Genomic DNA, 57,671 nt, shown 5'->3' on the forward strand with positions numbered 1-57,671 from the left:
TTGCTATACAATCAGCTTCGTCGGCTGTGTCAAAGAAGTATTCTCGTGCATCGCCTTCGTTAGCTGTAACGATGAAATTTGCACCTTTCCAGCTGAAACTAGCGATAGTATCGGGTTGATACATACCATATAAGCCTGGGTATGATTTAAAGTTCACCCCTCCATCTTTATCTGATGCATCAATGAGTAAATTAGACCAGTCTTTGAAGCCTAACCCTTTTAGCTCTAAGCTATTATTTTCCAAATTAACGATAGCCAGGGCATTATTTTCTTGTAGTGAAACGTAGGCAAACTTATTGTCTTTAGAGATGCTGATGTACTCAGGCTCTAAATCCATAGCTACGGTTGTATTAATTAGCTTGCCGTTGATTGTACGACCTGTCGGATTAGCAAAAACAATCCCTAATTCTTCAAGCTCTGCTTGTTTATCGTTATAGGCTGCGAAGGTGATGCTAATAGCAGTGTCAGCAATCACGCCATCATTGATGTTAATGATGCTAATTGAGCCTTCAGGATCAATACTGTAATCCCCATTCGGTTCGCCTTCGTTTGCAACCAGTACTTTATTACCATCATGGCTAAAGGTAACCATGTCGGGCAGGGCGCCTACAGATACATTCTTAATAAACTGAGGCTCGTCGCCACTAATATCATAAAATGCGATAAGCCCCGCATCACCCGTTGTTTTTGCAGCCATAGCTACAGCAAGTAATTCGTTATTTTCATCGATGGCGATACTGTTTGCATCACCCGCACTGTGCTCATTAAGAGACACGGTAATTGCAGAGGCCAAATTAGTGCCGTTTACAACGCCTTCGTTATCCTTTACGAGCGCAGCTCTGTCAAAGCTATCAGCCGGAATGATATTAACCACAGCAGAATCACCCGAACTATTAATTGCAAAATTTCTTTTTTTAGCCGCTTGATAGGCCACAATCTCTGCGGCACCTTCTGGGCTTTGTGCATTTAATACTGCACGGCCAATAAGATGAATATTTAAAGCTGAATGTGCATTAGTGCCATTAACACCATCTTGACCTGCGGGACCTTGCTCACCTTGTAAACCGTCTTTTCCATCATCTCCCTCTAATGAGCACCCCGTAAGAATAGACAACAGTGACAGAGCAAGCATTGATCTTTTTAACATTATTATTTTTCCTTTGTGTTGTATTTACTACATAACAACACACAGGCATGACAACAATATGGCATTTTTATGTGAACAAAATCCGGGCATAAAAAAAGCGAGTGTGAACTCGCCTTTTTCAATTAGGTTTAATGCAGCTTACTGTTTTTTAACAGGGCGCTTCCAACCACTGAGATTACGCTGTTTACCACGCGCTACCGCCAGTTGTTCATCTTCAACAGTATTAGTGATCACAGAGCCCGCACCAATCGTTGCTGTTGAACCAATATTCACAGGAGCGACAAGCGATGAGTTTGAACCAATAAAGGCGTTATCACCGATGATGGTTTTTGATTTATTTACACCGTCGTAGTTACAGGTAATGGTACCCGCACCAATATTTACCTTTTCGCCGATTTCAGCATCACCTAAATAAGTAAGGTGGTTTGCTTTTGAGCCCTTACCTAAGCGGGTCTTTTTCATTTCGACAAAATTACCAATGTGAGAATCTTCTTCCATAATGGCACCAGGACGCAGTCGTGCAAATGGACCTAAAGTACATTTAGTCGCAACAGTTGCTTCTTCGACTAATGAATTGGCTTTAATAATAACGTTATCACCAATGGTGCAGTCTTTAAGTACGCAATTAGGACCTATTTGTACATTATTACCCAGTGTTACTTTACCTTCAAAAATAACATTAACATCAATAAGTACATCTTCACCCGTTGTTACTTCACCGCGTACATCAATGCGTGCAGGGTCGGCAAGGGTGGCACCGTTTAACATCAGCTCCTCGGCTTGCCATGCTTGATAAGCACGCTCAAGTGCCGCTAGTTGTACACGGTTGTTTGCGCCTTCAACTTCCATTGGATGCTCAGGTTGTGCAGAGGTGATTTCAACGCCTTCACTGTGAGCCATGGCAACAATATCTGTTAGGTAGTATTCACCTTGAGCATTGTTATTCGATAGGTTACTTAACCAACGTTTCAGTAATTCACCATTGGCAGCCATAATGCCAGTGTTGATTTCTTTAATCGCTAATTGCTCAGCGGTCGCATCTTTTTGCTCAATAATACCGACTAATTTGCCATTTTCACGCAGCATACGCCCATAACCAGATGGGTCGTCTAATGTTACTGTTAATACTGCAAGTCCGTTTTTAGGCGTAACAGCAAGTAACTTTTCTAACGTCGCACGTTTTGTAAGGGGAACATCACCGTATAAAATCAACACGGTATCATCATCAGCGATATGCTCTTTAGCGACCGCGACAGCATGGCCAGTACCAAGTTGTTCTTCTTGTAGCACCCAATTTACTTGATTATGAGAAAGGGCGGCTTGCAATTGATCGCGACCGTGGCCATAAACTAAGTTGGTCTCACGTGCGCCTAAGGCCGTGGCATTATCAATTACATGTTGCACCATCGGCTTTCCAGCCACTTTATGAAGCACCTTTGGGAGTGCTGAACGCATACGAGTACCTTTACCCGCAGCGAGAATAACGGTTGTCAGAGACATTAAAACAATATCCTTCTTTCTTTGTTTTAGTTGAGCTGTTAATGAGTGTAATAAATAAGTCAACCTTGGTTAGGTAAGTCACGTCATGTGCAAATACTCAATCCTAATAAAGAGGACTGAACCTTAGATGAAATACTTATTCACATTTAATACACCACATTGTAACGGGCTTTGATGAAGGATATAAGTACTAAACGAAGAATAGGGCGCTTTAAACGAGTTTGCTTATACCATTGTGCTTAATTAAGTGGTCTATAATAATACTTAATCATTTTGAGTGATTAAACCAGTCGCTACCTGCGTTAAAAATTTCTGATTTAGAACAACTAAATAACTAAATTTTTGCCTTGTTATCAACGCGGTTTTATTGCCTCAAAATAGATCACTAAATTAAGCGGAATGGTATTACATAAATGTTGAGTAAATTACAGGCACAAAAAAGCCCACATTAAGTGGGCTTTTACAAAACCGAGTAGGCTTACTTTTTGCGTAATTGTTGAATTACGCGAAGTTGAGCGATTGCTTCAGCAAGTTGCACTGCAGCTTGTTGATAATCTAACTCAGCAGTTGACGTATTCGCCATTTGCTCTTCAGCATCACGTTTCGCTTTTTCAGCCGCTTGCTCGTCCAGATCTTCACCACGTACTGCTGTATCAGCAAGAATCGTAATACGATCAGGTTGAACTTCTAGCGTACCGCCAGCAACATACATCACGTCTTCGTGACCAAATTGCTTAACTAAACGTACCATACCAGGTTTTAGGGCAGTTAATAATGGAGCGTGGCCATAGTTAACACCAAGGTCACCTTCACTACCACTTACTTGAATCGATTCAACCAGACCAGAGAACAAGCTCTCTTCTGCGCTTACTACGTCAAGATGTACAGTCATAGCCGCCATACTACCCTCCTAATTACATGCTTTTGGCTTTTTCTTGAGCTTCTTCAATAGAGCCAACCATGTAGAACGCTTGCTCTGGCATATCATCAAACTCACCGTTTAAGATACCTTTGAAGCCAGCAATTGTGTCTTTAAGTGACACGTATTTACCAGGCGCGCCTGTAAATACCTCAGCAACGAAGAACGGCTGAGATAAGAAACGCTGGATTTTACGTGCACGAGATACAACTTGCTTATCTTCGTCAGAAAGCTCGTCCATACCTAGGATTGCGATGATGTCTTTCAGTTCTTTATAACGTTGAAGAACTGTTTGAACGCCACGCGCTGTATCGTAGTGCTCTTGACCAATTACTAATGGGTCAAGTTGACGTGAAGATGAATCAAGTGGGTCTACCGCAGGGTAGATACCAAGTGACGCGATATCACGAGAAAGTACTACTGTTGCATCTAAGTGAGCAAACGTTGTTGCTGGAGATGGGTCAGTTAAGTCATCCGCAGGTACGTATACCGCTTGGATTGATGTGATTGAACCCGTCTTAGTTGATGCGATACGCTCTTGAAGTACACCCATTTCTTCAGCAAGTGTAGGCTGGTAACCTACCGCTGATGGCATACGACCTAGAAGTGCTGATACCTCTGTACCCGCTAGTGTATAACGGTAGATGTTATCAACGAAGAAAAGTACGTCACGACCTTCGTCACGGAACTTCTCTGCCATCGTAAGACCTGTTAACGCTACGCGTAAACGGTTACCCGGTGGCTCATTCATTTGACCGTATACTAGTGATACTTTATCTAGTACGTTTGAGTCGTTCATCTCATGGTAGAAGTCATTACCCTCACGTGTACGCTCACCAACACCTGCGAATACTGAGTAGCCGCTGTGCTCGATTGCGATGTTACGGATAAGTTCCATCATGTTTACGGTTTTACCTACACCGGCACCACCGAATAAACCAACTTTACCACCTTTAGCGAATGGACATACAAGGTCGATTACCTTGATACCCGTCTCTAAAAGTTCAACTGAACTTGATTGTTCTTCATAAGAAGGCGCTGCACGGTGAATAGACATACGCTCTTCTTCACCAATTGGACCAGCTTCATCAATAGGGTTACCAAGTACGTCCATGATACGACCTAGTGTCTTCGTACCTACTGGAACGTGGATTGGCTGACCTGTACCTTCTACTGATGTACCACGACGTAAACCGTCAGTAGTACCAAGTGCGATACCACGTACCACACCGCCACCTAGCTGTTGTTGAACTTCTAAAGTTAAACCCGCTAAGTCGCCATCTGTTACTTTTAGTGCGTCATATACGGCTGGCACGTTGTCTTGTGGAAATTCGATATCCACAACGGCGCCGATAATTTGGACGACCTTACCTAAACTCATGTCTATTCCTCTCATTAAACTTTGCCGAAGCGTTAAACTGCTGCCGAGCCGCCAACAATCTCACTGATTTCTTGTGTGATTGCAGCTTGACGAGCCTTGTTATAAACAAGCTGTAACTCATCCATAAGGTCGCCAGCATTATCAGTTGCAGCTTTCATTGCAACCATACGGGCAGCCTGTTCAGAGGCAGCGTTCTCAACTACACCTTGGTATACTTGAGACTCAATAAAGCGTACTAACAGAGCTTCTAAAATAGCTTCTGGGTTTGGCTCATATAAGTAATCCCAAGAATGTTGAGATACTTCTTCTTCAGCTTTTGGCAAAGGGAGTAACTGATCGATTGTTGGCTCTTGCTTCATCGTATTAACGAACTTGTTAAATACGACGTATAAGCGGTCAATTTTGCCTTCAGAGTATGCATCTAGCATCGTTTTTACAGGACCAATAACGTCTTGTAATGAAGGTGTATCTCCTAAGTTCGCCTTTTTAGCGACTAACTTACCGCCGAAACGTTGGAAAAAGCCTGCTGCTTTGCTACCTAAAGTAGTAAATTCAGCATCAACGCCTTTTTCTTTCCACGTTTTCACGTCTAGGGCAACTTTTTTGAACTCGTTAGAGTTCAAGCCACCACATAGACCACGGTCAGTAGAGATAACAATATAACCAACTCGTTTTACTTCACGCTCTTCTAAAAAAGGGTGAGTAAAATCAAGATTTGCTTGAGCAACACGACCAATCACTTTGCGTAAGTTTTCAGCGTATGGACGGCTTGATGCCACACGTTCTTGCGCCTTTTTCATTTTAGACGCAGCAACCATTTCCATTGCGCTGGTGATCTTTTGAGTATTCTTGATACTCCCGATCTTGCTTTTAATCTCTTTTCCGCTGGCCATGACTCTCTCTCCGAATCAGGTGGGCTTTAGTTGCCTAAAGCTCACCATTCATAACTAAATTACCAAGTTTGCGTCGACTTGAACTTCTCTAGAAGTTCTTTAAGTTGCGCTTCAATCTCAGCGTTGTAGTTACCAGTTTCATTGATTTGAGCCATTAGCTCTGCGTATGTGCTGTTTGCATAAGAAATTAAGCCCGCTTCAAAGTCACCGATTTTCGCGATTTCGATGTCTTTTAGGTAGCCTTTTTCAGCTGCGAATAGCGACAGAGACATTTCAGCAACAGACATTGGTGCGTACTGTTTCTGCTTCATTAGCTCTGTTACGCGCTCACCATGCTCTAATTGAGAGCGTGTTGCATCGTCAAGGTCAGACGCGAACTGCGAGAACGCAGCTAATTCACGGTACTGAGCTAACGCTAGACGGATACCACCACCTAGTTTCTTAACGATTTTAGTTTGCGCTGCACCACCAACACGCGATACCGAGATACCAGCGTTAACAGCTGGACGGATACCTGAGTTGAATAAGTCAGTTTCTAAGAAAATCTGACCATCGGTGATAGAGATAACGTTTGTCGGTACGAACGCAGAAACGTCGCCGCCTTGAGTTTCAATGATTGGCAATGCCGTCAGTGAACCTGTTTTACCTTTCACTTCACCATTAGTGAACTTCTCAACGTAATCAGCGTTTACACGTGATGCACGCTCTAGAAGACGAGAGTGAAGGTAGAATACGTCACCTGGGTATGCTTCACGACCTGGTGGACGCTTAAGTAGCAATGAGATTTGACGGTAAGCAACTGCTTGCTTAGATAAATCATCATATACGATTAATGCGTCTTCACCACGGTCACGGAAGTATTCACCCATAGTACAACCAGCAAATGGTGCTAGGTACTGAAGTGCCGCAGATTCAGAAGCCGATGCAACCACAATAATTGTGTTTTCAAGTGCACCGTGCTCTTCTAATTTACGTACTACGTTAGCAATTGTAGATGCTTTTTGACCAACCGCTACGTACACACACTTAACGCCTGTGTTCTTTTGGTTGATGATTGCATCGATAGCTAAAGCAGTTTTACCTGTTTGGCGGTCACCGATTACAAGCTCACGCTGACCACGACCAACTGGGATCATCGCATCGATAGATTTATAACCAGTTTGAACTGGCTCATCTACTGATTGGCGCTCGATTACGCCTGGTGCGATTTTCTCAACAGGTTCAAAACCGTCGTTATCTAAAGCGCCTTTACCATCGATAGGGGCACCTAGAGTGTTAACAACACGACCAAGTAGACCACGACCAACAGGAACTTCTAAAATACGACCAGTTGATTTAACTTTTACGCCTTCTTTAAGGTCTGCGTATGGACCCATAACTACTGCACCTACTGAGTCACGCTCAAGGTTTAGTGCGATAGCATAACGGTTGCCAGGAAGCTCAACCATCTCACCTTGCATACAGTCAGCTAGACCGTGGATGCGGATGATACCGTCTGTAACAGATACGATAGTACCTTCGTTACGAGCTTCACTTACAACTTCGAACTGCTCAATACGTTGTTTGATCAGATCTGAAATTTCAGTGGAATTAAGTTGCATGCTCTTTTTCCCAATTACGATTGTAGTGATGTAGCTAAGCGGGCTAACTTGCCGCGTACTGAGCCGTCAATTACAGTGTCACCCGCCTTAATAATAAGGCCGCCAACAACTGTAGCGTCTTCACTACAATTCAGCTTAACTTTGCGTGCGAAACGTTTTTCAAGTGCCGCTACCAATGTTGCTTGCTGCTCAGCAGAAAGCGGTGTTGCAGAAACCACGTCTACGTCGGTTTCTTTATCGTAATCCGCTTTTAATTCAGCGAATAACTCTGCAACAGCAGGCAGTGCAACTAAACGACCATTTTCAGCCATTACCTTAACTAGGTTCTGGCCTTGTTCGTTGAGCTGCTCTGCACAGATCTTAATAAAAAGACCTGCTTTTTCAGTAGCAGTAGGCAATCCAGCTAGCGCAGCAGCGGCTTGCTCATTGCTGGCAACTTGGCCAGCAAAGAACAGCATGTCGTTCCAACTTTCAACAGTGCCTTTTTCAACAGCAAGTTCAAAAGCCGCTTTAGCGTATGGGCGAGCGATAGTAGCCAATTCAGACATGCTCATACCCTCCTAATTACAGCTCAGCGACAAGTTTTTCAACGATGTCACTGTGTGCGGCTTGATTGATTTCGCGCTCTAGAATCTTCTCAGCACCAACCACGGCCAGAGTTGCTACTTTCTTACGTAGCTCTTCTGTTACACGGTTACGCTCTGCTTCGATTTCAGAGTGCCCTTGAGCAATAATTTTTTCACGCTCTTGTTGACCACGAACAGTTTCTTCGTCAACGATAAGCGTGGCACGCTTTTTAGCTTGTTCAATGATATCAGCCGCTTGAGCTTTTGCCTCTTTAAGCTGCTCAGCAGCTTTCTTTTGCGCAAGTTCTAAGTCTTTTTCGGCTCTATCAGAGGCAGCTAAACCATCTTCGATTTTCTTCTGGCGAGCTTCAATTGCACCATTTAGTGGTGGCCATACGTATTTCATACAGAAAAGTACGAATACCGTAAATGCAATTAATTCACCGATAAGAGTGGCTGTTAAGTTCACGACCGCTCCTCCTTAAAATAGTAAGCTGTTCAAAAAATAATATTAAAGTACGAACAACAATACCATTGCGATACCAACACCGATCATAGCTACGGCATCGATTAGACCAGCAAGGATGAACATCTTAACTTGTAGTGAAGGTGCAAGCTCTGGTTGACGCGCACATGCTTCTAGGAATTTACCACCCATGTTACCGAAGCCGATAGCAGTACCGATTGCACCGAAGCCGATAAGTAGAGCAACAGCGATATACTTAAGACCTAATACTAGTTCCATTTTTTTCTCCAAAGTTTCAATTGTAAATTAAAATTAAATTTTAAAAGTGTAAAAATTAGTGATTATCTGAGCTTGCCATGCTTAGGTAAACGATTGTTAGCATCATAAATACGAATGCTTGCAGCACGATTACTAAGATGTGGAATACAGCCCAAATAAAGTGCAACGGTAGTTGCATTAAACCAACAGCGCCGATCAAGATGAAAATCAACTCACCAGCATATAAGTTACCGAATAAACGCAGTGCTAACGAGAACGGCTTAGCAACTAAAGCGATTGTTTCTAGTAATAAGTTACATGGGATTAAGAACACCATTGCTAGCTTGTTTTTAGAGCTAAATGGGTGCAGTGTTAGTTCCGCTAAGAAACCGCCAATCCCTTTGATTTTAATTGCGTAACCGATCATCAGAATAAATACACCGATTGCTAACGCAGCAGTCATATTGATGTCTGTTGTCGGTACAATTTTCATGTATACGTCGTGAGAGTCCATACCAAATGCTTGCTCACCAACGAAGCCAGCGAATGCAGGTAGGAAATCAACCGGGATCAAGTCCATTAAGTTCATTAAGAACACCCAAACAAAAATCGTTAGAGCTAATGGAGCAATTAAACTACTTTTGCCGTGGTAAGTATCGCGTACGTTGTCGCCAACGAATTCAACGATCATTTCAATGAAGCATTGAAATTTACCAGGTACACCGGTATTTGCTTTTTTAGCGGCACTACGGAAGATCCATAAAAATACAAGACCTAAACCGATTGACCATGCGAGGGTATCTATGTTCCATGTCCAGAAGCCACTGTCCGCACAAGCTTTATTGAAGGCTAGACCAGCGTCGGTCGAGCACATCTTAGCATTGGTTAAGTGGTGCTGAATATGGCTTGATAGAGTTACTTCTTCTGCAGCCATGTTATATCCCAAAAGTTAATGATTAAAAAAAACGGGTGCGAACAATCCGCTAAATAACACCAATACATACACACAAAAAAACGGTAATAAAACGACCGTGTAAGACTTCAGTATCAGTGCAAACAACACAATTGTTAGCATAAATTTTAATCCGTTGCCGCGCTTTAGCGAGGCATACACTTGATTTGTCCGACTTGCACCCATATATCTGAATGCATAAACGACAAATACAAAATTAGGGAGTAGTGCAACAGCTCCGCCAGCAAGCGCTGACTGGCCGGCATTGACTCCCCAACCTACATAAACAATTACTGCAGCGATTATCGCTACGATACCCTGAAGACAAATTAATTTAAATGCGGCAAGCCTATATGGCTTTGCTAACCTATTAGTCACGTTTTATTAACCTTAAGAACGTTCATATTGTCAGGGTATGAAAACTGGCGAAATTATACTGATTCCTACCAGTTTTGCAACTTGAGTCGACCCTTTGTAGCGCAAAAACACCACAAATGTCTCTTTTTGGACATGTTATTAATTAATGACGGGAATAGTCTTAATTTATACGGCTTAAAATGCCATCTAACTCATCAAAGCTTGTGTACGAAATAACCAGCTTGCCTTTGCCTTTTTTGTTGTAGTTAATTTCTACTTTAGCCCCTAAGTTCTCGGCAAGTTTTTGCTCTAACTGTTTGACATCTGGATCTTTTTCGAGCACTTCTTTTTGAGGTGCTGGTTCTAAAATTGAACGAACAAGCTTTTCAGTTTCACGCACAGTTAACGCTTTTGCGACAGCTAATCGCGCCGCATCTGACTGCGCTTCACCTTCAAGTGCTAATAAACAACGTGCATGACCCATTTCAATGTCGCCATGCTCTAACAGTATTTTAACATCTTCGTTAAGATTATTTAGGCGTAGTAAATTAGTCACTGTGGTACGAGATTTACCAACAGCTTCGGCCACTTGCTGATGAGTAAGCTCAAACTCATTCAATAAACGATTAAGTGCAATGGCTTCTTCCATTGCATTTAAATCTTCGCGTTGAATATTTTCAATAAGTGCAATAGCAACAGCCGCTTCATCAGGTACGTCTTTGATAATACAAGGTACGCTATCTAATTTAGCTAATTGAGCAGCACGCCAACGACGTTCACCAGCAATAATTTCGTATTTATTTGCACCAATAGGGCGCACAACAATAGGTTGAATTATGCCTTGCGCACGAATCGAGCTTGCAAGCTCTTCCAATGCTTCTTCAGACATGTCTTTACGTGGTTGATATTTACCTGACTGTAAAAACTCAATCGCTAATTTTTGCAGTTCACCTTTATTTTGCTCTGCCACAGCATCTGATACAGGCTCTGTTGTTACAGCATTTTGTTGCTGATTATCTGCACTTGGGGCAGGTTTTGATGAACTTAATAAAGCGTCGAGTCCTCGGCCTAAACCGCGTTTTTTAGCAGACATGTTATTTTTTTACCTCAAAGTTAGGCTACTGCTGAAGATGTTTTCTCTTTTCTACGTAACATTTCACCGGCAAGGGCTAAGTATGCTTTTGCACCACTTGATGCGCGGTCATAATACATGGCAGGGGCACCAAAGCTCGGCGCTTCTGCTAAACGGACATTACGTGGGATAACGGTACGATAAACTTTATCGCCAAAATGTTGTTTTAATTGTTCAGATACGTCATTTGCAAGGCGATTACGCGGATCATACATGGTGCGTAAAATACCTTCAATTGTTAACGCTGGATTGACCAACTTCGACAGCTGAGTAATGGTGTCCATTAATGCAGTTAAACCTTCAAGGGCATAATACTCACATTGCATAGGCACTAAAATAGAATCAGCTGCTGCCATCGCATTAACCGTTAGCATATTCAGTGAAGGTGGGCAGTCAATAAAAATGAAGTCGTATTGGTCTTGCACTTTTTCAAGGGCATTACGTAAACGCACTTCACGGGCAAATAATTCCATCAATTTAACTTCAGCTGCTGTGACATCGCCATTAGCTGCAATTAAATGATATTCACCTGACGTTTCTTTATTGATTACTTCTTCGATTGGGGTTTCTTCTATCAATAAGTCATAAATAGTTGCAACGTCACCGTATTTATCGACACCGCTGCCCATGGTCGCGTTCCCTTGTGGGTCAAGATCGATTAATAACACTTTACGCTTTGTCGCGGCCATAGAAGCCGCAAGATTTACAGCGGTGGTTGTTTTACCAACCCCCCCTTTTTGGTTTGCTAATGCGATGACTTTTGCCACAGTGCTCTGATCCCTAGTCTTTAGATAGAATAATTAAATGCCTTTGCGCATCTAACTCAGGTACTTCCAAGCTAATTTTTTCGTCAAACTTTATACCCGCTGGTAATGAGTCAAGTTCGTCGCTCGGAAATACACCTTTTAAGGCGATAAATTTACCCGAATGATCAATCAAGTGCGAACACCAGTCAACCATATCTTGCAAAGAGGCGAATGCACGACTTAATACACCATCTAATTTAACACTTGGTTGATATTCTTCAACTCTAGACTGTACTGGGGTTACATTTTCAAGACCCAGTGCGTGTTTTACCTGCATCAAAAAGCGTACTCGCTTACCTAAACTATCTAACAAAATAAATTGTGTGTCAGGTAAAGCAATGGCTAATACGATACCCGGTAAACCCGGACCGGTGCCAACATCAATGTAATGTTTGCCTTTTAGGTGTGGCGCAACAACTAAGCTATCCATAATATGCTTAATCATCATCTCTTCAGGTAAGCGCACCGATGTTAAATTGTACGCTTTATTCCACTTGTCTAATAATTCAACATACTGAACGAGTTGCTGCTGTTGTTTTTCTGTTAGCGCAATATCAGTTTGCGCTAACAGTGACGTTAATTGTTGTTGTAACACTGTATTCCTTACCAACTACGCAGTCTTACGTAGTAAGCCTTGCTTTTTCAGATACACTAATAATAGCGAAATAGCAGCAGGGGTGATACCTGAAATACGTGACGCTTGACCAATTGTGTCTGGACGACTATCTGTTAATTTAGCAACGACTTCATTTGATAAACCAGAAACCGTTGAGTAATCAAAGTCTTTTGGTAATACAGTTTGCTCATGACGCAATTGTTTATTGATCTCATCTTGCTGACGAGCAATGTAGCCTGCGTATTTTGTATGGATCTCAACTTGCTCAAGCGCAGCTTGGTTATTAAATTCAGATCCTAATCCTTCAATAGCCATTAAATCGTTATAACGAATTTCAGGGCGACGGATCAGATCCTCTAAACTCGCTTCACGCGTCAGTGGCGTTTTTAATAATGCGTTTACTTGATCAACCGCAACATGATCCTTATGGATCCACGTTTCTTTTAGGCGTTGCGATTCTTTCTCGATAATCTCCATTTTTTCATTAAATGCAGCCCAACGAGCATCATCAACCAAGCCTAATTCACGGCCTTTTGCAGTTAAACGAATATCAGCATTATCTTCGCGAAGTAATAATCGGTATTCTGCACGGCTGGTAAACATACGGTAGGGTTCTTTTGTACCTAGCGTCGCTAAATCGTCAATTAATACCCCTGTGTATGCTTCATCACGACGCGGAGTCCAAGGCTCTTTGCCTTGTACTTGCAATGCGGCGTTCATACCAGCAATCAACCCTTGAGCACCCGCTTCTTCATAGCCCGTGGTGCCATTAATTTGGCCAGCAAAGAATAATCCGTTAATAAATTTAGTTTCTAATGATTGTTTCAAATCACGCGGGTCAAAGAAGTCATATTCAATTGCGTAACCAGGACGACAAATATGTGCGTTCTCAAAGCCAGTAATTGATTGCACAATTTCAAGCTGAACATCAAACGGTAAACTGGTAGAAATGCCATTTGGGTATAATTCGTATGATGTTAAACCTTCAGGTTCAACAAAAATTTGGTGTTTGTCTTTATCAGCAAAACGAACAATCTTATCTTCAATAGAAGGGCAGTAACGTGGGCCAATACCTTCAATAACACCTGAATACATAGGTGAACGATGTAAGTTATTACGGATCACGTCATGCGTTTTTTCATTCGTATAAGTGATATAACACGGGATCTGCTGTGGATGATCCGATTGCTTGCCCATAAATGAAAACACGGGTGTTGGTGTATCACCTGGCTGTTCTTGCATTTTACTGAAATCAACAGTACGTGCATCAATACGTGGAGGTGTCCCCGTTTTTAAACGATCGACTCTAAAAGGTAATTCACGTAAACGTTGTGCCAGAGCAATTGATGGTGGATCACCTGCGCGACCCCCTTTAAAGTTTTCTAAACCGATGTGGATCTGGCCACCTAAGAAAGTGCCCACTGTAAGCACAACAGTAGGGGCGCTGAAGCGAAGTCCCATTTGGGTAACAACACCGAGTACACGTTCACCTTCAACAATAAGATCATCACATGATTGCTGGAAGATCTTTAAGTTTTCTTGGTGTTGTAAAGTATGTTGAATAGCTGCTTTATACAAAGCACGATCAGCTTGTGCACGAGTTGCTCTAACCGCAGGGCCTTTTGATGAATTTAAAGTACGGAATTGAATACCGCCTTTATCAATGGCTTGTGCCATTGCACCACCGAGTGCATCAATTTCTTTAACCAAATGACCTTTGCCAATGCCCCCAATAGCTGGATTGCATGACATTTGACCAAGGGTATCCATATTATGTGTTAGCAATAGGGTATTCATACCCATGCGAGCAGAGGCTAATGCGGCTTCAGTACCTGCATGTCCGCCACCGACAACAATAACATCAAAACTTTCGTGAAAAATCATTTATGGATCCTACTTAATCGACCAGCAAAACTTTGTAAAGGGAGCGTATTCTACCTAGAAATTTAGAGAAGATAAATGATTAAACAGTGCTCAAGATCTAAGTGGGTGATCTCTAATAATATAAAGGATCTTTTAAAGAGATCTTTTATTACTCTTACTACTACTGAAGCGGTTTTCTGTTGATAATGTTTAGTTCTATATTTAAAACATGATCTTAAGTCAGATCCAAAGGTGTTAATATGATCGGATCTAACCGCTAACAAGCTCTGATCAAAAGACCTATTTATACACAGGGCAATATCGAATGGATCTTATCCAATGGATAAACTAGGTTAAAAACGCAGGTAAATCAGTGTTTATCCACAATCTGATCTAAATTATCAGTAAATTGTGGGTAACTTTTTTAATAGATCTTGCCACTCTATACTTTAAAGACCCACAGACTTGATCCAGCTGGGTAGCCAGGCTAAGGCCGTATCTTCTGGCAGTTGTTCATCTAATATATTTAGCTCTAAACGTTCTGCTACGCGGCTTGCGCCTTTACTTATAAATAAATCATCAATATGACGGCCTGCATAGTTATATGTGTCGTAACTGGTGTCACCTAAACCTATAACACTGTACTTTAATCCTTTTAAATCAATTTGTTGGTTAACTGATTCAATAAAAGGAAGTAAGTTTTCAGGGTAATCACCGGCACCATAAGTCGACGTACATAATAGCCAGATAGTGTCTTGTTGATCGATATCATTGAAAACGGGTTGTTCATGAAGCTTTACTTGAATCCCTTGTTGTTCAAGGGCTTCAGCGAGCTGCTCTGCAACATATTCGGCAGATCCCATTTGACTACCCACAATGATATTTACTGATTGCATGTCGTTGATCGTGTAATGAGTTAAGTGGGCACATAATAACGAACTTGTAGTGTGAGTAAAGTGTTGAATTACGATCTGAATAAGTTTTTATGTTCAAAAATCACTCTTTAATTTTTATTTTGTTTTAAGTTTATGATTTATAATGTTTTTAATTTATTTCGCGAATTTAAAGTCGTTGATCAAGCTGTTAGTAAATTTGGGGAAAGTTCTGATCAAGGCTATTTTCTAGACGTGCATAACTTTGCTAAGTGATTGATCTTTAAATATCTGAATTGAAAGAATCGCTCAGATCGGGGGGAGGTATTTGGTGAGATCGTTTTGTGGATAGATCGCTTGTTGATAACGATCGAATTGTATTTTTCGATCGGTAAATTCGATCGAAAAAAACGAAAAATAAACGAAAAAATTAGTTTTTAAAGGTAAAAACCTCTAAAAAACTGCCATATTTACTCTGAATAACAAAAATGACAGTGATAAATAGTGATCGTTTAGCTGTTTAGATCTAAAAACAGGCCAAATGTGGATAACATTTTTACCAATCGCCGATCTAAATTGTATTTTAGATCAGCTTTATGGCTGGTGGCTCGTTATTTCCAAGCTGTGTTAAGTGTTTTTTTAGCGTTTCACCAACAAGATCATAAAGAGAATTCCCTAAAGAAAATCGTTTAACCCCACCAGCAAATGCTATTTTTGGGCAGTTAAAATCTGCCATTGCCATCACATTTATTGGAATATTAAGTGCGTTAACCAGCATTTTTATCTGTTCAATTTTGCAAAGTCCAGGTACAAACACACCATCTGCTCCTGCATTTTCATAGGCTTTTGCTCGTGCTAATGTCAGCTCATAGGGATCTTTTTCTATTAAATATGTGTCGGTTCTGACATTAATAAAGAGCTTTTCGAAGCCATTTTCTTCCAGAGTTTGCTTTATTTTCTCTATAATAGTGCACTGTTGATCAAGCGATCTTAACTGTGATGTTACTTTGTCAGAGTCTTCTATATTTATACCTACAACTCCTAACTTGGCTAAGCTAAGTACATGCTGGCTAATGACCTGTGCGTCGTTACTATAGCCTGACTCAATGTCTACAGATAAAGGGATAGTGAGGTGATTGATGAGTGTTTTGACCAGCGATAGTAGGTAATTAAATGGGATCTTCTCACCATCTTGTAAGCCATAACTTGCGGCAACTCCCCAGCTTGTTGTTGCAAGGGCTTTTGCTCCTGAAGCTTGAATAAATTGCGCTGAGCTTAGATCCCATGCATTAGGTAATACAAAGCCTGTTTGTTGCTGATGTAATTGATGAAAAATGTAATATTTATCCATGATGTCCTCCTATAAATGACATCAATAGATTAATGAGTGTAAGATTTATTGCTGGCTGTATTCGGCACTGAACCTGTTAATGAAAGTGCAGTTTATGAACAAAAAAAGAGTCTTGCGACTCTTTTCTAATAATGATGACCGGCGTTTATTTACCGATACAGAACGAGCTAAATATTTTGCCGAGTAAATCATCAGACGTGAATTCACCCGTAATTTCATTTAGGAACTGCTGAGTTAAGCGTAACTCTTCAGCTAATATTTCACCGGCAATATGCTGTTCAAGTTGCTCTTTACCTGTATGCAGATGATGCGCTGCATGGTGTAGTGCATCGAGATGACGACGACGGGCCATAAAGCCACCTTCGGTTGCGCCTTGAAAACCGATACATGCTTTTAAGTGAGTACGAACTAACTCTATACCTTCAGCATTTTTGGCGCTTAATCGAATGACAGGGTATTGATCATGTTCATCCATACCGACATTTTCACCCGAAATATCGGCTTTATTTCGGATCACCGTGACGCCCATGCCTTGTGGTAACTTAGACATAAACTCTGGCCAGATAGCATGTGGATCTGTAGCGTCGGTGTCGGTGCCGTCTAACATAAATAACACGCGATCGGCTTGATTAATTTCTTCCCAGGCGCGTTCAATACCAATTTGCTCTACCTTGTCTGGACTTTCTCGAAGGCCGGCTGTGTCGATAATGTGAAGCGGCATACCATCTATATGAATATGTTCTCGCAGTACGTCTCGTGTGGTGCCGGCTATGTCGGTAACAATGGCTGCATCACGACCCGCTAACGCATTTAATAAACTAGATTTACCCGCATTCGGTCGACCTGCAATGACTACACGCATACCTTCGCGCATTATCGTCCCTTGCTTTGCTTGTTGCGTGACATTATCAAGTTGTTGAATGATGGCATCGAGATCATTTGCTACTTTTCCATCTGTCAGAAAATCGATTTCTTCATCTGGAAAATCTATGGCTGCTTCAACATACATACGTAAATGAATGACTTTTTCCACCAGCATCTCTATGTGTTTTGAGAACTCACCTTGAAGAGATTGCAGGGCGCTTTTTGCAGCTTGCTCACTGGTTGCGTTAATGAGGTCGGCAATTGCTTCGGCTTGTGTTAAATCAAGCTTGTCATTCATGAATGCACGTTCTGAGAATTCCCCTGGTTTTGCTAACCGTACACCTTCAATATGGCTAATTTCTTTTAATAGCATATCGAGTACAACAGGACCGCCATGTCCTTGTAGTTCAAGTACATCTTCACCGGTAAAAGAATTTGGTCCTTGGAAGAAAAGGGCAATACCTTGATCTAGCTGTGCGCCGTCTAAGCTCTTAAAAGGCACATAGTCTGCGTAACGTGTTTTAGGACAGCGACCAATAATATGCTCTGCTACCGTTTTGGCTAAGCTGCCAGAAACGCGAATAATACCAACGCCACCTCGTCCGGGTGCAGTCGCTTGCGCTGCAATTGTATCTTGATTAATCATGCTTTTAGTATTGCCAATATTGAAAATGATGCTGGTTTGTATTGTAACCTATGGCTTAATTTCATGCGAATAGCGGTGTATAAAAATACCAACTTAGTCGTTGCTATTAGTTTTACTTTATTCAACATTAATAAATAATAAACACTAATTGCAAATGATAATTATATTCATTAAGATATTTGCATCTTACTTTATAATTTAAAAATATATGCGCTATTCTCCTTTATTATTAGCTGTTCTCGCGAGTTTTTCTGGTTTTTCAGTTGCTGAGAATCAACAAACGTCAGATCAAAATGAAATCGAAAAAATTGATGTAATAGGGCGTGCTTTTTCTTTATATCGACCAACCGAGTCAAGCTTCGGTACCCGCACTAATACGCCGATTGAAAAGATCCCACAGTCTATTCAAATTTTGCCACAGGAGCTGATTAACGATCAGGCTGCCCGACAGATTACCGATTTATACAGTAATATTGCCGGTGTAAATGGTTTTAGTTATTCAGGTGTAACATTTCGTGGTTTTCGCCAAGATGAAATTTTATATGATGGTGTCAAAGGCGATCCATTCAACGGCTTTGCCGTTCCACAATTATTTAATATTGAACAAGTTGCGGTGTTAAAAGGGCCTGCGGGTGCTATATACGGTAGCGGTAATCCAGGTGGCATTATTAATTATGTAACCAAGAAGCCAACTTTTACTGAAAAGCACAGTATTGAAGTCGAGCTTGGTAATGATGACTTTATTAGTGGCGCATTAGAAAGTACAGGGCCCTTGAGTGACTCATTAGATAATCATGCTTATCGTGTTGGTTTGTATCGTGATTCAGAAAAACCATTTCGCGCTAATACCAGCAGTGATAATACGATTGTTGATCTTGGTTATACTTGGCTGATAAGCAGCGCAACAGAGCTTACAACGCAATATACGTATATAGAGCAAGAATTAGGGGGAGCACGCCTTCGTGGGGTGCCTGCTGATGATAATGGGCATTTTATTACGGATATTAGCTGGAATCATAATGAAGCGACTGATTTCCAAAATGTTGAGGCGCATGTTTATCAAGCTATTTTAAAACACGACATTAATGATGTATGGCGTACGGATATTACAGCACGTTATTTTGATAATAAAGAAGTGCAAAATTACCATGAGCCAAGAGGGCTTGTGGATACCAATGGCGATGGCATTGTTGATTGGAGTCACCGCGAATTTCGTGATCAACTTCGTGAAAATACAGGGTTTAGCTTAACCGCTAATGCGGTAGCTGAGTTTATATTTGCTAATATGCAACACCAGGTCTTATTTGGTAGTGATTGGTATGAGCATGATTTCGAAAGTGTTTACCGCACAGCTACGCAACAAAGTAAAGGAGGGCCTGTCCCTGGGCTTGACCTTCAAGATCCCGAGTATGGTTTAACGTCTCGCGATGATTATGATCTCAATGCTATTACACCCAGACTTGGCAGTACTCATAGCACACGCTTTGGTGCTTATGTGCAAGACCAACTTGATGTCACTGCCAACTGGAGCATAACCGCGGGGTTAAGATACGATCGCTTTGAAGACAAAGATGAGTTAAATCAGACCGAGTTTTCTGATAGCGATGTCACTTATCGTGTCGGCACCAGTTACAATATTAATGATACTTTCTTTCCTTACGCCTTATATGGTACTGGTTTTGTACCACAAAGTGCCAGCGATCAAGAAACAGCCAAGGGCGGACCTTTTGCTCCTGAAACAAGTCGTATAAATGAGGTGGGCTTAAGAACGAAGCTTGTTGATGATAGCTTAGCTGTGAATATGGCCGCTTATGACATTGTGCGCAAAAATATTCTGCAACCCAGTTTGTTGGGTGATGTTGCAGGCGATGGGGTTGATGATTTAGTGGCCGTCGGCGAAGTGCAAAGTAAAGGGTTTGAACTCGAAGTGGTTGGTGATATTACCGAGCGTTGGGTTGTGACAGCAAGTTATGCCTATAATGATACCCGTATCACTAAAGCCAATGACAGCATACGTAATCAAATTCCTAACAGTGATAAGTTTGCCAATGCGCCGCAAAATACCCTGGGTATTTGGACACGCTATGAACTACCTCGCGTATCGTCATCTATTTCTGCAGGTTTAGACTATGTTGATGAGCAGCTTAGCTTGGGCGGACAACGTGTTCAACCTTACACTATCTACAATATGGCATGGCAAACGACCTTAAATAACTGGCAATGGCAGCTATCAGTTAAAAATGTGTTTGATAAAGAATATGCAAGCAGTGGCTTTATTGAACGTACGGGGCATTTTCCCGGTGAGCCACGCCGTGTTTATTTAAGTGCTAAATACAGCTTTTAATGGTGGCGTGTGAGCGCTAAGCAGTGGTTTAACTTACATTCGTGGGCAGGACTCGTTGTTGGGGTCCTGCTTTTTGTTATTTGTGTGTCCGGTACGTTAGCAACCCTTAGTCACGAGATAGAGTACCTGACTGGAAGTAAATATCGTGCTTTAAGCTCTTCACCCATGACTAACTATCCAGCGATAGAATCCAGTCTTAATAAGCATTATCCCAATGCACAAGTACTGTATATCCATCGTCATAAGCAAGATTATTTAGCCACAGAAGTTGCGCTAAAAATTAATGATACATTTCGGTTTGTTTATCTTGATGCTGCCTCAGGAGAAGTATTAGGAGAAGGAGAGTGGGCACGAATATCGCGGTTTTTACGTAACTGGCATATGAATTTATCCATGGGCTGGACTGGTAAGTTGATTGTGACAAGCTTAAGTATCTTAGTACTTATATTACTGGTCTCGAGCTTTTTTGTTTACCGACGCTGGTGGCAAGGCTTTCTTAAAAAGCCAGCCCCACTTTTATTGCATAAACGCAATGGTTGGGCAGACTGGCATAAGCTTGTAGGACTTTGGAGTACGTGGTTTATTGCTGTTATGGCGGTAACGGGTCTTTGGTATCTGATAGAGCATGGATTGCAAACAGCCAAAGTAGATCATTATGTTGCAGAACCTACAAAGGTTATTGCGCTAAAACAAAGCGCGTCGACAAGTAATATGATGCCAATATCTTTAACGGCCGCATACGAAGCAGCACAACAGGCTTTTCCTAGTTTAGATATTCGTTATATTGGTTACGGACAAAAAGCAGCACAGCCTATCGAAGTTCGTGGCTATAATAACGATATTTTACTACGCTTACGCGCTAATCGCGTCTATATAAATGCAAGCACAGGGGCCGTGTTAGGCATTCAAAAAGGGCAAGACTTGCCGTTTGTTCCACGTATAAAAGACACCGCTGATCCACTGCATTTTGGAAACTTTGCAGGTCTAGGCACAAAGTTTATTTGGGCTATTTTTGGTAGCTTGATGAGCGGTGTTAGTGGTGTTGGAATTTACATGAGCTGGCTGAGAGTTAAACGCAAAGCAACCGTTTCTAGCTGGTTAGGTGTATCAGGTTATATAGCCATAGGCTTGGTTATAGGCTCTGTGGTAATAACAAGCGTTAGCGTTAGTGAACGTAGCGTGTCAAAGCAGCTTTATGCACCTGTACTCGGTTAAAAATAACTGGGCATTAAAAAAGGCGACCTAAGTCGCCTTTTTTGTGCGTAAGGGTTTTAGCCTCTTACTTTAATGCCTTTTTTCTCCATTCCACGGTAGATGATAAGCATCTGCGCGATAGAGATAAGGTTCGATACTAACCAGTAAAGTACAAGGCCAGATGGGAACCATAAGAAGAATACAGAGAAGATTACCGGCATAAACGTCATCATTTTTTGCTGCATTGGATCTTGAACCGTCATCGGTTGCAGCTTTTGTGTGATGAACATACTTGCACCAAATAAAATTGGTAATACGTAGTATGGGTCTTTCGCTGATAAGTCAGTTAACCATAATACAAACTCAGCATGGCGCAATTCTGTTGATTCTAAGAATACGTAGAATAGTGCTAAGAAGATTGGCATTTGTAGTAAAAGCGGTAAGCAGCCACCCATCGGGTTTACTTTCTCTTTGCGGTACATTTCCATCATAGCTTGACCGAACTTTTGGCGATCATCGCCAAATTTCTCTTTTAGTGCGGCCATTTTAGGTTGTAATGCGCGCATTTTCGCCATTGACGTGTATTGTGCTTTTGTCAGTGGGTACATTGCAGATTTAACAATGACAGTAATAGCGATGATAGCCAGACCCCAGTTACCTAGGATACTGTGCAACCATTTAAGTAGCACGAATAATGGTTGCGAGATGAACCATAACCAGCCGTAATCAACCGTAAGGTCTAAGTCTGGGTGAATTGCTTCAAGTACATCAGACTCTTTCGGGCCCATATAGTAAGTCGAAGCAAGGGTTGTTTGTGTGCCAGCTTGTACGTTAACAGCTTCACCTTTAGTACCAATGATGGCAGCATTACCAGCCACTAATTTGCTGTATAGCGTATTTTGTTGGTCTTGCTGTGGAACCCATGCACTTACAAAGTAGTGTTGAATAAACGCAATATAACCACCAGCCGTCGTAACATTTAGGTTTTTGTCGGCCATATCAGAGAAGCTGTATTTTTCGTAAGGCTCTTCTTCAGTACCGTATGCAGCCCCTAAGTAGTTTTGATCAACTAAGCTACCTTTATCTTGTACTGTACGCTTCACTTGCGTGTAAAGCTGCACTTGAATCGGATCCGCTGTTACGTTATTTACCGTGTACTCTAAATCTACAGCGTAGTCGCCTTTCTTGAAGATATAAGTTTTGGTAAATGTCACACCTTTGCTGTCGGTAAACTCGAGTGGTACACGAAGCTCATCGCCATTTAAGGTGAACGATTTTTGTGTGGTTTTATAAACAGGGCGACCAGCAACAGTTGCATCTGGGCCGTTTAAACCAATTAAGCCACTTTGTGAGAAGTATTGATTACCGTCAAACTCACCAAGTAGCATAAAAGGTGTATCACTGCCTTTTGTCTCTTCGTATTGAAGTAAGTCTGCTTCAATAATGTCACCACCGCGGGTGTCAATTTTTACAGTGAAGACATCAGTTGTTACATCAATAACTGAGCGCTTTGCTGTTGTAGCAACAGGAACTTCACCGTCAGATGATGCTGGAATAAAGTCATCTGACTCTGATGTTGTTGCGCCTAGTGTTTGTGTTGTGGCACTTGGATCAGCTTTTGGTGCATTGTAGTCGTTATTCCACTCTTGGAATAATAAAAACGACACAAGCATCAAGCCGATTAATAAAAACGTGCGTTGCGATTCCATAACAGCTCTTATTTCTCGTGTTGGTGGTTAATATGATTTTTTGCAGGAACGGGATCATCCCCACCTGCATGTAAAGGGTGACATTTTAATATGCGTTTAACTGCTAACCAACTGCCTTTTACACTTCCATGCAAATTAATTGCTTGAATAGCATAATGAGAACAGCTTGGATTAAAGCGGCAATGTGGACCTAATAGCGGGCTTATCCAATTTTGATAGCCACGAATTAGCATGACTAAACAGCGCTTTGGAATAGCAACAAGTGGTTTAAGTAACCTCATGGTGTGTCTGCCCCTGCGTTAATTTAGTCAATGGAATACCATGAATTTAAATTCCCAAGATAGAATTTTAAATGCATGATTAAAAGGTGAGCTAAAGATACCTTAATTATGCCCGTAATTCTATTGATATCAGGCTTGTTTATTAGATTTTGCTGATTTATTAGGGCGTTTTTTGAAAGGGGGTGGTTTTGGTGCACCCGGCTTGCAGCGTTCGTTAATTTTTCGCCACAATTTATTCAATTGTTTTGTTAACTCTTCGTTTGACTGCTCATCAATGCCACTTTTAACCATAAGCACAATATCAATGTTATCGATTTTGTGTTGATTTAAACGAAAACTTTCGCGAGCAAGTCGTTTAATACGATTACGTTGGCAGGCTTTTTTAACACGTTTTTTAGCGACAGTAAGACCTAGTCGAGGACTTGTTTGGTCATTGGGTTTTGCTAATAAGGTAAAGAAAGGAGTCGCAGCGCGAGCTGGTTCATTAAATATGCGAGAGTAATGCGAGGGAGTTAACAAACGTAACTCCCTGCTGAAGCTAAAGTCTTCCACTTATATTAAGCAGAAAGAACTTTACGGCCTTTAGCACGACGACGAGCTAATACTTTACGGCCATTTGCTGTTGCCATACGAGCACGGAAACCGTGTGTACGTTTGCGTTTTAAAACGCTAGGTTGAAAAGTTCTTTTCATAACAATTCCATCCGATCGGTTAAGGTTAAAACATCCTATGCAGGTCGCGATCCTGGCACAGGTGCCATTGCGAGCGCGAGATATTATAGATGAAGACAACAAAAGTCAATCATAATTACACGGCTAACACAGTAATTATAAAGGATCCTGTCGCTCGATCATATAGGATCATCATAAATAAGAAGTTTTCCACAGCCTCTGTATAAAAAGTGAATAAAAGCTTGGGAAAAGCAAATTAGATCGTAGAATTTAATCGCGATCTAGCTGCGAATTTGCTATGATCACTATTCGGATGTAAAAAATAAACCCTATAAAAATCATGTGCTTGTCTTTTTATGAAGACGAGATCATATTTTTCAGAAAAATCAATCTTGTACTTGTGGATAAAGTGCCTTCATAATACTCGGTCTAGGCCAAGAAAATTGGTCAAAGATTAGTAATAAATGTATGATTTTCCATCATTAAAGATGAACGGGAATAATAATTAAATCTCTGGGAGTTTAATAGTGTATCTGTCGGTTTGGCAAAGTTGTTTATATGTATTGCAAGATGAACTGCCGTCACAGCAGTTCAGTATGTGGGTAAGACCACTACAAGCAGAAAGTACCGAAGATACGTTAACTATATATGCGCCGAATCGTTTTGTTCTTGATTGGGTGAGAGAAAAGTATTTAAACCGTATAAATGAACTGCTCGTTGAAATTTGTGGTGATGAAGCGCCCGAGTTACGTTTTGACGTAGGCAGTAAACCTATTTTAAATGCGCAAGCCGCCGTGCCAGCTGCGAGTGCTCCTGTTAGTGCTCAACACACATCTGAGAAACAACAGCCCAAACCTGAAAAAGCGAATGTAGAACCTGCACCAAAATCGGGTTATAAATCAAACATTAAAGAAAATTATACGTTTGATAGTTTTGTTGAAGGTAAATCAAACCAGCTAGCAAAAGCAGCCGCAACTCAAGTTGCAGACAACCCAGGGTCTGCCTTTAATCCCGTGTTTATTTATGGCGGTACAGGTTTAGGTAAAACGCATTTATTGCATGCTGTAGGTAATGGCATCATGGCGAATAAACCGGATGCAAAAATTGTTTATATGCATTCCGAGCGTTTTGTCCAAGACATGGTTAAAGCACTTCAAAATAACGCAATAGAAGAGTTTAAACGTTATTACCGAAGTGTTGATGCATTGATGATTGATGACATCCAATTTTTCGCTAATAAAGAACGTTCTCAAGAAGAATTTTTCCATACCTTCAATGCATTACTTGAAGGAAATCAACAGATTATATTAACTTCAGACCGCTATCCAAAAGAGATAGAAGGGGTTGAAGATCGCCTTAAGTCTCGCTTTGGATGGGGGTTAACGATTGCCATTGAGCCTCCTGAGCTTGAGACGCGCGTTGCTATTTTGATGAAAAAAGCGCAGCAGAGTAAAATTAATTTACCGCATGAAGTGGCCTTTTTTATTGCCAAGAAACTACGTTCAAATGTGCGTGAGTTAGAAGGGGCATTAAACCGTGTGATTGCAAATGCGAACTTTACCGGTCGTCCAATATCAATCGATTTTGTAAAAGAAGCGTTGCGCGACTTACTCGCATTGCAAGATAAGCTCGTAACCATCGATAACATTCAGCGCACAGTCGCAGAGTATTACCGTATTCGTGTTTCAGACCTATTATCTAAGCGCCGCAGTCGTTCTGTAGCACGACCGCGTCAGGTTGCTATGGCTTTATCTAAAGAGCTCACTAATCACAGTTTACCTGAGATTGGTGATGCGTTTGGCGGGCGTGACCATACAACGGTACTGCATGCCTGTCGTAAAGTTAAATCACTGCGTGATGAAAGTCACGAGGTGAAAGAAGATTATCAAAACTTAATAAGAACCTTGTCATCATAAGGCTGACTTTATTATGCAAATAACAATATCAAGAGAGCAATTTTTAAAACCTTTAGTTCAAGTGTCGGGTGCGATTGAACGCAAGCACACCTTACCGATTTTATCGAACGTACTGTTAGTTGTAGAAAATGGACAACTATCAATGACGGGTACCGATCTTGAAATTGAGTTAGTAGCAAGTGTATTTGTAGGTGAAGACACCGCAGATACAAAATTAACCTTGCCAGCTAAAAAGTTACTCGATATTTGTAAAAGTTTACCCGATGGCTCTGAACTTACTTTAAGTAGCCAAGATCATCAGTTATTACTAACCAGTGGTAAAAGTCGCTTTTCATTGACCACATTAGCTGCAGAAGATTTTCCGAATCTTGAACAATGGGATGGCGAAGTTGAGTTTCAGTTAACCCGTGTAGAGTTACGTAAACTACTTGAAAGTACTCATTTTTCAATGGCGAACCAAGACGTACGCTATTATTTAAATGGTATGTCGTTTGAAGTCGACAATGCCGACATTAAAACAGTGGCAACAGACGGTCACCGTTTAGCGATTGCACAAAAGCAGTTAGCTCAGTCGCTTAATACACAGCGTCAGCTTATTATTCCACGCAAGGGTGTGCAAGAAATCATGCGCTTAATGGTGGCTGATGATGAGTTAGTAACAATTCAATTTGGCGCTAATCATATTCGTATTATTGATACCGAGTTTACGTTTACAAGTAAATTGGTAGATGGTCGTTTTCCTGATTACCGCCGAGTATTACCACGTGGTGGCGATAAAGTTATTACTGCCAATAGAGAATGGTTACGCAGCGCATTTCAACGTGTGTCTATTTTATCGAATGAGAAATTTCGTGGTGTGCGTTTAAATCTTTCTGAAGGCTTGTTGAAAATAACTGCCAATAACCCTGAGCAAGAGCAAGCAGAAGAAGTGGTTGAGGTTATGTATCAAGGTGGTGAGCTGGAAATTGGTTTTAATGTTTCGTATGTACTCGATGTTTTGAATACATTAAAAACAGAAGATGTCACTTTTACCCTTGCAGATTCAAACAGTAGCGCGCTAATAGAAGGTGCTGGTGACGAAGAAGCGATGTATGTTGTTATGCCGATGCGCTTATAACCTTTTATGAGTTTAAGTCATTTAAGCCTCAATAATTTTCGTAATATTGAGGCGCTGACACTTGAGCCGATAAATGGAATTAATATTATTTATGGCGAAAATGGCAGCGGAAAAACCAGCCTTTTAGAGGCTATTTATTTCCTTTCACATGGTAAATCATTTCGAACCGCCAAGCATAAAAGTATCATTCAACATCAGCAAGACAAGTTTGTTATTCATGGTCGTAAGGCATTACATGACTTGTCGATTCCGATTGGTATAAGTAAAAACCAAGCGGGTGAAACATCATTAAAGATCCAGGGTAAAACGAGTCGAAAGATCTCAGAGTTGGCGCAGCTAATTCCTGTGCAAGTGATTACACCTGAAAGCTATTCTTTATTTTTCGGTGGACCAAAAGAGCGTAGAAAATTTTTAGATTTAGGATTGTTCCACGTGGAACATGACTTTTTTTATTTATGGCAATCATTCAATAAAGTATTAAAACAACGTAATGCATTGCTGAAGAGTAAACCTAGGAATTATTTCGAGCAGATCAAGTTTTGGGACAAAGAATTTGTTAGACTAGCAGAACAAATAAATAATTTAAGAATCGCGTATATAAGTAGGTTTAAGCAGCAATTTTTTGATAAAATGTGTGCAGAATTAACGCTTATACGCGATTTAGAAATTAGCTTTAACGCGGGTTGGAAAGAGAGCGAATCGCTCTCAGAGGCTCTTGAACAGAGCTTTGAACGTGATGCCAAACAGGGTTTCACAAGCAAAGGCCCGCATAAAGCTGATTTTAGTTTTAGCGTTTCTGGTAATAGTGTGGAAAATACATTTTCACGCGGTCAATTGAAGCTCTTGCTTTATGCGTTGAAAGTAACGCAAAATAGCTTAATTGAATCAGAAACTGATAAGCAATCTATATTGCTAATAGATGACTTACCTTCGGAGTTAGGTGAAGATACAAAGGAAAAAGTGGGTCAGCTTTTATCGCATTGCGATTCACAACTTTTTATCTCATCTATTTTATCTGAAAGTATTTCTGCTGTGGTGGAACCCATGCAACGAGAACTAAAAATGTTCCACGTGAAACATGGCAACCTAATAACAAGATAAGTGGGATTAACCATGTCTGAGAATTACGATTCGTCGAGTATTAAAGTACTTAAAGGATTAGACGCAGTAAGAAAGCGTCCTGGAATGTATATAGGGGACACCGATGACGGTACAGGCTTACACCATATGGTGTTTGAGGTTGTTGATAACTCTATCGATGAAGCCTTAGCTGGTCATTGTGATGATATTTATGTAACGATTCACTTAGACGGTTCAGTCTCTGTAAGAGATAACGGTCGTGGTATTCCTACTTCAATCCATGAAGAAGAAGGTGTATCAGCTGCTGAAGTTATCATGACGGTACTTCATGCTGGTGGTAAATTTGATGATAACTCTTATAAAGTATCGGGCGGTTTACACGGTGTAGGTGTTTCTGTTGTAAATGCTTTATCGGAAAAGCTAAAGTTAACTATCCGTCGCGAAGGTAAACTTCATCAACAAACGTATACAATGGGTGTGCCAGATGCACCATTAGCTGTTATTGGTGACGCGACTGATACAGGCACTGAATTACGTTTCTGGCCAAGCGGTGAAACATTCACTGACCTAAACTTCCACTACGATATTTTAGCGAAGCGTTTACGTGAGCTGTCTTTCTTGAATTCGGGCGTAAGTATTATTCTTACCGATGAGCGTGAAGAAGCGAAAAAAGACCATTTTAAATACGAAGGGGGTATTCAAGCCTTTGTTGAGTATTTAAATCGCAACAAAACACCTGTTCATAAAAGTGTTTTCCACTTTACGCATGAGCGTGAAGAAGACGGCATTAATGTTGAAGTGTCTATGCAATGGAACGATGGTTTCCAAGAGAGCATCTACTGTTTCACAAATAACATTCCACAACGTGATGGTGGTACGCACTTAGCTGGCTTTAGAGCTGCACTTACGCGTACACTAAACAATTACATGGAAAAAGAAGGCTTTAATAAAAAAGCTAAAACAACAAGCAACGCCACGGGTGATGATGCTCGTGAAGGTTTAACAGCCGTTGTGAGTGTTAAAGTTCCTGATCCAAAGTTCTCATCACAAACGAAAGATAAATTAGTATCAAGCGAAGTTAAATCTGCTGTAGAACAAGCCATGGCAGAAAAACTAACAGAGTTTTTATTAGAAAACCCTGTTGATGCTAAAACTGTTGTTGGCAAAATTATTGATGCAGCACGAGCGCGTGAAGCCGCGCGTAAAGCACGTGAAATGACTCGTCGTAAAGGCGCTATGGATTTAGCTGGTTTACCGGGTAAGTTAGCAGACTGCCAAGAAAAAGATCCTGCACTTTCTGAATTATACATAGTGGAGGGTGACTCTGCGGGTGGTTCAGCTAAGCAGGGTCGTAATCGTAAAAACCAAGCAATCTTGCCATTGAAAGGTAAAATATTAAACGTTGAAAAAGCACGTTTTGATAAAATGCTATCTTCGCAAGAAGTTGCGACTCTTATTACCGCATTAGGATGTGGTATTGGCCGTGACGAATACAATCCAGAAAAACTGCGCTACCACCGTATCATTATCATGACCGATGCGGACGTGGATGGTTCTCACATTCGTACACTATTACTTACTTTCTTCTACCGTCAAATGCCAGAGATTGTAGAACGTGGTTATATTTATATTGCACAACCACCACTTTATAAAGTGAAAAAAGGTAAGCAAGAGCGTTATATAAAAGACGACCCAGCACTTGTTGATTACTTAACATCATTGGCGTTAAATAACGCTGCGCTATACACAAGTGAGGGTGCAACCGCACTCGAAGGTGAAGCATTAGAGTCAATTGTTCACGATTATCAAAACACGGTAAAAGTGATTGAGCGCTTAAAACGTAAATACCCGAACACGGTTATGGAACGTTTAATCTATCAAAGTGAGTTAAAAGAAGCTGACCTTGCAGATGAAGCGAAAGTAAAAGAGTGGACTAACATATTAGTTGACGACTTAATTGCTCGCGATGAAGATGCGACTATTTTCCATGCTGGAACAGAACATGATGCTGAGCGTAATTTATATTACCCTGTAGTGAATATTCGTCAGCACGGCGTAGATAAAGCACACGTATTAAACTACGACTTCATTACTTCACGTGATTATAAGCGTATCGCTGTAACAGGTGTAAACATTGCTAATATCCTTGAAGAAGGCGCCTATATTCAACGTGGAGAAAAAACAATTCCAGTTGATAACTTTGTCGATGCATTAGAGTGGTTAATCAGTGAGTCTAAACGTGGCTTGTATATCCAGCGCTATAAAGGACTGGGCGAGATGAACCCAGATCAGTTATGGGAAACAACCATGGATCCTAGTGCTCGTCGTATGTTGAAAGTAACAATTGAAGATGCCGTTGCTGCTGACCAATTATTCGCAACATTAATGGGCGACCAAGTTGAGCCGCGTCGTGAGTTTATTGAAACGAACGCGCTACGTGTAGTAAACCTAGACGTATAAGCTAAAACACATGATGAAGAAAGGAGCCTATTGGCTCCTTTTTTTATTGCTGAAAAAGCACAAACTGCTTAAAACCTTACTGCACACAAGGTATACTGAGAGCAATTTTCAGACTAAACGCACCAGATACTATAAGCCAAATATGCAAAAATATGACGTTAAAACCTTTCAAGGTTTGATCCTGGCTTTACAGGACTATTGGGCACAGCAAGGCTGTGTGATTGCTCAACCACTCGATATGGAAGTGGGAGCAGGGACATTTCATCCGTTAACTTTCTTAAAGTCTATTGGCCCAGAGCCAATGTCGAGCGCGTATGTTCAACCATGCCGTCGCCCAACTGATGGTCGTTATGGTGAGAACCCAAACCGCTTACAACATTACTACCAATTCCAAGTGGTATTAAAGCCATCACCAGAAAACATTCAAGAGCTCTACTTAGGCTCGTTAGCTGCTGTGGGAATTGATACGCTAACTGATGAAGTGCGCTTCGTAGAAGACAACTGGGAATCACCTACACTGGGTGCATGGGGTCTTGGTTGGGAAATCTGGTTAAACGGCATGGAAGTGACTCAGTTCACTTATTTCCAACAAGTAGGTGGCCTTGAGTGTTCTCCAGTAACAGGTGAAATTACTTATGGTCTTGAGCGTTTAGCGATGTATATTCAGGGCGTAGATAGTATCTATGACCTAGTATGGGCAGATGGTCCAATGGGCCGTGTTACATACGGTGATGTATTCCATCAAAATGAAGTTGAGCAATCAGCGTATAACTTCGAACAAGCTGACGTTGCATTCTTATTCTCTCAATTTGATCACTGCGAAAAAGAAAGTCAAAAGCTAATTGAAGCTGGCTTACCGCTACCTGCTTACGAGCAAGTAATGAAAGCGTCACACGCGTTTAACTTATTAGATGCGCGCCACGCTATCTCAGTAACCGAACGTCAACGTTATATCTTACGTGTACGTGCTTTATCTAAAGCGTGCGCACAGAGTTACTATGATGCACGTGAAGCACTTGGTTTCCCGCTTTGTAAGGATTAAGAATTAGCATGTCAGCAGAAAATTTATTAGTAGAAATTGGCACTGAAGAATTGCCACCAAAAGCACTTCGTAAACTTGCTGAGTCGTTTGCTGAAAACTTAACAGCAGAGCTTGCAAGTTTAGAGCTAGCTCATCAAGGCGTAAATTGGTATGCCTCACCGCGCCGTTTAGGTTTACGCGTTACAGCACTTGAAGCAAAACAAAGTGACAAGGTTGTAGAAAAACGTGGTCCTGCTGTTGCGGCAGCATTTGATGCCGATGGCAACCCAACCAAAGCAGCAATGGGTTGGGCACGTGGTTGTGGTATTGATGTAAGCGACGCCGAAACCATTGAAACAGACAAAGGGGCATGGCTACTTCATAAAGCACACGTTGAAGGCCAAGCAACCACCGCGCTAATGAGTGATGCGGTAAACAAAGCGCTTGCTAAATTACCGATCCCGAAACCAATGCGTTGGGGCGCGAATAAAACGCAATTTATTCGCCCTGTACATACGGCAACGATTTTATTTGGTAATACACTAATCGAAGGTGAAATCCTTGGTAAGCAAGTAGGTAACCAACTACAAGGTCACCGATTCCACCACCCAGAAAAGGTCACTATCAATCACGCTGACGAAGTATTTGATGTACTAAAATCTGCGTATGTCGTGGCTGACTTCGAAGCGCGTAAAGCACAAATTCGTGAACAAATTGAAGCTGCAGCGGCTGCTGTCAACGCAAAAGTTGCGATGGATGAAGACTTGCTTGAAGAAGTAACGTCACTTGTTGAATGGCCAGTAACGCTAACAGCAACCTTCGAAGAAGCCTTTTTAGATGTACCCGCTGAAGCGCTTATCTACACCATGAAGGATGATCAAAAATACTTCCCACTACTAGATCAAGAAGGCAACTTACTTAACAAGTTCCTGTTTGTTTCTAATATTGAAAGTAAAGATCCAAGTGTGGTTATTGCCGGTAACGAAAAGGTGGTTCGTCCACGTTTAGCCGATGCACAGTTCTTCTTTGAAACCGATAAAAAGAAAACACTTGAGAGCCGTTTAGAATCATTAGACACGGTATTATTCCAAAAGCAACTTGGTACACTTAAAGACAAGTCAGAGCGTATTAGTGAACTTGCTGGTTACATTGCTGAGCAGTTAGGTGCTGATGCAGAACTTGCAAAACGTGCTGGTCTTTTAAGTAAAACAGATTTAATGACTGAAATGGTCATGGAGTTTACTGACGTACAAGGTGTAATGGGTATGCATTACGCACGTCACGATGGTGAGGCCGAAGAAGTTGCACTGGCGCAAAATGAGCAATATATGCCACGTTTTGCAGGCGACAACCTACCAACGAATGTAATTAGTTGTGCTGTTGCTATTGCTGATAAATTCGACACGCTAGTGGGTATTTTTGGCATTGGCCAAGCACCGAAAGGTGACAAAGACCCATTTGCACTTCGCCGTGCAGCCATTGGTGCGTTGCGTATCATGGTTGAAAAGTCACTACCACTGGACATTCTAGACCTTGTTGCTAAATCACAAAGCTTGTTTGGTGAAAAGCTAACAAACCTAAATGTTTCAACGGATGTGTTTGAGTTTATGCTAGGTCGCTTCCGTGCATGGTATCAAGATGAAGGGATTGAGGTTGATGTTATTCAAGCTGTACTCGCGCGTCGTCCAACTAAACCGGTTGACTTCGATCGCCGTGTTAAAGCCGTGAGTCACTTCCGTACGCTAGACGCAGCAGAAGCGCTTGCAGCCGCAAATAAACGTGTTAGTAATATCTTGGCTAAAAACGATATTACAACGCAAGGTGATGTAAATGAGAGCCTATTAAGTGATGACGCAGAAAAAGTACTCGCGTCTCATGTTGCTAAGTTCTCTGTGGAGCTTGCACCACTTTATGCTAACGGCGATTATCAAGAAGCGTTATCACAACTAGCGGGTATCCGTGAGAGTGTCGATAACTTCTTTGATAATGTCATGGTAATGGCCGATGACGACGCGGTTAAGCAAAACCGTTTAGCATTATTAAGCCAGTTAAGCCGCCTGTTTTTAGATATTGCTGATATTTCTGTGTTGCAGAAGTAAGTAATACACACGTTAATAAAAGCCAGCTCAGTGCTGGCTTTTTTGTAAAAGAGGAACAGTTATGAAACGTATACTAACTTTAGCTTTGGCTGGTTTATTAACGGCATGTTCTAGCCAAATTCAAATGCCGAATATCGATGATATTCTGCCCAGTAAAGACTTAGACCGTACCATGTATTTACGGGGTGACTTTACCTTGTGGGATGCAGAACCTCAGTACCAATTTTACCAAGTTGCTCCGGGGATTTTTCAAACGGATGTGAAGTTTTCTACACCTGGCAAAGTGTATGAGTTTAAAGTCGCCGATGCTGATTTCAGTCAAGGCTATAACTGTGGTTTCAGTGATACCGACCCAGCAGGTCAAGCACTCATTTTAGGTGAGGCTGCAAGCGCCGATTGCAACACAATCTATAACTACTTCAGCTTTAAACCTGCGGCAAAAGGGGTTTATGTAGTGAGTTTTGATTACCGAAATAGCAATCAACCAAAAGTAACAGTCACGAAAAAATAACGCTAAGAGTTGAGTGACGCTAAGTGTTGAGTGGGCGATTTATTATTTACTTCAAAGTTGACAAAGCCCACTCTGATTTTATTTTTTAGCTCGTAGCTCGTAGCTCGTAGCTCGTAGCTCGTAGCTCGTAGCTCGTAGCTCGTAGCTCGTAGCTCGTAGCTCGTAGCTCGTAGCCTACAATCCTTTCTTCACCAAGTATCGATACGGTGCTTGCTCTACCTCTTTCGCCACGAGAGTGTGATCCATAAAGGTACAAAAGCTGGGGATGTCGCGGGTGGTTGATGGGTCATCAGCGATGATAAGTAAAGTCTCGCCATCTTTCATTTTGCGCACAGCACCACGCACCATCATCACCGGTTCTGGACAACGAAGGCCAAGTGCATCTAATTGGTGATCGGGATTATCAAAGCTCATGGCAGACCTATAAAATGAAAGTAACGAATAGTAAGGGGCTATTTTAGCTTTCAATCACTACTGGTTTCAATAACCGAATTCAAAGCAAATAAAAAAGGTGTACTGTGCGTGACAGTACACCTTTTTATCACCAAGATGTTCGGCTAATGAGCGTGTTATTCAACGCGCTCAAATACAGTTGCAATACCTTGGCCTAGACCAATACACATGGTTGCTAAACCGTATTTTGCATTCTTGTCTTCCATTAGGTGAACAAGCGTTGTGCTGATACGAGAGCCTGAACAACCAAGTGGGTGACCAAGCGCGATTGCACCACCATTAAGGTTCACTTTTTCATCTACTACATCCATCAGACCGAGGTCTTTTAATACCGGTAGTGATTGTGCTGCAAACGCTTCGTTAAGCTCAGCAACATCGATATCATCAATTGTGATACCCGCTTGTTTAAGCGCTTTTTGTGATGCTGGAACTGGGCCGTAACCCATAATAGAAGGATCGCAACCTGCAACCGCCATTGATTTAATGCGCGCACGAATAGGTAAACCAAGTTCTTTGGCTTTTTCTTCGCTCATTACCAGCATGGCTGATGCACCGTCAGACAGTGCAGATGAAGTACCTGCTGTTACGCTACCTGATGCAGGGTTGAACACAGGACGAAGCTGAGATAAACCTTCAACTGTTGTCTCTGGGCGAATTACTTCATCGTCTTCAACAAGAATTAATGAACCGTCTGCGTCGTGACCTTCCATCGGTAGGATCTCGCGACGGAAACGACCTTCAACAGTCGCAGCGTGTGCGCGTTGGTGTGAGCGGTAAGCAAACTCATCTTGCTGCTGACGGCTAATGCCGTGAAGCGTTGCAAGGTACTCAGCTGTTAAGCCCATAACACCAGCAGCTTGTGCAACAGACGTTGATAAACCAGGGTGGAAATCATTACCGTGAGTCATCGGTACATGACCCATATGCTCAACACCCCCGATGATATAAGTATCACCCGCACCCGTCATAATAGCGCGTGCCGCATCGTGCAATGCTTGCATTGATGAGCCACATAAACGGTTAACCGTTACTGCAGGTACTGAGTGTGGGATACCGGCTAATAATGCTGCGTTACGGGCAATGTTAAAACCTTGCTCGAGAGTTTGCTGCACACAACCCCAGTAAATATCATCAATCGATGCTGGGTCTACGGCTGGGTTACGCTCTAACAAACCTTTCATTAAGTGAGCACTTAAATCTTCCGCACGTTTATGTTTGAATACGCCGTTTTTTGAACGGCCCATTGGTGTGCGGATACAATCTACGATTACTGGATTATTCATGTTCTTATCCTTCCACCTTATAGAATACACGGCCTTCTTCGGCCCATTTGCGAGTTTCATCTGATACTTGGTAAATCGCACCTAGGTGAGCATATTTGTCTGCTGTTGCAACAAAGTTTGCTAAACCAGTTTGATCTAAGTAACGGAATGCACCGCCTCTAAATGGAGGGAAACCAATACCGTAAATGAGCGCCATATCTGCTTCTTGCGGCGACGCTACAATACCTTCTTGAAGACAAAGTAGTACTTCGTTGATCATCGGTACCATACAACGGTCAATGATTTCTTGCTTGTCGAAGTCTTTAGGTGCATCGGTAATAGCACTTAAAAGTTCAACCGCTTTTGCATCGTGTGCCTTTTTCAAGCGACCACGGCGGTCTGGTGCATATTGGTAAAAACCAGCCCCATTTTTCTGACCAAAACGTTTTTCATTAGCAAATACAGAAACGGGATCTTTCTCTTGGCGAGCCATTCGCTCAGGGAAACCATCAGCCATAACGCCAGTACAGTGGTAAGCCGTATCAATACCCACAACATCAAGCAGATATGCAGGACCCATTGGCCAGCCAAACACGTTTTCCATTACTTTATCGACTTTGGCGAAATCAGCGCCTTCAACAACAAGTTTGCTGAAGCCTGCAAAGTAAGGGAACAATACGCGGTTAACAAAGAAACCTGGGCAGTCGTTTACAACAATAGGTGATTTACCTAGTTTTAAGGCGTAATCAACCACTGCATTGATTGTTGCTTCTGATGTCTTTTCACCACGGATGATTTCGACAAGTGGCATTTTTGGCACTGGGTTAAAGAAGTGCATGCCACAGAAGTTTTCTGGTTTTTCAAGCGCTGAGGCTAACTCATCTATACGAATAGTTGATGTGTTTGACGTTAAAATAGTGCCCTCTGGTAGGTCTTTTTCAAGGCCCGATAAAACAGCTTGTTTTACCTTAGGGTTTTCAACAACGGCTTCAACTACAATATCAACACCTTGAAGGTCAGCATCGTTTAACGTTGGTTTGATTTTACCTAACGTGGCAACCATCTTGTCCATTGCCATGTGGCCACGTTGTACTTTTTTGCCAAGTAATTTAGAGGCTTCGCCCATACCTAAATCAAGCGCATCTTGATTAATGTCTTTCATGACAATCGGCGTGCCTTTATAAGCAGACTGGTATGCAATACCGCCACCCATAATACCTGCGCCTAATACAGCCGCTTGTTTAATTTTAAGCTCGCTGTTTTTGGCTTGTTTCTTCGCTTTACCTTTGATGTATTGGTCGGCTAAGAAAATACCTGTTTGTGCAGCAGCTTCGCTCGTTGCGGCAAGTTTGGCAAAGTTCGTGTTCTCAATTGCCATCGCTTCGGCACGTTCACAGTTTGCCGCTGCTTTAATGGTTTTTACAGCCATAACAGGTGCTGGGTAGTGACCTTTAGTCTGACCCATTACCATGCCTTCGGCCATTGCAAAGCTCATACCTTGCTCAACACGGTTCATTTTCAGTGGTTGTAATTTTACTTGTCGTTTTGCTTGCCAATCTAGCTTGCCAGAAATAGCTTGCTCAAGTGTTGCAATACTTGACTCTAAAAGTTTGTCAGTACTAACTACCGCATCAAATGCACCTACTTTGAGTGCATCATTCGCGCGGTTTTCTTTGCCTGTCGTGATCCATGTCATCGCATTATCAGCGCCAATCAGGCGTGGAAGACGAACAGTGCCACCAAAACCAGGCATAATGCCTAATTTTACTTCAGGAAGGCCAATTTTAGCCTCAGTACTAGCAACGCGGTAATCGGTAGCAAGTGCCCACTCACACCCGCCGCCAAGCGCCATGCCGTTTACAGCACTTAACGTTGGGAAAGGTAAATCTTCAATTGCGTCAAAAACGTCTGTTGCATTTTTGATCCATGCAACCAATTCTTCTTGAGGTTTAGTGAAAGTCGGTAAAAATTCGAAGATGTCGGCGCCGATAATAAAGTGATCTTTATCGCTGGTGAACACCATGCCTTTGATATCTGAGTTTGCTGCTAATTCTTTTAATGCCGAAGCGCAATCTTGCAAGGTTTGCTGAGAAAGTTTGTTTACTGAGCCATCAGCACAGAACTTAAACTCGGCGATGTTGTCCTTGATGAAAGCAACTTCAAATGAATCGCTTTTATATAACATTATTATTCTCCCTAGTTTATTAACTAAGACTGGTACGATGAGTTTGCATTTCAATCAGTGTGCTTGCTTTAAAATAAAAATGCAACGAAAAATTTACTGCGCTTTATCGCGATTGGTTAAAATATAGCTGGTTTGCTGCTAAGGTGTAGGGGAAGTTTTTATTATTAATTCTTTAATTTTTGTTAAAGGCCATCATGAAAAAACAATTTCTTGGTTGGACGGCTGCCGCATTACTTTTTCCTTTTTTTGCAGCTGGTGCCAACGATAAACATGACGCTTTTTTAAAAGCTGAAAAAAAGGCGCGGTACGGTAACTATGAAGACATGAAAAAGGTGACAGGGGAGCTTGATCATCCCTTAAAACCTTATGTCGAAAAAGCCTATTGGCAGCGTAACCCAAGTCTGCAACACCAAACTGAAATCGAAAACTATTTAAACGTCTATCAAAATACGCCACTTGAATGGCCTGTTCGAAAAGCGTGGCTTGAATACCTAAAGAAGCAGAATAAAAAAGCGGCGTATATTCGTAATTATCGTGAAACCAGCAATAATGAGCTGACGTGTCCCTATTTAAGCTTTCAATTAGATTTAGGGGCACCTGAAAATGCCATCATGAATCAAGTAAGCGACTTATGGGTGGTCGGTAAATCGCAGCCTAAAGAGTGCGATAGCTTATTTTCGCTGTGGAAGAAAAAGGGGTACCAAACTCCTGATCGCGTATGGCAACGAGTCACACTGGCCGCAGAAGGCGGTACGTCGAGTTTATTGCCTTATTTAAAAACCTTATTACCCGAACATGAGCAATATTTAGCTGACTTATATTTAAAAGTTCGCAAAGACCCGAGCGCGTCTGCTGGACTTTACCGCTATAAGAAAAAATCAGCCAAAGAAGGGCAAATTGCGTTGTATGGCGTAAGACGTTTGGTGTGGCGCGACAAAGAACTCGCGCTTAGAGCGTGGGAAAAGATTGAAAAAATGTTCTCCTACACTGACGAGCAAAAGGCTGATGTGTATTACAATTTTGCACTATCTTTAGCATCTAGTGGTCACAAAGAAGCTCGCTTTTGGCTAAATAAGGTGCCGAAAGACCGCCAAACTAGCAAGCTTATGCAGTGGCAATTAGCAAACATGCTTGAGCTACAAGACTGGTCTGGCATTGTGGCTTTTTTTACCGGCAAAGAAAATTTAACGCTAGGGCAGCAATACTGGTTAGCTTATAGCTTGAATCAGCGTGGTGAAGTAGAGCGCGCGCGACAAATTTGGCAAACAGTGGCCAAAGAGCGTGATTACTATGGTTTTCTTGCGTCTGCGCGATTAGGTATACCTGTTAGTTTAAATAATAAAGAGCTGAATATTAGCGATAAACTCAAGCTTGAGGTTGCGAATGCGCCAGGCTTTAAGCGTGCCCGTGCTTTGTACGAATTAGATCGTTTTACTGCAGCTCGTCGCGAATGGAATTATTTAACCGATACCTCAACCAAAGAAGAAAAACTGGCAGCATCAATGCTTGCAGCAGATCTTGATTGGTACGACAGCACTATTTATACCTTGGCACAAATTAAAGAATGGGATTACGTTGATTTACGTTTTCCGTTCGCGTTTCGAAACTTGTTCGAAAACTACAGTAACCGTAGTCATATCGATGTTGCATGGAGTATTGCCATTTCTCGCCGTGAAAGCTCGTTTGCGCCAGATGCTCGTTCACATGCGAATGCTCATGGCTTAATGCAGTTATTACCTAGCACAGCCAAATATATGAATAAAAGCACGGTGTCACGTAGTGTACTTTATCAGCCTCGTACTAATATTCGTCTTGGTAGTGAATACCTGAAGTATTTGAAGAAGAAAAATCATGGTAATGAAATTTTAGCGACGGCCTCTTACAATGCTGGCTATCATCGCATTAAGCGCTGGCTACCAGAGCAAGCAATGCCTGCTGAGTTGTGGATTGAACTGATCCCCTTCACTGAAACACGTAACTACGTTAAAAATGTGTTCGCTTACAGGCAGGTATATCACACCCGCCTTGGTCGAGATGGTAATGTACTTGCGCCCATTCTCGATATGAAAATGGGTGGCTAAATTAAAATACAAACGAGGCTCATATCCCCCTCAGTTGGGGGTTATGGCCGACTATGATAGACTGCAAGTAAGTTAAATTTACTAGAGATGGGTTTACTATGGATAAATTAGCGGTGTTATATGCCGAACATATTGCAACCTTGCAACAGCGTACTCGTACTATTACAGAACGTGAGGGTTTAGAAGGGCTCGTAATTCACTCAGGCCAAGCTAAGCGTCAGTTCTTAGATGACATGTATTATCCGTTTAAAGTGAATCCGCAATTTAAAGCTTGGTTACCTGTTATTGATAATCCGCATTGTTGGATTGTCGTCGACGGTGCATCTAAGCCGAAGCTAATTTTTTATCGTCCAGTGGATTTTTGGCATAAAGTGCCTGATGAGCCGCGTGATTTTTGGGCTGAGTATTTTGATATTGAGCTTTTAGTACAACCTGATCAGGTTGAAAAACTACTCCCTTATGATAAAGCAAATTATGCATATATCGGTGAGTACTTAGAGGTCGCACAAGCGCTGGGTTTCAGCATTATGAATCCTGAGCCAGTGATGAACTACTTACATTTCCATCGAGCTTATAAAACGCAGTACGAACTTGAGTGTCTTCGCCAAGCGAACCGTATCGCTGTAGAGGGTCATAAAGCGGCGCGTGATACGTTCTTTAATGGTGGTTCTGAGTTTGATATTCAGCACGCTTATCTAATGGCTACACGCCAAAGTGAAAACGAGATGCCTTACGGAAATATCGTTGCACTGAATGAAAATTGCGCCATTTTACATTACACGCATTTCGAGCCAACTGCGCCTCATACACATCACTCATTTTTAATTGATGCAGGTGCAAACTTTAACGGCTATGCTGCGGATATTACTCGTACCTATGATTTTAAAAAGTCAGGTGAGTTTAGCGATCTCATTCAGGTTATGACTGAGCATCAAATTGCCTTAGGTAAGGCATTGAAACCCGGTCTCTTATACGGCGAGTTACATTTAGAGTGTCACCAACGTGTCGCACAAGTACTGAGTGATTTTAATATTGTAAAATTACCAGCTGCTGACATTGTTGAACGCGGTATTACTTCAACGTTTTTCCCTCATGGATTGGGTCATCACCTTGGCTTACAAGTTCATGATATGGGTGGTTTTATGGCTGACGAATCAGGGACGCACCAAGCTCCGCCTGAAGGTCATCCATTCCTTCGTTGCACACGTTTAATTGAGAAGAACCAAGTATTTACGATTGAGCCTGGTTTATACTTCATCGATTCATTATTGGGCGACCTTGCTCAAACCGATAATAAACAGTTTATTAACTGGGAAAAAGTTGAAGAATTTAAGCCATTTGGCGGTATCCGAATTGAAGATAATATTATCGTTCATGAAGACAGTCTCGAAAATATGACCCGTGATCTACACTTAGATTAACGGCGAGCAAAATAGAGTATAGGGGCCACATGGCCCCATTTTTTTAGATAAAACATTATGCCTGAATATCAATACCCGGCCGAACCGGTTTTTTATCAAGAAGAAATAAAGAAAAGTACATTTATAGTGCACATTGCGCACACTCCTGATCTCGCGTGTGCAAAAGCGTTTATTAAAGAAATACAAGATAAATACAGTGACGCGCGTCATAACTGCTGGGCACATGTTGCAGGAAACCCTGGCGGGAGTCATGTTTATGGCTTTTCGGATGATGGTGAGCCCAATGGTACGGCGGGTAAACCCATGCTTAATGTGCTGACAGGTTCAGGTATCGGTGAAATTACTGCGGTAGTAACACGCTACTTTGGAGGAATTAAGCTTGGTACGGGGGGACTTGTGCGCGCATACGGTGGCAGTTTAAATAACGCTATGCGCGAGCTAAAAACTGTGACTAAAGTACCGAGTGTTGAACTTATAGGGCAAAGTGACTATAGCGCACAAGGTGCAATTGAGCAGTTACTAAAAAGCCAATATCAGGTGTTAAAAATAGACAAGCAATTTGCCGAGAACATTACTTGGCACATTACCATTGATAGCCGCCAAGCAGAGCAGGCAATCACTGATGTACACGAACTTACTCATGGCGCCGTTGAGCTAAAAATGGGAAAAGGATGAGTAAGGAAAATAAATACATAGCGTTTACTTACAATTAAGCCTGTAAGACAATAAACTGTATTAGCTAAATCATTTAATAAGAAAGCGATACGCCTAGATGCAATTTCGTACCATAATAAAAATTCTCGGCCAGCTGGTGGCGTTATTTAGTATCACGATGGTCCCACCGGCACTGGTGTCTTTAATTTATAAAGACGGTGGGGGTGTGCCGTTCGTTCTTGCGTTTATTTTTAGCGTTGTTATTGGTTTAGCTGCATATTACCCAAACCGTCATGAGCATGGTGATTTAAAAGCCCGCGAAGGCTTTTTAATTGTGGTGTTGTTCTGGCTGGTACTTGGCAGCTTTGCTGCTGTGCCTTTAGTGTTCTTACAGGAACCAAACCTATCTCTCGCTGACTCGGTATTTGAGGCCTTCTCGGGGCTGACTACCACAGGAGCAACCGTTTTAACGGGGATTGAATACTTACCCAAATCAGTGCTTTTTTATCGTCAACAACTGCAGTGGCTAGGTGGTATGGGGATCATTGTATTGGCCGTCGCTGTATTACCGATGCTAGGTGTTGGTGGTATGCAGTTATACCGTGCTGAAACTCCAGGGCCAGTTAAAGACTCGAAAATGACCCCGCGGATTGCCGATACCGCCAAACACCTTTGGTACATTTATGTGTCGCTGACCATCGCATGTACGCTTGCCTATTGGGGAGCGGGTATGGATTGGTTTGATGCGATTTGTCATGCTTTCTCAACCATCGCAATTGGGGGATTCTCTACATACGATGCGTCTATGGGGCAATTTGACAGCCCATTAATAAACTTTATTTGTGTGGTGTTTTTGCTGATTGCGGCGATTAACTTTTCGTTGCACTACGCTGCGGTCTCCTCGCGCAGTATTCGTGTTTACTTGCGCGACCCTGAATTTAAAGTGTTTTTACTTATTCAGTTAGCGCTAGTGATTATTTGTTTTACGGTACTCTCTTCTAATAATATTTATGCAGATGGTGATGAAACGCTCGATCAAGCAATGTTTCAAGCTGTCTCTATGAGTACTACCGCGGGCTTTGCGACAGATAATTTTTCTGCTTGGCCATTGTTCTTACCTATCTTACTTATTTTTTCGAGCTTTATCGGCGGCTGTGCGGGCTCGACGGGCGGCGGTATGAAAGTTGTAAGGGTTTTCCTTCTGTACTTGCAAGGGATACGTGAATTAAACCGCTTAGTTCACCCGCGGGCTATATACTCTATAAAGCTCGGTCGTAAAGCGCTCCCCGATAAAGTGGTCGAAGCCGTTTGGGGGTTCTTTTCTGCTTATGCACTGGTTTTTGTTATTATCATGCTGGCCTTAATGGGCACAGGCATGGACAATATAAGTGCTTTTTCAGCGACGGCGGCGTGTTTAAACAACTTAGGCCCAGGTTTGGGTGAAGTCGCGGCGCATTATGGCGCGATATCTGATACGGCAAAGTGGTTGTTAACAATTGCGATGGTGTTTGGTCGTCTTGAAATATTCACTTTATTAGTTTTATTTACCCCAACATTCTGGCGCGGTTAAGGTTTTATTTGGTTATTTTTCAAGGAGTAGAGAAACAATGCCAAAAACGCAGCAGCAACTTAATTTAGAAAAACTAACCTATATACCCGCAGGGAGTGTGGTCGATGTTGAAATAATAACTGCGACAGAAAGTAAGCGTGTCAAAATTGAATTTATTGGTTTACTTAACGAGCAGTACATCATACTTAACTATCCCCCTGCAAAACGTTTGCCGAATGCGGGTGACTTTATCAAAGAGGGGGTTATGGTGATTGTTCGGGCTGTTTTAGAAAGCGGGGGTGGGCAGGTTATTGCATTTCGTCAGCAGATAAAAGCCGTTGCTTCACACCCTTGTCGATTGATATTTTTACATTTTCCCCAACAAGTACAACTCTTTAGCTTGCGCAGCGAAGCGCGGATCCCCACTTTGTTTCCCGCCAAGCTTGTTATAGATGAACAAGTATATGAAGGCGTAATTAAAGACATTTCACTTGCCGGTGTGCAATTTGAGATTAACAGCGAGGCCGACCTTAGTCATTTGAAAGCACAAGCGTGTCAGGTGGTGCTCAGTAAACGTGAATTTACAGGCAAGGTATGCAGAGTCCGCAAACGAGAGTCGGGCTATCAGTTTGGTGTGCAGCTCAATACCAGTGAAAATGAAATGAACGTCTTTATGAAAGAGCACCTCATAGACCTTTCGGTATTAGAGATAACGAGTTAACGAGCATTGATTCGCCATTTTGCAACAAAATGACTGTTTTTCACTTTTTCTCTAAAAATTAATCAAAAATAATCGATATAAATATATAAAACCCATTTAAATCAGATGATTAAGCGTTAAAAATATTTTTATTTTTTTTGAGGCGTGTTGCCATTCATCTACGGTTTAGCCCCCACACGCAATATTTTCTCTGTTTTAGTGACAAAAAACGGCAGATGTCTCTGTTTTTGCTTTTTTAACTTATTGATTAATAGCTAAAAAATTTTCTCACCTCATTGCTTGTTGCTAAAAAGCAACAAAATAACAGCCAGTTTTCCCCTAATTTACTAAAAAATAAACTTAACCTCATGATTTATAGCGTTTTTTAAACTTTGGCATTGAAGTTGAAATAGTTAAAGCGAACACAGAGAAAGTTGATTTAGGAATTAGTCCTCTATCGCAGTTTAGACAACATTGAAGGAATAGTGATTATGAAAACGTTACACAAAACATGTGCACTTATCGCCCTTGTCGCTTCATCAACTGCATTTGCAGCGGTGGATTTTGAAACGCTAGATGTCGATGGCGATGGAGCAATCAGTAAAAGCGAAGCATCTGTAAGCTCACCGTTAATGAGCCAGTTTAAAGAGCTTGATACCGACGGTAATGGCGAACTATCAAAAGAAGAGTTCGCGAAAGCATAATTTCAGTGTAAGGACACATTGAAAAGGACTTCTTACTTAAAGCTACTATTTGAAGGATTACATTATGAACACAGTAAATAAAACATTAGCCCTTGTGGCACTTATCTCTTCATCAGCCGCATTTGCGATGAGCGATTTCGAAACGCTAGACGTTGATGGCAATGGCGTTATTAGCCAAAGCGAAGCATCCGTTGATGCAGAGCTAATGAGTAAGTTTAGCGAATTAGACACTGACGGTAACGGTGAGTTATCAAAACAAGAATTTTCAAAAGCTTAATGAAATTAAGCAAGCCAAGTTATCTAGCTGATTAGTTCTGAGCTGCCAAAGACAGCCTAAATGGATAAGGGAATCCATGACAAAGAACAACCAGGAGCGTGTGATCAGCTAACACTTTTTTAGTTAAATATTGAAGGAATATGATTATGAAGACAGTAAATAAAACACTAGCCCTAATTGCACTTGCATCTTCTTCAGCTGTTTTTGCTGCCACTGACTTTGATACATTGGATGTAGATGGCGATGGTGTGATAAGCAAAAGTGAAGCATCAGTCGACGCAAAAATCATGTCACAATTTAAAACACTGGATGTCGATGGTGATGGCGTACTGACTGAAACAGAATTTTCAGCGGCCGAGTAACAAAGCCAATTTCCACTAAACAGGGATCTCAGAAACGGACTTCACTCTTTTCAAATTTTGAGGCAGTTATTATGAAACACATCAACACAACATTGGCTATTTTAGCATTAGCAACGTCATCAGCAGCGTTTGCTCAAGGCGTCAGTTTTTCTACATTTGATACCAACGGCGATGGCGTGATCAGCAAAGAAGAAGCATCTGTAAATATGCAGCTTGAAAAACTATTTCCTGAGCTTGATAGCGATGGTAACGGAGAGCTTTCAAAAGAAGAGTTCGCACAGATTCAATAGGTTCGTAACCAGAGACTCTGGTTAACTACTTTCACTTCAAGAGTCGTAAAGCAGCCGTCATGGCTGCTTTTTTATTTTCATGTTTTTGGTCTATAAGAAAATAGCGCTAACTTGGAACAGCTTTTCAACAACCGTGATGTGTTTCTTGTCGATTAGGAACATGATCACATGGTCACCCGACTGAATCACCGTATCATCATGAGCAATGAGTACATCGTCATTACGCACAATTGCACCAATAGTGGTGCCTGCGGGTAGCTTGATATCGGCAATCGCGCGGCCAACAACTTTCGATGTATGTTCATCGCCATGGGCTACGGCTTCAATTGCTTCAGCCGCGCCTTTACGTAATGAATAAACGTTAACGATATCACCGCGGCGAACATGCGTTAACAGAGCTGAGATAGTCGCTTGTTGTGGTGAAATGGCAATATCTATTTCACCGCCTTGAACGAGGTCAACATAGGCGCCGCGTTGGATCAGCACCATGGTTTTTTGTGCGCCCATGCGTTTAGCAAGCATGGCCGACATAATGTTTGCTTCGTCGTCGTTTGTAACAGCAATGAACACATCAACTTGTTCAATGTGCTCTTCTGAGAGCAGTTCTTGATCAGAGGCGTCACCACAGAACACAACGGTATTGTCGAGTAACTCAGAGAGCTGTGCCGCACGTTCTTTATTACGCTCAAGAAGTTTAACACTGTGATTTTTTTCTAGTGAGCGCGCCAAACCTGCACCAATATTACCCCCACCTGCAATCATGATTTTCTTGTATGAGCGTTCAAGTTTTTGCAGCTCATTCATGACCGCTCGAATGTGTTTTGTTGCGGCGATAAAGAACACTTCATCGTCAGCCTCAATCACGGTTGTGCCGAGTGGTTTAATTGCTTTACCTTGTCGGTAAATTGCTGCTACACGGGTTTCTACATTGGGAATATGTTCTTTCAATGCCGACAGCGCATACCCAACTAATAAGCCACCATAGTAAGCTTTTACTGCAACCAGTGATAACATACCATCAGCGAACTGCAGCACTTGTAAAGCACCCGGATAGTCTATTAATCGACGAATATACTTAGTCACTAAGGCTTCTGGAGCAATGTAGTGATCAACCGGTAAGTCGTCATTATGGAACAGCTTTTCGCGGTACTTTAAGTATTGCTCTGAGCGAATACGCGCAATTTTGGTGGGCGTATTAAAAATACTGTAGGCGACTTGGCAGGCAACCATGTTCACTTCATCAGAACTGGTTACCGCAATAATCATATCGGCGTCTTCTGCGCCTGCGCGACGCAGTACATCTGGGTGAGCACTGTGACCAGTAACCCCCTGTAGATCGTACTTATCTTGCAGCTCGCGTAAGCGGTTACCGTCGATATCAACCACTGTGATCTCGTTTTGCTCACCAACGAGGTTTTCTGCTAATGTGCCGCCGACTTGTCCGGCACCGAGTATGATTATTTTCATGGTGTATTCTTATGAATGTTTTTTAACTAGCTTTGCATAGTAGAAACCATCGCTCTCACCCGGTAGCAATTGCAAGCCAGGTAACGTTGGAGTATCGTTTTCATGCAGTGGTATATGCTCTGCATTGCTGTTGTTAGCAAGAAACGTGGCAACTTGTTGCTGATTTTCTTGTGGTAACACTGAGCAGGTTGCATACACTAACGTACCACCCGGTTTAAGCAGAGGCCAGATACTGTTGAGAATATCACCTTGTAAGTGTGCAAGGTCTTCAATATCTGATGCTCTACGCAACCATTTAATATCAGGGTGGCGACGAATAACACCGGTGGCAGAACAAGGCACATCAAGTAAAATTCGATCGAACTGCTTTTCGTCCCACCAAATATGCGGCTGTGATGCATCGGCACACTGCAAATCAGCGGCAAGGCCAATACGTACTAAATTTTGCTTTACACGCTCTAAGCGTTCACTGTCGCTATCTAGTGCTAATACATCGGCATCAGCAAGCTCCAAAATATGGCAGGTTTTACCGCCTGGCGCTGCACAGGCATCAAGAATCAGCTCATCATCTTGTGGATCTAAAAAACGTGCTGCTAACTGCGCCGCCGCATCTTGAACAGAGCATGCACCTGTTTCAAACTCAGGTAAAGAAAATACATCGCATGGCTTGGCAAGTTTAATACCATCTGGAAAATCAGCATTGAGGCTGTGTTCAATGTCATTTGCTTTGAGCATGTCGCTGTATTCTTGCGTGCTATATTGTGCTTGATTTACACGTAACCACATTGGAGCTTGTTGTTGGTTTGCTTCAAGAATATCTTGCCAGTTATCAGGGTAGGCTGCTGTAACGTGCTTAATAAACCACCCTGGGTGGTTGTATTGGCAAACAGGGATTTGCTTGGCTTTTTCTTCAAGCTCGGCTTGTTCACGTTGGAAACTTCGTAAAATAGCGTTGATTAAGCCTTTTAAACCTAGCGCACGCATTTGTTGTAATGCATTAACGGTTTCACTGATAGCGGCATGCGGTGGAACACGCATATGCTGAAGTTGGTAAATGCCCACATACAGCAAGAACTGAAAAATACGGCGCTTGCCTTTTAGCGGTTGATCTAAAAGTTGCTGACAGTAATTTTCGAGGCTAGGTAAATAACGCAGCACACCGTAGCAAATTTGTTGTAGTAAGGCTTTATCTTTTGGCGATAAACCTTGGCTTGCAAAGGGCAATTCTTGGTTTAACGATGCACCTTTATCAACCACGTTATACAGAGTTTCAGCAGCAAGTGCTCTAACATTACTCATTGTTTTGCCCTAATACTGAGCCAGGTTCAACCCAGTCGCTGCGGCCATTTAAAAAATCGCTCACTGCCATTGGTTTTTTGCCTTGCGGTTGAAGTAGGGTGATCTTAAGTGCATCTTGACCGCAGGCAACGGTAATACCTTGCTTATCAGCGGCGATAATTTTACCTGCTTCAGCGGTGTGAGAGACGATTTCAGCCTGCCAAATCTTTACCGTTTGACCTGCCATTTGGGTAAAGCAAACAGGCCATGGATTAAAGGCGCGAATATTACGCTCAATTTGTGCTGCGTCCTGGGTCCAATCAATGTTTGCTTCGTCTTTAGAGAGCTTTTTCGCATAATTGGCAAGATTGTCATCTTGTTTTTCAGGTACTATCTCACCGGCAGCAAGGCGGTTTATCGTACTAATGAGCGCATCAGGTCCAAGTGCCGCAAGCTTGTCGTAAAGTGAACTGCTGGTTTCTGCGCTATCGATTGGACAGCGACTAATATGGAGCATATCGCCGGTATCTAAGCCTTCATCCATCTGCATTATGGTTACGCCGGTTTCATTGTCGCCAGCCCAAATTGCACGTTGAATCGGTGCTGCACCGCGCCAACGCGGTAAAATCGAACCATGAACATTTAAGCAACCAAGGCGAGGTGTCTCTAAAACTGCTTTAGGTAGCAATAAGCCATACGCGACCACAATCATGATGTCGGCGTTAAGGGTTTGTAGCTCAGCGAGCGCCTCATCTGACTTAAGAGACTCAGGTTGAAAAACGGGCAAATTATGAGCAACAGCCAGCTCTTTTACTTCGCTTGCTTTTAGTTTTTTACCGCGACCCGCAGGGCGGTCTGGTTGGCTGTACACGCCAACAATGTCATGCTCTGAATCAATCAGTGCTTGTAAATGGCGCGCAGCAAAGTCTGGCGTACCAGCAAAAATAATGCGTAATGGTTGTGTCACAGAAATTCCTATCGATAAACTTATTATTTAGCAGCGAGCTTTGCTTCTTTTTCAAGCTTTTTACGGATACGTTGGCGCTTTAATGGCGATAAATAATCAATAAACAGGGTGCCTTTAAGATGATCAAGCTCATGCTGAATACAAATAGCCAGTAATTCATCAGCATCTAAACTGAATGCTTCGCCATGTTCGTTAAGCGCTTTAACAGTGACTGTTTCTGCACGGTCAACTTTCGCATATGAATAAGGAACAGATAAACAACCTTCTTCGCTCACTGTTGAGCCATCTTTTTGAGTTATTTCTGGATTAATTAATACCAGTGGTTGGTCACGTTCTTCAGAGACATCGATGACCACGATTCGCTGGTGGATATCTACTTGCGTAGCTGCTAAGCCGATACCGTTTTCGTCATACATCGTTTCAAGCATATCTTTGACGATTTGACGAACTTCGTCGTTTACTTCTGGTACTTCTTTCGCGATTGTACGTAAACGCTCATCCGGAAATCTTAAAACTTCTAACCTAGCCATAGTTACCTTTTACACTTGTGATTCATTTAGGGTATTGTATGCTCTTATTTTAGCCATTCGTGTTCACCTTTAACAGGTTTTGGTTGATAATAATCTAAAAACAACACAAGGAAGCCAAATGAGACATCCATTAGTTGCGGCTATGTTAGCCATTAGCTGCGCTTTTACAGCATCTGCTGATGTGTTAACAATAAAAAAAGATGCTCCAAAACAATATGTTGTGAAAAAGGGTGATACGCTTTGGGACATTTCTGGCGTGTATCTCAATGAACCATGGCAGTGGCCTGATTTATGGCAAATGAATCCGCAAATTGCTAATCCACATTTAATCTACCCCGGTGATGCGCTCACTTTAATCTACGATAAAGATGGAAATCCGCGTCTCGTGAAGAATGCGCGCTATAAAAAGCTGTCTCCTGAAGGGCGAATAACTCCGAAAGGTAAGCAGGCCGTACCGACTTTACCCCTGGAATTATTGCGTCCTTACTTAAGTTATGAGCAGGCTATTAGCGCGGATGTGATTGCTGAAAAACCGTATATCTTAGGTGCCAGCGTTAATACTAAAATGAACACGATGGATCATATTCTGTACGTAAAAGGGGACTTAAACCTAAATGAAGCGTATGCAGTATATCGTAAAGGCTCTGAGTTAATTGACCCGACTTCACAAGAAGTGTTGGCTAATAAAGCAGAGTTGGTCGCCATTGTGCGTGCATTTAGAAGCGGTGATGTTGCTAATGGGATCCCGGCTTCAGTGAAAATTGAGTTGATTAAACAAGAAATTAGACCAAATGATTTCTTGATGCCAGCAATGGATGGTCAATTGCTGCCGGCATACTTCACAATGAAACGCCCTGATACCACAATGAATGGCACAATTATTTCGTCTGCCACTGAACTTCGTGAATTTAGTACAATGGATATTGTTGTGCTAAATTTAGGGTCAGACCAAGTTAAACCTGGTTTTGTACTTGATATTCAACGTCAGTCTCCAGAAGTGTTTGATGGCGCAAATGGTCCGCGCTATCGCGAAGATTCAACCAGCCTTGAAAAGTTAATCACTGATACGAATGACTTTTTAGGTGTAGAGGCGGACGAAGACAGTAAAGTATGGCATATGCCAAAGGAGAAAGTCGGTGAGCTAATGGTATTTAAGGTTTACGATACCGTCAGTTATGCACTGATTGTAAAAAATCAGCATCCTATTAGAGTTGGAGATTATGCCGTCATAAACTAACTCCTCTGAGGACGCTCTAAGGAGGGAGCATGGAACAGTATTCAGGCAAGCTAGCTCACTGGCTTGCCTTTTATTTATGTAAAGGGATAGGGGTTAAAACCCTTATAGCGCTAAGCCAAAAACACGAACTGAGTGAACTCTTCGCTCTGACTAACGCACAATTGCAGAGTTTAGGCTTAACACAAAGCCAAGCTAATAACCTCACCAATACCGATTGGCATCAGGTTGAACATTACCAAACCCTTATTAAGCAACAGCAATTAACCGTAATTTGTTACTTTGATGATTGCTATCCGCCTTTATTGAAACACATTGCCAGTGCGCCTTTACTGTTATTTTGTTTGGGTAACGTTGCATTATTAACGTCGCCACAAATAGCAATAGTGGGCAGTCGCAATGCAACCCCTACGGGGTCAGAGATTGCTGCTGAGTTTGCGCATCAGTTGTCATTACTCGGTATGACGATAACGTCGGGTATGGCGCTGGGGATTGATGGATCAGCGCATAAAGGGGCTTTAGCGGGAAGTGGTAATACAATTGCAGTGCTTGGGACGGGGCTTGATATTACCTACCCTAAACGTCATAAATTATTAACTAAGCACGTGGCAGAACGCGGCTTGTTGGTGTCGGAGTTTTTGCCAGGAACCGCTGCCAATGCGACAAATTTTCCGCGTCGTAATCGCATTATCTCTGGTTTGTCATTAGGGGTATTAATTGTAGAAGCGCAAATAAAAAGCGGCTCTTTAGTCACTGTGCGTTATGCCTTAGAGCAAAATAAAGAAGTGTTTGCAGTACCGGGTTCAATTAAGAACCCTCTCTCAGAGGCGAGTCATTTTTTAATTAAGCAAGGGGCTAAATTAGTTGAAAATGTGAGTGACATTCTTGATGAAGTGAGCTTTTTTTGTGAAAACAGTCTATATAATATAGAACAGCCTATTGCAGATGAACTCGACTGCCCAGTGTTCAAAAGTATAGGGTTTGAGGTAACCAGCGTGGATGTAATAACTCAACGCAGCCAACTACCAATCGATGAAGTACAAGCTCGGTTACTTGACCTAGAGCTCGCCGATAAAGTCGAACGAGTGCTAGATGGTTATATAAGACTTGGAGGACATAAATATGTTTGACATCCTCATGTATCTTTTTGAAAACTATATCCATAGCGAAGCTGAAATCTTCACGGAAGAAAACGAGCTCACCGATGAGTTGGTGCGTGCTGGTTTTAACAAACCTGAAATCTACAAAGCACTTGATTGGCTTGAGCAGCTCGCAGATCTGCAACAAAGTGATGTGTGCCCTTATTTAAATGCGCAGCCACAACATGCTACGCGCATCTACACAGATAGCGAATGCCAAATGTTGAGCACAGAATGCCGAGGCTTCTTAATGTTTATTGAGCAAATCGGTGTCATCAATACAATAACCCGTGAAATGGTTATTGATAGATTGTGCGCCCTTGATAAACCATTTATCCATTTAGAAGATTTAAAATGGGTGGTGTTAATGGTGCTATTTAATGTGCCCGGCTCAGAGCAAGCATATGCGCAAATGGAAGACCTGATCTTTGACGAACCAGCCGACGTGCTTCATTAATGCATTGCCGCTGGGAGCATGGTGGCTCGTCGCTTTCGACTTTGCTTGTATCTTTGCTGAGTTTGGGTATATTAAGCGAAAATTAGCCAGCCTCACAGGAATCTTATGAGTAAAATCGACCATTCTCTTTTTTCTGCAGATAAACATGCGTTAGAAAAAGAGTATGAGGTTTGCCCTAAATGTGGTTCTGAATTGGTTATGCGACACTCTAAATCAGGCCCATTTTTAGGGTGCGCCAGTTACCCTAAATGCGACTATATTCGCCCACTTGCTCATCATGACAGCCAGCAAATTAAAGTACTCGAAGACAGTGCATGTCCCGAGTGTACTAGACCGCTTGTGATCAAGAATGGTCGTTACGGTATGTTTATAGGGTGTACAGGTTACCCTGACTGTCACTACATAGCGCATGATGAAGATGCTGACGATGCACCCACTTTGCCCGCGTGCCCTAAGTGTAAAAAAGGGCAGTTGGTTGCGCGTAGCAATAAATTTGGCAAGACCTTTTATTCCTGTGACTGCTACCCTCGATGTAAATACACACTGAACCATAAACCCGTTGCTCAGGTATGCCCAGCGTGCCAGTGGCCTGTTATGACTGAAAAGAAAATGGCCTCGGGTGTTGTGCTACAATGCCCTCAGAAGTCGTGTATGCACAAGCTTATAGAATCTTAATACACTCGTTATTTGCTTAAATTAGGAGAGTTTCTTTGTCTGATCCTGTTGCTCAACCTGCCAATGCCATTGATGCATTACAACAAGGCGGTGTGATTGTTTACCCAACCGAAGCAGTATTCGGTCTTGGCTGTGACCCTGATAATCAAGCTGCTGTAGAAAAGCTACTAGCAATCAAACAACGCCCCGTTGAAAAAGGCTTAATTTTAATTGCTGATAATTATGGTCAGTTATTAAAGTATGTTGATGATGCTAAGATCCCGATGGATAAACGTGCTGATATTTTTTCGCAGTGGCCGGGTGCAATTACATGGGTCATGCCAGCGGCAAAAGAGACACCTAAGTGGTTAACAGGCCAGTTTGATAGTATTGCTGTACGTGTCACTAATCATCCAACTGTTAAAGCCCTTTGCCAGCAGTTTGGTAAACCAATGGTTTCAACCAGCGCAAACTTAACCGGCCAGCCTACAGTGATGAGTATTACGCACGCTAAAAGTGAGTTCGCTGATCGTGTTGATTTTTATGTCGATGAGCCACTCGGTGGCAATAGTCAACCTAGTGTGATTAAAGATGCAATGACCGGCAAAGTATTCAGAGGATAAACATGCAAAGCGAGCTACTCCAACACGTAAAAACATACCTAATGGCCCTACAAGATAGCATTTGTAAGGGCCTTGAAAACGCCGATGGCAAAGCAAAATTTGTTGAAGATAATTGGCAGCGCGAAGAAGGCGGCGGTGGTCGTACGCGGGTGATTCAAGGGGGAGATGTTATTGAGCAAGGAGGAGTCAACTACTCGCATGTATTTGGTGCTTCAATGCCAGCATCAGCGACGGCTCATCGTCCAGAACTTGCTGGTCGTAGTTTCCATGCGTGTGGTGTATCGCTGGTGATCCACCCAAAAAACCCACACATTCCAACTAGTCACGCTAATGTACGCTTTTTTATTGCTGAAAAAGACGGGGAAGCGCCTATCTGGTGGTTTGGAGGTGGTTTTGATTTAACACCTTATTACCCTGTTTTTGAAGATGTACAGCATTGGCACCAAGTTGCGCATGATTTATGTCAGCCGTTCGGTGACGGTGTTTACGATAAATATAAAACCTGGTGTGATGATTATTTTTACTTAAAGCACCGCAGTGAAACTCGCGGAGTAGGTGGTTTATTTTTTGATGACCTAAATGAGCTTGGCTTTGAGCAAAGCTTTGCTTTCATGCAAGCAGTTGGTAATGGGTTCTTAGACGCTTATTTACCTATTATTGAGCGTCGAAAAGAGACACCAACAACAGAGCAACAGCGAGATTTTCAACTTTATCGCCGTGGCCGTTATGTCGAATTTAATTTAGTGTGGGACCGAGGCACCTTATTTGGTTTACAAACCGGCGGGCGTACAGAGTCTATTTTGATGTCGATGCCACCATTAGCACGCTGGGAATATAACTATGCACCTGCGGTGGATAGCCCTGAAGCGAAGCTATATCAATATTATTTACGCCCACAAGCATGGCTTAACACAACAGAAGAAGCGCTTATTGCTCGTCAGTGGCAGCTTTAATCGAGTGCTGAAATAACTCTAAACAACTTTGCGTTGTCATTATCTACGGTGGTGACAACGTTTGTTCTGCTTGGCAGCTCTGCCAAAATGCTAAATAAAATTTCGCTTTTCAAAATAGCCAGCTCATGCTCAGAAGTCTTAATGGGAGCACTGATTTGCGTTAGACACTTTGTGTTATCACACGCATAAAAGTCGAGCTTCACTTCATAAAATTCAGGGTGCTGAATCAATGTGTCAAAGCCTTTTATAATGAGCTGTTCATAATCATCACTTTTAGTTGTTTTATCTGAAGTAAGCAGTGAGTTGGCAATAAACTGAATATCATCGTGGTAAAGCAGGTCGTTTGAGTAGGCCGTTTCAGTGAAGGGATGTGAATCTCGAGAGAATGAAGCATACAAAACGGCAATAAGCCCAGCACACACTAAACCTGCACACACTAAAAGAGTAGGGGGATATTTCATTTAAACGTCCATATCTGTCGCGAAATAGTGTTCTCTAATCTATCAGTTGTGCATAAAATGCGCAATTTAGCTTAATTTAAAACGCCTTACTTGCTCATCTAAAGAGCGTGCTAACGACACTAACTCTTCACTGACTTTTTGATTTTCATGGGCATCAACCAAGGAATGTTCGGCATTATCACTAATCGCGACAACACTTTGGTTTATTTCTTCTGCGGCTAAATTTTGCTGCTCTGTGGCATCGGCAATTTGCACGTTGAGTTGGTTTATTTCACTCATCTGTGCAGAGATATCACGCAGTGCTTTTGCCACTTGTTTTACTTGCACAGCCCGTTCATCGGCTTCTGCACTCGAATTATTCATGGTATTGACCGTTTGTGCCGCCTCGTGTTGTAACTTATCAATAGTGCGGCGAATTTCGTCTGTTGAGTCGTGTGTTCTATTCGCCAACGTTCTTACCTCATCAGCAACAACCGCAAAGCCTCGTCCAGCTTCACCTGCACGTGCCGCTTCAATGGCTGCATTCAAGGCCAGTAAATTGGTTTGCTCGGCAATGCTGCTGATCACTTCAAGAACTTTACCAACATCGAGGGTTTGCGCTTGCAATTGTGATACTTGATCTGCGGCTGCTCTTACATCTGCTGCAAGCTGATTAATACTCAGCTCGGTGTGTTCCGCTACTTCTAAGCTTTGCTGTGCAAGTTGGTTACTGTGTTCTGATTTTTCAGACGCAAAGTGAGTGGTATTTTTCACTTCACTTGATGAGCTTTCAAGTTCATTTATCGCAGCAGCCACTGAGTCTGTGCCTTGTTTTTGCTGCAAGATGGCTTGCTCTGTGGCGTCGGCCGAAGCATAGATGCTCTCGGCAGAGTGGATCAGCACTTTAGATGAATGCGACACTTGCGCAATGTTGTCTTTAAAGGCGCTAATCATGTGGTTAAAGCTGGTGGCCAATGAACTTAACTCGTCATTGTGGTCATCATTAATATTGAGGCTCAAATCTTTATTGGTGGTTGCTAAATGCATGGTATGACTGATGATTTTTAATCGTTTTATAAAAATCTTTCTGAATAACATGGCCAGTAGCATAAAAGCAGCAATAAAAATGGTTGATAACAATAAAGTATTCATCAAGGTGTTTTGTGACACTTCATGCTCAATATCAGCCAGTGAATAACTGATTTTTACCACCCCAAGAACATCACCTTCCTGTGCTTGATGGCACCCTAGACAGTTCGTGCCTTTATAATCACGTGTTGCAAACATGGGTTTTAAGTAGGTCATGGTGCTGTTGTTTTTATCGATATACAGCGCTTCGGTGCCTTTTAATGCATCGCGCTCAGCGTCAGTATTCGCTGCTTGGTTCGCATTTCCGGG

The 57,671-nt window shown here is 42.1% G+C and carries 55 protein-coding genes (2 of these 55 running past the window's edge); 24 read left to right on the forward strand and 31 right to left on the reverse strand.

The features are described from left to right. The 18 genes from D0907_RS00100 to mnmE all read right to left on the reverse strand — a co-directional run. Positions 1–1,147 carry the 5' portion of a choice-of-anchor I family protein gene (locus D0907_RS00100; RefSeq protein ID WP_118843860.1) on the reverse strand. It extends 638 nt beyond the left edge of the window, so 1,147 of the gene's 1,785 nt are visible here — the first part of the coding sequence; the start codon lies at positions 1,145–1,147; the stop codon falls past the left edge of the window. Positions 1,148–1,285: 138 nt separating this feature from the next. Continuing rightward, complete coding sequence (gene glmU, locus D0907_RS00105) at positions 1,286–2,647, reverse strand: bifunctional UDP-N-acetylglucosamine diphosphorylase/glucosamine-1-phosphate N-acetyltransferase GlmU (protein ID WP_065978286.1); 1,362 nt, start codon at positions 2,645–2,647, stop codon at positions 1,286–1,288. A gap of 478 nt (positions 2,648–3,125) precedes the next feature. Then, positions 3,126–3,548 (reverse strand): F0F1 ATP synthase subunit epsilon, encoded by a 423-nt coding sequence (locus D0907_RS00110; RefSeq protein WP_036973718.1) that lies wholly within the window; start codon positions 3,546–3,548, stop codon positions 3,126–3,128. A 13-nt stretch (positions 3,549–3,561) separates the two neighbouring features. Further along, complete coding sequence (gene atpD / locus D0907_RS00115) at positions 3,562–4,947, reverse strand: F0F1 ATP synthase subunit beta (protein WP_036973717.1); 1,386 nt, start codon at positions 4,945–4,947, stop codon at positions 3,562–3,564. A 32-nt stretch (positions 4,948–4,979) separates the two neighbouring features. Continuing rightward, positions 4,980–5,840: a F0F1 ATP synthase subunit gamma gene (gene atpG / locus D0907_RS00120; protein ID WP_118843861.1), complete on the reverse strand. Its 861-nt coding sequence runs from the start codon at positions 5,838–5,840 to the stop codon at positions 4,980–4,982. Positions 5,841–5,899: 59 nt separating this feature from the next. Beyond that, positions 5,900–7,441, reverse strand: a complete 1,542-nt coding sequence (atpA, locus tag D0907_RS00125; RefSeq protein ID WP_036973715.1) for a F0F1 ATP synthase subunit alpha — start codon at positions 7,439–7,441, stop codon at positions 5,900–5,902. Between the two features lie 14 nt (positions 7,442–7,455). Continuing rightward, positions 7,456–7,989 carry a F0F1 ATP synthase subunit delta gene (gene atpH / locus D0907_RS00130; RefSeq protein ID WP_036973714.1) on the reverse strand — a complete coding sequence of 178 codons (534 nt, stop codon included), beginning with the start codon at positions 7,987–7,989 and terminating at the stop codon, positions 7,456–7,458. Between the two features lie 16 nt (positions 7,990–8,005). Further along, a complete protein-coding gene (atpF, locus tag D0907_RS00135) occupies positions 8,006–8,476 on the reverse strand; it encodes a F0F1 ATP synthase subunit B (protein ID WP_036973713.1) in 471 nt (156 codons plus the stop codon). A 42-nt stretch (positions 8,477–8,518) separates the two neighbouring features. Beyond that, positions 8,519–8,752 carry a F0F1 ATP synthase subunit C gene (atpE, locus tag D0907_RS00140; RefSeq protein ID WP_004335261.1) on the reverse strand — a complete coding sequence of 78 codons (234 nt, stop codon included), beginning with the start codon at positions 8,750–8,752 and terminating at the stop codon, positions 8,519–8,521. A gap of 55 nt (positions 8,753–8,807) precedes the next feature. Then, a complete protein-coding gene (atpB, locus tag D0907_RS00145; RefSeq protein WP_118843862.1) occupies positions 8,808–9,665 on the reverse strand; it encodes a F0F1 ATP synthase subunit A in 858 nt (285 codons plus the stop codon). A 15-nt stretch (positions 9,666–9,680) separates the two neighbouring features. Then, entirely contained in the window at positions 9,681–10,061 is a 381-nt protein-coding gene (locus D0907_RS00150; RefSeq protein ID WP_118843863.1) for an ATP synthase subunit I, read from the reverse strand. Positions 10,062–10,221: 160 nt separating this feature from the next. Further along, positions 10,222–11,133: a ParB/RepB/Spo0J family partition protein gene (locus D0907_RS00155; RefSeq protein WP_036973710.1), complete on the reverse strand. Its 912-nt coding sequence runs from the start codon at positions 11,131–11,133 to the stop codon at positions 10,222–10,224. Between the two features lie 20 nt (positions 11,134–11,153). Next, positions 11,154–11,939, reverse strand: coding sequence for a ParA family protein (locus tag D0907_RS00160; RefSeq protein WP_036973709.1), 786 nt, complete (start codon positions 11,937–11,939; stop codon positions 11,154–11,156). A gap of 13 nt (positions 11,940–11,952) precedes the next feature. Beyond that, positions 11,953–12,573 carry a 16S rRNA (guanine(527)-N(7))-methyltransferase RsmG gene (gene rsmG, locus D0907_RS00165; protein WP_036973708.1) on the reverse strand — a complete coding sequence of 207 codons (621 nt, stop codon included), beginning with the start codon at positions 12,571–12,573 and terminating at the stop codon, positions 11,953–11,955. 15 nt (positions 12,574–12,588) lie between these two features. Beyond that, complete coding sequence (gene mnmG, locus D0907_RS00170) at positions 12,589–14,478, reverse strand: tRNA uridine-5-carboxymethylaminomethyl(34) synthesis enzyme MnmG (protein ID WP_065978285.1); 1,890 nt, start codon at positions 14,476–14,478, stop codon at positions 12,589–12,591. Between the two features lie 428 nt (positions 14,479–14,906). Continuing rightward, positions 14,907–15,353, reverse strand: a complete 447-nt coding sequence (gene mioC / locus D0907_RS00175) for an FMN-binding protein MioC (RefSeq protein ID WP_118843864.1) — start codon at positions 15,351–15,353, stop codon at positions 14,907–14,909. 559 nt (positions 15,354–15,912) lie between these two features. Further along, on the reverse strand, positions 15,913–16,680 hold the full coding sequence (locus D0907_RS00180) for an isocitrate lyase/PEP mutase family protein (RefSeq protein ID WP_118843865.1): 768 nt from the start codon (positions 16,678–16,680) through the stop codon (positions 15,913–15,915). A 145-nt stretch (positions 16,681–16,825) separates the two neighbouring features. Then, positions 16,826–18,190: a tRNA uridine-5-carboxymethylaminomethyl(34) synthesis GTPase MnmE gene (gene mnmE / locus D0907_RS00185; RefSeq protein WP_065978282.1), complete on the reverse strand. Its 1,365-nt coding sequence runs from the start codon at positions 18,188–18,190 to the stop codon at positions 16,826–16,828. Between the two features lie 208 nt (positions 18,191–18,398). Here mnmE and D0907_RS00190 point away from each other — a divergent pair, with 208 nt between their 5' ends. Continuing rightward, complete coding sequence (locus D0907_RS00190; protein WP_065978281.1) at positions 18,399–20,534, forward strand: TonB-dependent siderophore receptor; 2,136 nt, start codon at positions 18,399–18,401, stop codon at positions 20,532–20,534. Positions 20,535–20,543: 9 nt separating this feature from the next. After that, on the forward strand, positions 20,544–21,749 hold the full coding sequence (locus D0907_RS00195) for a PepSY-associated TM helix domain-containing protein (protein ID WP_118843866.1): 1,206 nt from the start codon (positions 20,544–20,546) through the stop codon (positions 21,747–21,749). Between the two features lie 56 nt (positions 21,750–21,805). Here D0907_RS00195 and yidC read toward each other — a convergent pair whose 3' ends face one another. The 4 genes from yidC to rpmH all read right to left on the reverse strand — a co-directional run bounded on the left by yidC (position 21,806) and on the right by rpmH (position 24,410). After that, the gene (gene yidC, locus D0907_RS00200; RefSeq protein WP_036973695.1) at positions 21,806–23,437 is read right to left on the reverse strand and encodes a membrane protein insertase YidC; all 1,632 of its coding nucleotides are present in this window, start codon (positions 23,435–23,437) and stop codon (positions 21,806–21,808) included. Between the two features lie 8 nt (positions 23,438–23,445). Further along, the gene (gene yidD, locus D0907_RS00205) at positions 23,446–23,718 is read right to left on the reverse strand and encodes a membrane protein insertion efficiency factor YidD (RefSeq protein ID WP_036973693.1); all 273 of its coding nucleotides are present in this window, start codon (positions 23,716–23,718) and stop codon (positions 23,446–23,448) included. A gap of 129 nt (positions 23,719–23,847) precedes the next feature. Continuing rightward, complete coding sequence (gene rnpA / locus D0907_RS00210) at positions 23,848–24,270, reverse strand: ribonuclease P protein component (protein ID WP_036973690.1); 423 nt, start codon at positions 24,268–24,270, stop codon at positions 23,848–23,850. 5 nt (positions 24,271–24,275) lie between these two features. Further along, the gene (gene rpmH, locus D0907_RS00215; RefSeq protein ID WP_008488847.1) at positions 24,276–24,410 is read right to left on the reverse strand and encodes a 50S ribosomal protein L34; all 135 of its coding nucleotides are present in this window, start codon (positions 24,408–24,410) and stop codon (positions 24,276–24,278) included. Between the two features lie 506 nt (positions 24,411–24,916). Here rpmH and dnaA point away from each other — a divergent pair. The 7 genes from dnaA (at position 24,917) to D0907_RS00250 (ending at position 34,593) form a co-directional block, all read left to right on the forward strand. Beyond that, positions 24,917–26,305 (forward strand): chromosomal replication initiator protein DnaA, encoded by a 1,389-nt coding sequence (gene dnaA / locus D0907_RS00220; protein WP_036973688.1) that lies wholly within the window; start codon positions 24,917–24,919, stop codon positions 26,303–26,305. A gap of 13 nt (positions 26,306–26,318) precedes the next feature. Beyond that, a complete protein-coding gene (gene dnaN / locus D0907_RS00225; RefSeq protein WP_036973687.1) occupies positions 26,319–27,422 on the forward strand; it encodes a DNA polymerase III subunit beta in 1,104 nt (367 codons plus the stop codon). 6 nt (positions 27,423–27,428) lie between these two features. Next, positions 27,429–28,523, forward strand: a complete 1,095-nt coding sequence (gene recF, locus D0907_RS00230; protein ID WP_065978278.1) for a DNA replication/repair protein RecF — start codon at positions 27,429–27,431, stop codon at positions 28,521–28,523. A gap of 12 nt (positions 28,524–28,535) precedes the next feature. Continuing rightward, positions 28,536–30,962 (forward strand): DNA topoisomerase (ATP-hydrolyzing) subunit B, encoded by a 2,427-nt coding sequence (gene gyrB, locus D0907_RS00235; RefSeq protein ID WP_036973684.1) that lies wholly within the window; start codon positions 28,536–28,538, stop codon positions 30,960–30,962. A gap of 142 nt (positions 30,963–31,104) precedes the next feature. Beyond that, positions 31,105–32,004, forward strand: a complete 900-nt coding sequence (gene glyQ / locus D0907_RS00240; protein WP_036973766.1) for a glycine--tRNA ligase subunit alpha — start codon at positions 31,105–31,107, stop codon at positions 32,002–32,004. An 8-nt stretch (positions 32,005–32,012) separates the two neighbouring features. Beyond that, complete coding sequence (gene glyS / locus D0907_RS00245) at positions 32,013–34,082, forward strand: glycine--tRNA ligase subunit beta (RefSeq protein ID WP_036973683.1); 2,070 nt, start codon at positions 32,013–32,015, stop codon at positions 34,080–34,082. Positions 34,083–34,143: 61 nt separating this feature from the next. Beyond that, a complete protein-coding gene (locus tag D0907_RS00250) occupies positions 34,144–34,593 on the forward strand; it encodes an early set domain-containing protein (RefSeq protein WP_036973682.1) in 450 nt (149 codons plus the stop codon). 174 nt (positions 34,594–34,767) lie between these two features. On the opposite strand, the gene tusA is transcribed toward D0907_RS00250, so the two are convergent. The 3 genes from tusA to fadB all read right to left on the reverse strand — a co-directional run bounded on the left by tusA (position 34,768) and on the right by fadB (position 38,493). Further along, positions 34,768–35,007 carry a sulfurtransferase TusA gene (gene tusA, locus D0907_RS00255; RefSeq protein ID WP_036973681.1) on the reverse strand — a complete coding sequence of 80 codons (240 nt, stop codon included), beginning with the start codon at positions 35,005–35,007 and terminating at the stop codon, positions 34,768–34,770. Between the two features lie 155 nt (positions 35,008–35,162). Next, positions 35,163–36,329 (reverse strand): acetyl-CoA C-acyltransferase FadA, encoded by a 1,167-nt coding sequence (fadA, locus tag D0907_RS00260; protein WP_036973680.1) that lies wholly within the window; start codon positions 36,327–36,329, stop codon positions 35,163–35,165. Positions 36,330–36,333: 4 nt separating this feature from the next. After that, complete coding sequence (fadB, locus tag D0907_RS00265; protein WP_118843867.1) at positions 36,334–38,493, reverse strand: fatty acid oxidation complex subunit alpha FadB; 2,160 nt, start codon at positions 38,491–38,493, stop codon at positions 36,334–36,336. A gap of 194 nt (positions 38,494–38,687) precedes the next feature. Here fadB and D0907_RS00270 point away from each other — a divergent pair, with 194 nt between their 5' ends. The 9 genes from D0907_RS00270 (at position 38,688) to D0907_RS00310 (ending at position 46,531) form a co-directional block, all read left to right on the forward strand. Further along, positions 38,688–40,574, forward strand: a complete 1,887-nt coding sequence (locus tag D0907_RS00270) for a transglycosylase SLT domain-containing protein (RefSeq protein ID WP_118843868.1) — start codon at positions 38,688–38,690, stop codon at positions 40,572–40,574. Between the two features lie 98 nt (positions 40,575–40,672). Beyond that, positions 40,673–41,995 carry a Xaa-Pro dipeptidase gene (gene pepQ / locus D0907_RS00275; RefSeq protein WP_036973676.1) on the forward strand — a complete coding sequence of 441 codons (1,323 nt, stop codon included), beginning with the start codon at positions 40,673–40,675 and terminating at the stop codon, positions 41,993–41,995. Positions 41,996–42,052: 57 nt separating this feature from the next. Then, entirely contained in the window at positions 42,053–42,670 is a 618-nt protein-coding gene (locus tag D0907_RS00280; RefSeq protein WP_036973675.1) for a YigZ family protein, read from the forward strand. Positions 42,671–42,767: 97 nt separating this feature from the next. Further along, positions 42,768–44,219 (forward strand): TrkH family potassium uptake protein, encoded by a 1,452-nt coding sequence (locus tag D0907_RS00285; protein WP_036973674.1) that lies wholly within the window; start codon positions 42,768–42,770, stop codon positions 44,217–44,219. A 37-nt stretch (positions 44,220–44,256) separates the two neighbouring features. Further along, complete coding sequence (locus D0907_RS00290) at positions 44,257–44,919, forward strand: flagellar brake domain-containing protein (RefSeq protein WP_118843869.1); 663 nt, start codon at positions 44,257–44,259, stop codon at positions 44,917–44,919. 470 nt (positions 44,920–45,389) lie between these two features. Next, a complete protein-coding gene (locus D0907_RS00295) occupies positions 45,390–45,602 on the forward strand; it encodes an EF-hand domain-containing protein (RefSeq protein WP_036973672.1) in 213 nt (70 codons plus the stop codon). A 64-nt stretch (positions 45,603–45,666) separates the two neighbouring features. Next, positions 45,667–45,879: an EF-hand domain-containing protein gene (locus D0907_RS00300; RefSeq protein WP_036973671.1), complete on the forward strand. Its 213-nt coding sequence runs from the start codon at positions 45,667–45,669 to the stop codon at positions 45,877–45,879. A 146-nt stretch (positions 45,880–46,025) separates the two neighbouring features. Next, positions 46,026–46,241, forward strand: a complete 216-nt coding sequence (locus D0907_RS00305) for an EF-hand domain-containing protein (protein ID WP_036973670.1) — start codon at positions 46,026–46,028, stop codon at positions 46,239–46,241. A gap of 71 nt (positions 46,242–46,312) precedes the next feature. Then, the gene (locus D0907_RS00310; protein ID WP_036973668.1) at positions 46,313–46,531 is read left to right on the forward strand and encodes an EF-hand domain-containing protein; all 219 of its coding nucleotides are present in this window, start codon (positions 46,313–46,315) and stop codon (positions 46,529–46,531) included. A 90-nt stretch (positions 46,532–46,621) separates the two neighbouring features. Here D0907_RS00310 and trkA read toward each other — a convergent pair whose 3' ends face one another. Genes trkA through def form a run of 4 tightly spaced genes read right to left on the reverse strand, consistent with a single transcriptional unit; the run spans position 46,622 to position 50,773 of the window. After that, the gene (gene trkA / locus D0907_RS00315; RefSeq protein ID WP_036973666.1) at positions 46,622–47,998 is read right to left on the reverse strand and encodes a Trk system potassium transporter TrkA; all 1,377 of its coding nucleotides are present in this window, start codon (positions 47,996–47,998) and stop codon (positions 46,622–46,624) included. Between the two features lie 9 nt (positions 47,999–48,007). After that, complete coding sequence (rsmB, locus tag D0907_RS00320; RefSeq protein WP_036973662.1) at positions 48,008–49,297, reverse strand: 16S rRNA (cytosine(967)-C(5))-methyltransferase RsmB; 1,290 nt, start codon at positions 49,295–49,297, stop codon at positions 48,008–48,010. After that, a complete protein-coding gene (gene fmt / locus D0907_RS00325; RefSeq protein ID WP_075594481.1) occupies positions 49,290–50,243 on the reverse strand; it encodes a methionyl-tRNA formyltransferase in 954 nt (317 codons plus the stop codon). Before fmt ends, rsmB begins: the two co-directional genes overlap by 8 nt. Positions 50,244–50,266: 23 nt before the next feature. Then, on the reverse strand, positions 50,267–50,773 hold the full coding sequence (gene def, locus D0907_RS00330; RefSeq protein ID WP_036973660.1) for a peptide deformylase: 507 nt from the start codon (positions 50,771–50,773) through the stop codon (positions 50,267–50,269). 118 nt (positions 50,774–50,891) lie between these two features. On the opposite strand from def, the gene D0907_RS00335 reads away from it, so the two are divergent. The 6 genes from D0907_RS00335 to hemF all read left to right on the forward strand — a co-directional run bounded on the left by D0907_RS00335 (position 50,892) and on the right by hemF (position 55,833). Continuing rightward, a complete protein-coding gene (locus D0907_RS00335) occupies positions 50,892–52,010 on the forward strand; it encodes a LysM peptidoglycan-binding domain-containing protein (protein WP_036973657.1) in 1,119 nt (372 codons plus the stop codon). A gap of 29 nt (positions 52,011–52,039) precedes the next feature. Further along, positions 52,040–53,137, forward strand: a complete 1,098-nt coding sequence (dprA, locus tag D0907_RS00340; protein WP_065978271.1) for a DNA-processing protein DprA — start codon at positions 52,040–52,042, stop codon at positions 53,135–53,137. Continuing rightward, positions 53,130–53,603, forward strand: coding sequence for a DUF494 family protein (locus tag D0907_RS00345; protein ID WP_036973655.1), 474 nt, complete (start codon positions 53,130–53,132; stop codon positions 53,601–53,603). The genes dprA and D0907_RS00345 overlap by 8 nt, the downstream gene beginning before the upstream one ends. 105 nt (positions 53,604–53,708) lie before the next feature. Next, positions 53,709–54,278 carry a DNA topoisomerase family protein gene (locus D0907_RS00350; RefSeq protein ID WP_036973654.1) on the forward strand — a complete coding sequence of 190 codons (570 nt, stop codon included), beginning with the start codon at positions 53,709–53,711 and terminating at the stop codon, positions 54,276–54,278. A 35-nt stretch (positions 54,279–54,313) separates the two neighbouring features. Next, complete coding sequence (gene tsaC, locus D0907_RS00355; protein WP_036973653.1) at positions 54,314–54,880, forward strand: L-threonylcarbamoyladenylate synthase type 1 TsaC; 567 nt, start codon at positions 54,314–54,316, stop codon at positions 54,878–54,880. 2 nt (positions 54,881–54,882) lie between these two features. Beyond that, on the forward strand, positions 54,883–55,833 hold the full coding sequence (hemF, locus tag D0907_RS00360) for an oxygen-dependent coproporphyrinogen oxidase (RefSeq protein WP_065978269.1): 951 nt from the start codon (positions 54,883–54,885) through the stop codon (positions 55,831–55,833). Here the strand turns inward: hemF and D0907_RS00365 are convergent. Both D0907_RS00365 and D0907_RS00370 read right to left on the reverse strand, forming a co-directional pair. Further along, positions 55,830–56,294, reverse strand: a complete 465-nt coding sequence (locus D0907_RS00365; protein ID WP_065978268.1) for a hypothetical protein — start codon at positions 56,292–56,294, stop codon at positions 55,830–55,832. The two genes, hemF and D0907_RS00365, sit on opposite strands and share 4 nt — an antisense overlap. Before the next feature lie 66 nt (positions 56,295–56,360). Then, on the reverse strand, positions 56,361–57,671 hold the 3' portion of the coding sequence (locus D0907_RS00370) for a methyl-accepting chemotaxis protein (protein ID WP_074989752.1). The gene runs 285 nt beyond the window's last position; 1,311 of the gene's 1,596 nt are visible here — the last part of the coding sequence; its start codon lies off the right edge, out of view; the stop codon is at positions 56,361–56,363.

It is taken from the genome of Pseudoalteromonas lipolytica, assembly GCF_003515105.1.
Classification (GTDB): domain Bacteria; phylum Pseudomonadota; class Gammaproteobacteria; order Enterobacterales; family Alteromonadaceae; genus Pseudoalteromonas; species Pseudoalteromonas lipolytica.

What these genes read in the sequence shown, in the direction of transcription:
- yidD (WP_036973693.1), bottom strand. Translation starts at nt 23,718, where the DNA reads ATGAGGTTACTTAAACCACTTGTTGCTATTCCAAAGCGCTGTTTAGTC.
- fadB (WP_118843867.1), bottom strand. Translation starts at nt 38,493, where the DNA reads ATGTTATATAAAAGCGATTCATTTGAAGTTGCTTTCATCAAGGACAAC.
- recF (WP_065978278.1), top strand. Translation starts at nt 27,429, where the DNA reads ATGAGTTTAAGTCATTTAAGCCTCAATAATTTTCGTAATATTGAGGCG.
- D0907_RS00295 (WP_036973672.1), top strand. Translation starts at nt 45,390, where the DNA reads ATGAAAACGTTACACAAAACATGTGCACTTATCGCCCTTGTCGCTTCA.
- D0907_RS00270 (WP_118843868.1), top strand. Translation starts at nt 38,688, where the DNA reads ATGAAAAAACAATTTCTTGGTTGGACGGCTGCCGCATTACTTTTTCCT.
- mioC (WP_118843864.1), bottom strand. Translation starts at nt 15,353, where the DNA reads ATGCAATCAGTAAATATCATTGTGGGTAGTCAAATGGGATCTGCCGAA.
- D0907_RS00190 (WP_065978281.1), top strand. Translation starts at nt 18,399, where the DNA reads ATGCGCTATTCTCCTTTATTATTAGCTGTTCTCGCGAGTTTTTCTGGT.
- D0907_RS00250 (WP_036973682.1), top strand. Translation starts at nt 34,144, where the DNA reads ATGAAACGTATACTAACTTTAGCTTTGGCTGGTTTATTAACGGCATGT.
- D0907_RS00285 (WP_036973674.1), top strand. Translation starts at nt 42,768, where the DNA reads ATGCAATTTCGTACCATAATAAAAATTCTCGGCCAGCTGGTGGCGTTA.
- gyrB (WP_036973684.1), top strand. Translation starts at nt 28,536, where the DNA reads ATGTCTGAGAATTACGATTCGTCGAGTATTAAAGTACTTAAAGGATTA.
- atpG (WP_118843861.1), bottom strand. Translation starts at nt 5,840, where the DNA reads ATGGCCAGCGGAAAAGAGATTAAAAGCAAGATCGGGAGTATCAAGAAT.
- atpD (WP_036973717.1), bottom strand. Translation starts at nt 4,947, where the DNA reads ATGAGTTTAGGTAAGGTCGTCCAAATTATCGGCGCCGTTGTGGATATC.
- dprA (WP_065978271.1), top strand. Translation starts at nt 52,040, where the DNA reads ATGGAACAGTATTCAGGCAAGCTAGCTCACTGGCTTGCCTTTTATTTA.
- tusA (WP_036973681.1), bottom strand. Translation starts at nt 35,007, where the DNA reads ATGAGCTTTGATAATCCCGATCACCAATTAGATGCACTTGGCCTTCGT.
- D0907_RS00365 (WP_065978268.1), bottom strand. Translation starts at nt 56,294, where the DNA reads ATGAAATATCCCCCTACTCTTTTAGTGTGTGCAGGTTTAGTGTGTGCT.
- rsmB (WP_036973662.1), bottom strand. Translation starts at nt 49,297, where the DNA reads ATGAGTAATGTTAGAGCACTTGCTGCTGAAACTCTGTATAACGTGGTT.
- glmU (WP_065978286.1), bottom strand. Translation starts at nt 2,647, where the DNA reads ATGTCTCTGACAACCGTTATTCTCGCTGCGGGTAAAGGTACTCGTATG.
- glyS (WP_036973683.1), top strand. Translation starts at nt 32,013, where the DNA reads ATGTCAGCAGAAAATTTATTAGTAGAAATTGGCACTGAAGAATTGCCA.
- glyQ (WP_036973766.1), top strand. Translation starts at nt 31,105, where the DNA reads ATGCAAAAATATGACGTTAAAACCTTTCAAGGTTTGATCCTGGCTTTA.
- fadA (WP_036973680.1), bottom strand. Translation starts at nt 36,329, where the DNA reads ATGAATAATCCAGTAATCGTAGATTGTATCCGCACACCAATGGGCCGT.
- def (WP_036973660.1), bottom strand. Translation starts at nt 50,773, where the DNA reads ATGGCTAGGTTAGAAGTTTTAAGATTTCCGGATGAGCGTTTACGTACA.
- mnmE (WP_065978282.1), bottom strand. Translation starts at nt 18,190, where the DNA reads ATGATTAATCAAGATACAATTGCAGCGCAAGCGACTGCACCCGGACGA.
- D0907_RS00345 (WP_036973655.1), top strand. Translation starts at nt 53,130, where the DNA reads ATGTTTGACATCCTCATGTATCTTTTTGAAAACTATATCCATAGCGAA.
- atpH (WP_036973714.1), bottom strand. Translation starts at nt 7,989, where the DNA reads ATGTCTGAATTGGCTACTATCGCTCGCCCATACGCTAAAGCGGCTTTT.
- pepQ (WP_036973676.1), top strand. Translation starts at nt 40,673, where the DNA reads ATGGATAAATTAGCGGTGTTATATGCCGAACATATTGCAACCTTGCAA.
- D0907_RS00305 (WP_036973670.1), top strand. Translation starts at nt 46,026, where the DNA reads ATGAAGACAGTAAATAAAACACTAGCCCTAATTGCACTTGCATCTTCT.
- hemF (WP_065978269.1), top strand. Translation starts at nt 54,883, where the DNA reads ATGCAAAGCGAGCTACTCCAACACGTAAAAACATACCTAATGGCCCTA.
- D0907_RS00290 (WP_118843869.1), top strand. Translation starts at nt 44,257, where the DNA reads ATGCCAAAAACGCAGCAGCAACTTAATTTAGAAAAACTAACCTATATA.
- atpE (WP_004335261.1), bottom strand. Translation starts at nt 8,752, where the DNA reads ATGGAACTAGTATTAGGTCTTAAGTATATCGCTGTTGCTCTACTTATC.
- D0907_RS00180 (WP_118843865.1), bottom strand. Translation starts at nt 16,680, where the DNA reads ATGGATAAATATTACATTTTTCATCAATTACATCAGCAACAAACAGGC.
- D0907_RS00280 (WP_036973675.1), top strand. Translation starts at nt 42,053, where the DNA reads ATGCCTGAATATCAATACCCGGCCGAACCGGTTTTTTATCAAGAAGAA.
- D0907_RS00310 (WP_036973668.1), top strand. Translation starts at nt 46,313, where the DNA reads ATGAAACACATCAACACAACATTGGCTATTTTAGCATTAGCAACGTCA.
- yidC (WP_036973695.1), bottom strand. Translation starts at nt 23,437, where the DNA reads ATGGAATCGCAACGCACGTTTTTATTAATCGGCTTGATGCTTGTGTCG.
- D0907_RS00335 (WP_036973657.1), top strand. Translation starts at nt 50,892, where the DNA reads ATGAGACATCCATTAGTTGCGGCTATGTTAGCCATTAGCTGCGCTTTT.
- atpB (WP_118843862.1), bottom strand. Translation starts at nt 9,665, where the DNA reads ATGGCTGCAGAAGAAGTAACTCTATCAAGCCATATTCAGCACCACTTA.
- dnaN (WP_036973687.1), top strand. Translation starts at nt 26,319, where the DNA reads ATGCAAATAACAATATCAAGAGAGCAATTTTTAAAACCTTTAGTTCAA.
- trkA (WP_036973666.1), bottom strand. Translation starts at nt 47,998, where the DNA reads ATGAAAATAATCATACTCGGTGCCGGACAAGTCGGCGGCACATTAGCA.
- D0907_RS00110 (WP_036973718.1), bottom strand. Translation starts at nt 3,548, where the DNA reads ATGGCGGCTATGACTGTACATCTTGACGTAGTAAGCGCAGAAGAGAGC.
- atpA (WP_036973715.1), bottom strand. Translation starts at nt 7,441, where the DNA reads ATGCAACTTAATTCCACTGAAATTTCAGATCTGATCAAACAACGTATT.
- D0907_RS00300 (WP_036973671.1), top strand. Translation starts at nt 45,667, where the DNA reads ATGAACACAGTAAATAAAACATTAGCCCTTGTGGCACTTATCTCTTCA.
- D0907_RS00155 (WP_036973710.1), bottom strand. Translation starts at nt 11,133, where the DNA reads ATGTCTGCTAAAAAACGCGGTTTAGGCCGAGGACTCGACGCTTTATTA.
- rpmH (WP_008488847.1), bottom strand. Translation starts at nt 24,410, where the DNA reads ATGAAAAGAACTTTTCAACCTAGCGTTTTAAAACGCAAACGTACACAC.
- D0907_RS00350 (WP_036973654.1), top strand. Translation starts at nt 53,709, where the DNA reads ATGAGTAAAATCGACCATTCTCTTTTTTCTGCAGATAAACATGCGTTA.
- mnmG (WP_065978285.1), bottom strand. Translation starts at nt 14,478, where the DNA reads ATGATTTTTCACGAAAGTTTTGATGTTATTGTTGTCGGTGGCGGACAT.